The sequence below is a fragment of the Rhizobium sp. BR 314 genome (assembly GCF_047445805.1).
GTDB lineage: Bacteria > Pseudomonadota > Alphaproteobacteria > Rhizobiales > Rhizobiaceae > Rhizobium > Rhizobium lusitanum_B.
This window is the reverse complement of the sequence record NZ_JARWLA010000014.1, coordinates 113,674-168,876: the sequence shown is the minus strand read 5'-3', so window position 1 is coordinate 168,876 and position 55,203 is coordinate 113,674. Positions and strand designations below refer to the sequence as shown.

Sequence of the window (55,203 nt, the reverse complement as noted above, 5' to 3'; positions counted from 1 at the left end):
GTGCGACGATCGGGTCGCCATCGGCCGGGTCTCTCACCATCAACCAGACGAGCGGCAGCGCYGTCGTCAAYTGGCAGAGTTTCGATGTCGGCAAGGGCAACCGCGTCACCTTCGTCCAGCCCGATGCCAATTCAGCCATCCTCAACCGGGTGACCGGCCAGACRASKTCGACCATWKCMGGYCAGATCAATGCCAATGGCCAGGTCTATCTGATCAAYCCGAACGGCATTGCCATTACCAATTCAGGCACGGTGAARRCMGGCGCCTTCGTCGCCTCGACGCTCGGCATCTCCGATGACGACTTCATGACCGGCAAGCGGAGYTTTACCGGCAATGGCGCATCTGGCTCGGTGACGAATGCCGGTACGATCACGATTAACCGCGGCGGCTATATGGCGCTGATCGGCGGCACGGTCGCCAATTCTGGTGTCATCACCGTGCCGATGGGCAAGGTGGCCTTGGGATCCGGCGAGCAGGCAACGCTCGATCTGTCCGGMGACGGCTTCCTGCAGGTGGCGGTGCCGACCAAGGCTAAAGGCAGTGGGGCGCTGGTCGACAATAGCGGCAGGATCTCGGCCAGAGGCGGGACGGTGCAGCTGTCGGCGGCGGCGGCGAGGGACATGGCGCGGCAGGCGGTCAACATGTCGGGGACGATCGAGGCGAAGGGTGTCTCGGGCAGAAGCGGCGATATCGTGCTGTCGGGCGGCGATGGCGAGGTGGCGATCTCAGGCAAGGTCGATGCCAGCAGCCGGCGCGGCTCAGGCGGCAAGGTTGAGGTGACGGGCCGCAAGATCACGCTGGCGAATGCGAAGATCAATGCCTCTGGCAAGACCGGCGGCGGCACCGTCAATATCGGCGGCAATCGCCAGGGCAAGGGGCCGCTGCAGCATGCCGAGACGCTGACGGTCGATGCCAATACGGTCATCAATGCCGATGCGGTCACGACGGGCAATGGCGGCAATGTCGTTCTGTGGTCCGACGATCTGACGCGTTTTGCCGGGACGATCACGGCCAAGGGCGGCGCGATCTCCGGCAATGGCGGCGAGGCGGAAGTCTCGGGCAAGGCAAAACTGTCCTACACCGGTCTCACCGATCTGACGGCGGCGCATGGTTCCGTCGGCAATCTGCTGCTTGATCCCTATAATGTGACGATTTCGACGGCGACGGACAGCAATTCCTCCGGCTTCACGGCGACAGGCAATGACAGCGTCATCAATGTCAACACGCTGACCAATGCGCTCGCAACCGCCAATGTCACCGTGACGACGGGCGGCTTCGGCAGTGCCGGATCGCAGGCCGGCGACATCACCATTGCAGCACCGCTGAGCTGGAACGCCAATCTCCTTCGGCTCGACGCTGCTCACTCAATCAACGTCGACGCGACCGTCACGGTCGGCGGCACCGGCGCTCTGATGCTGAACACCAATGTCGGCGGCGGCTCGGGCGGCACGCTTGACTTCGGACTGACCGCGACGGGCTTTGCCGGCCGCATCGACTTCACGGGCACGCCAGGCTCGCAAGCGCTTCTCCTCAATGGCGCGCAGCAAACGCTCGTTTATTCGGCCTCGGATCTGCTGACCATCAACACGGCGAACTCTGGCCGTTTCGCACTTGCCGGCAATCTTGATCTTGCGGCAACGCCCTTTACCGACGCGCCGATTTCCACGTTCACAGGCAGTTTCGAGGGGCTCGGACATACGATCTCCAACCTGACCATCAACAGCACGACAAATAATGCGCCCGTCGGCCTGTTCGGCACGGTTACGGGCGGCACGATCCGGGACGTCGGCCTTGTCGGCGGCCTTGTCAGCGGCGTCGGTACAATGCCCAGCTTTCCGAATCCCGGAGCGATGGATGGTGCGTTGGTCGGTCTTCTAACAACGGCCAGCAACGGCACGCAGGCCTTGGTCATCAACGCATTTGCCTCCACGAACGTGAGCGGTGGAACGAGCGCCTCGGTCGGCGGGCTTGTCGGCGCGACATTGAGCCACGGCGCGCCGGTGTTGATCGCCAATTCCTATGCAACAGGTGCCGTGACGGTCGGACAATACGGCATGGCCGGCGGCCTGGTCGGACAGAACCACGCCTATGCGAGCTCGGCCACGATCAGCGGCTCCTACGCGACGGGTGCAGTGACTACAGGCTCCGGCGGATTCGGCGGCGGCCTCGTCGGCTACAATTATGGCGATAGAGATACCGCAGCGATCACAGGCTCTTATGCGACGGGAGCCATCACCGGTGATGCGAATTCCACTCTTGGCGGCTTGGTGGGCGAGAATTTTGCCTACATCGGTGTCACTGCTTCGATTTCCAATTCCTACGCGACCGGAACCGTCGGCTCGACAGCGGGAGCGGCTGCGACCGGTGGGCTCGTCGGGATAAACTTTGCATCGAACGGTGCCTCCGCGCCTATTTCCAACGTGTTCGCGACCGGCGCGGCCTTCGGCGGCAGCATGGCGGGAGGCCTCACCGGACAGAACTATGCGTCGACGTCCGCGACAGCCTCTATCATCAATGCCTATGCAACTGGCGCGGTTTCCAGCACGCGATACGGTCAGGCCGGCGGTCTCGTCGGAATGATGATGACAGATGGTGGGACTTCCAGCGTCAGCAATGCCTATACGACCGGCCGCGTTACGGCGCCGACGCAATCCACCGCGGGCGGGCTAATTGGCCAGACCATGCCGCGGAGTGGTGGCACGGTCTCCGTTACCAACGCCTATTGGGACATGTCGACGAGCGGCATCGCCAGCAACGGCATCGGCAATGATGGGGCGGGCCAGCAAGGGAATGTGAGCGGGCTTGCTACATCGGGTCTTCAGACGACGGGCGTCAATCTCGGCTCCGCCTTCGCCGGCGGCACGAATGGTCTTTATCCCTATCTCACCAGCTTCTTCCCGAACGGAATTCAGGCGATTTCTGGCACCGCCTATGTCGATAACCAGGTGACACCAGCAGCCTCAGGCCTCAACGGCGCGGTCACAGTGACCGGTCTTGCCAACGGCAGTCGCTTCGGGTCGGCCTCGACAGGCGCCAACGGCTACTATTACCTCTTCGGCGCTGCGGGATCCTTCGCGCCCGGTGCTTCGCTCGTCACCTATACGAGTGCCAATCCCGGAACCGGCGTGACCAACTCGGCAGCATTCGCCACTGCGTCTAACCAGCATGTTCAAACCGGGTTCAATCTTCTCGGCAACACGATGTCGGGCTCGACGGTGTCGACGCTTTACTCAACCGCTGGTGTCACGAAAGCCGCCGCCATTGCTGCGAGCGGCAATGATGCAAGCGCCACCGCTGCCATCAACGGTACGTCCAACATTCTGATCAACGCGCTCGGCGCGAGCTTCACGATCGATCAGGCAGTGACGGTAGGCGGACTGACCGTAACGACCGCGAGCGGATCGCCGTTGACGGTCGCCAGCTCGCTGACACTGACGGGAGGCAGCAACCTCCGTCTACTCTCTGGCGGTGCGCTGACGATCAACGCTCCGATCACTGTGAAGGGCGCGGGTTCTGTCGCGCTTGCCTATGACGGCTCGTCGGCGAGCAATCTCTCATTTGGACTGACCGGTTCCGGCTTCGTCGGGAGCCTCACCTATCTGAATGCAGATGGTACACTTGCGACGTCGAACCAGGGCGGCTCGCTCGGTGTCAATGGCGCCGCCTATTCGCTTCTCTACTCGATGGCGGATGTGGCCAATATCACGTCGGTCGGTCTCGGGGGGCAATATGCACTCGCCAGAAGTCTCGACGCGGCGGGCACCACTTACAGCGATGCGCTGATTGGCCCAAACTATCTCAACTATTTCACCGGCGCCTTTGAGGGCCTTGGCCATACGATCAGCAATCTGACGATCTCCAAGAGCGGCGACGGCGCTGGGCTCTTCGGTTATAGCAGCGGCCTCATCCAGGACGTCGGGTTGGTCAACGTCTCGGTCGCCAACACGAATCCCTATGGCCGTTATGTCGGCGGCCTTGTTGGATACCAGTCCGGCAACATAATCAATAACGCCTATGTCACCGGCTCGGTGAATGGCGGCAGCAACACCGGCGGTCTCGTCGGCTATCTGATTGGTGGTACGATTAACAGCGCCTACTCCGCCGCCGCGGTCATCGGCGATGCGAAAGTGGGCGGCCTTGCCGGATATGTCAGCGGTGCCGTCAGCAATTCTTACGCGACGGGTGCCGTTATAGGCTCCGGCAACAGCACCGGCGGCCTCGTTGGCGTTACCGACTCGTCTTCTCATGGTGTCTCGATCAACAACGTCTATGCGACGGGCGCCGTGATTGGTGGCAATAACGTCGGCGGACTCATCGGATTCTTATTTGGTACGATCGGCAACGCCTATTCGACGGGCGCGGTTAGCGGCGGCAATGCCGGCGGGCTTGTCGGATATGCATATGGCGGCTCGATCGCCAATAGCTACTGGGACACGCAAACAAGTGGGACGACCACGGCAATCGCAAACGATTCCGCCGGGCTGTCGGGCAATGTAACCGGCCTCACAACTGCGCAATTGCAGGACGGTTCCTCGGCCAGCGGCCTCGGCTCGGCATTCACCGTCTCCCCCGGCCTCTACGCTTATCTTACCCCGTTCTATGCAAATGGCGTCCAGGCCATCTCCGGCATCGCCTATCAGAACAGCGGCACGACCGCGCTTGCCTCCGGGGCGAATGGTGCGGCCCTCGTCAATGTGCGCGTCGGAAACGGCACCGTCCAGACAGTCACGACGGGAGCGAACGGCTACTACTATGTGATCGTCGCCAATGGCACGATCGATACGACCAACGGTACCAATGTGTTGGCCTATACGGCTGCCAATGCGGCAACGGGTGCGGCTGATGGGGCAACGTTCAGAACAGTACTAGGCACCGTCAACAATGTCGACGTTTCGGGCGGCTGGCGGCGTGACATGACCGCCCTTGGAACGCTGTCGGCATTGGACGCAGCCTATGCCAACGCGGCTGCCGGCACGACGGCATCCGGTCTCACATTCGCCAATCGCTCGATCTTTGCGGTGAACGGCTTCGCCGTCGATGCGGCACTTTCGGTCAGCGGTACAGTCAATCTATCGAGCCCTGGAAACGTCACGCAAACCGCCGCCATCTCCGCTAATACGTTGATGCTGCAGGGGGCAGGCAACACGTTCACGCTCACGAACAGCGGCAACCAGTTCAGCCAATTCGTCGCATCCGGTGGAGCCATGGATATCTACGACGCCAGCGCTTTGACGGTCGCGGCGAACGTCACTGATGCCTGCAACTGCGTCGTGACGGGCGTGACCGGCGATCAGGTCAAGATCGCGACGGCGGGCGACCTGACGATTGCATCAGGTGCCGCGATCTCCGGTAGTTCCCCAGTGCTTACGGCTGGCGGCGCCTTCATCAACAACGCCGGATCGGGCGCGGTCTCAGCTACGTCAGGCCGCTGGCTGATCTATTCCGCCAACCCAACTGGCGACACGTTCGGCGGGCTCGACAGCGGTAACACGGCCGTTTGGAATACGGCGGCTGGTGGCACGGTGTCAGCGACAGGCAATCGCTACGTCTTTGCCTATCACCCGACCTTGACAGTCGCGGCCGTCGATACAACCAAAACGTATGGCGACGTCGCGACGTTGCCGAATGCCGCGATCACCGGTCTTGATGCAGGCGTCGCCGGAGCCTATCTTGGCGACACACTTTCAGATGTCGTCTCGGGATCGGCCAGCATTGCCTCGGTCGGCGCGGCAGCGTCAGCCAACGTTGGAATCTACGATATCGTTGCCACGCAGGGCTCGCTCTCGTCGAGCAGCTATGGCTTAACCTTCGTCAATGGCGCCCTCAGCGTTAACCAACGCGGGCTGACCGTCACGGCGGATGCGCAAACCCGCATCTACTATAACGCCAATCCGACCCTCACCTACACCATCGGTGGGCTCGGCCTCGCCAATGGCGACACGCTCTCAGGCAACCTCGTGACGGGGGCGGCAGTGGGATCCAGCGTCGGCATCTATGCAATCTCGCAGGGCTCGCTTACGGCTTCTAGCAACTACGCACTCACCTTCACCGGCGCGAACCTGACGATCAACCCGCGTGCGCTGACCGTGACGGCGGATGCTCTGTCAAAGACCTATGGAGACCTCAACCCAACGCTGACCTATACGGCAAGCGGCCTCGTCAACGGCGATACGCTGTCCGGGTCACTTTCAACAGCCGCCGGACAATATTCCAACATTGGCGGCTACGCGATCACCCAGGGCATGCTTGACAATTCCAATTATTCGATCAGCTACATCGGCGCCAACCTGACGGTCGATAAGCGCGCGATTACCGTCGCGGCCGATGATCTCACCCGTAGCTATGGCGACATCAATCCGGCCCTGACTTATGCGGTGGGTGGCTTGGGGCTCGTCAATGGCGATACGCTGTCTGGCGCATTGGCAACGTCTGCGGCAACGACCTCGAATGTCGGTTCCTACGGAATCACCATCGGTTCGCTCGCAGCTTCGGGCAATTATGATCTGTCCTTCACTGGTGGCAATCTGACGATCGGCCGACGGGCGATTTCAGTCTCGGCAAATTCCGGCCAAAGCTTTATCTACGGTAACACGCCAACGCTCGCCTATACCGTGGGCGGAGCAGGCCTCGTCAATGGTGACACCCTTGCCGGTGCCCTCTCCGGGATTACCAGCACGACCGGTGTCGGTATCCATGCGATTACCCAGGGAACGTTGACCAATGGCATTAACGGCAATTACGACATCAGCTATAGCGGCGCTGATGCGAGTGTGACGCCACGGGCGATTACGGTTACGGCCAATGCTGCAAGCCGTGCCTATGGCGATGCCAACCCGACACTCACCTACATCGTTGGGGGGAGTGGACTTGCCAATGGCGATGGGCTGTCCGGGGCGCTTTCGACCAACGCGACCACGACATCCGGGATCGGCACCTATGGCATCACGCTGGGGACGCTCGACAATACCAACTATGCGATCAGCTATACGGGCGCAGATCTCACGATCAATAAACGTGCGATCACGGTGACCGCCAGCAACCAGAATCGCAGCTATGGTGACACGTCGCCGCTTGCCTATTCGGTTGGTGGCGGCGGGCTCGTCAACGGCGATAGTCTGACGGGTGCACTGTTTGGCGTGACTGGCACGACAGGGGTGGGCACCTATGCCATCACGCAGGGCACCCTTGCCGCGTCCGGCAATTACGCGCTCACGTTCTCCGGCACCAACCTTACGGTCGGCAAGCGGACCATCATTGTTACCGCCAACAATGCCAGCCGTACCTATGGCGATCCCAATCCGCCCTTCAGCTATAGTGTCGGCGGCGCAGGCTTGGCCAACGGCGACCTTTTGACGGGCTCGCTCACCTCGGCCGCCGATCGGAGCTCAAACCCCGGCAGCTATGTCATCAGCCAGGGAACACTTGCCGCCTCGGCAAACTACGACCTGAGTTTCATCGCTGGCTTGTTGAAAGTCACGACGACGCCATCTATCCCGAGCATGGATCTTGCAAGTACGACGGTGCCGCGATCCTTCGTGCCGGACACCGAACCGCTGCCGCCGGTTCTCGGCGGAGACGGGGGCGCCTTCTCTGTCTCGGACGATGGCTCGCACGACTTTTTCACCGATCCGCGCTTCGGCGGCACGGTCGTCTGCCTTGAAGATGGGGCCGGTTGCATGGTCCAGCCGGCCAGGCCCTAGCCATGGGGCGAAGGCGTGTCCCGTTGGCTCCCGTCGAAACTAACGGCCGTTGCGGCCAAGTGCCGGAAACAGAGGATGGTGTGCCCAGTACCCCATCCGATCTTGAATTGAAAAAGGAATTTGCAACGTGACGATCATCGATAATCTTCAGCGTCAGGCATGGGCCGTTGTTGGATCGGCCGCCCTTGCCGGCCTCCTGCTTGCACCAGCATCCGCCTCGGCGGCACCTTTGCCGGGTGGCGCTGGTTCGCTTGTCGAAACCTATCAAGACTGGATCGTCACCTGCCAGGCACAGAACAATACGACGCAATGCGTGATGCGGCAGGTGCAAAGCAACAAGGAGACCGGCCAGAACCTCCTGACGGTTGAATTCGCCAATGCTGCCGATGGCAAGCTGCAGGCTGCGCTGCTGATGCCTTTTGGCCTTGCGCTTGCCCAGGGGGTTTCCGTCCGAATAGACGATGCGCAAGCAACGAGCCCGGCGGCCTTCTCGACCTGCATCCCGCAGGGGTGCCTTGCATCCGTCGCTTTTGATTCCGGCCAGGCAGCGAAGCTCAAGTCCGGAACCAGTCTCAACGTAAGCGCAACCGCCTTGGCGCCACCCCAGCCGATCGCGCTCAAGGTTTCCTTAAAGGGCTTTTCCGCAGCACTTGCCCGTGTCGGCGAGCTGACCAAGTGAGAGGCCGCAAGTGCGGCCGACATCAGATAGACAGGCGTTCGAACACTTGCGCCATCATGGAGCGGACATCTGCAGGCGCAGGGAATTTCCCTTCCCTGCGTTAAATTCTTTTCGGGTGCTGTCGATTTTCCATCTCGTCATTCGTCTCAGCCGCGCTAGGAAATGAACGCGTCGCAGGAGACAGACATGAAATTTGCCTTGTTGATCTATGGAAATGAAAGGGAATGGGCGGAAGCGAGCGATAGCGACCGGGAAGCGGAATATGCCGCTCACTATCGCCTGACTGATGGTTTGAAGTCCAACAGTGCCTTGCTGATCGCTGAAGAGCTTCAGCCCACGATTGCTGCGACGACTGTGCGCATGGCCAAGGGAGGGCCCATCATCACCGACGGCCCCTTTGCCGAAACGACGGAGCACCTGGGCGGCATATATATTATTGAGGTACGCGACCTGGATGAGGCGATTGCATATGCCCGGGAATTGCCGGGGACTACCGAGATCCGGCCAATCGTCGACCGCGCCAGATCGTAAGCAGTTCGATTATTGATTTCTTGATACTACAAGAGGTGAGCGCAGCGATAACCACTGGGCTCACCCGCACCGATATTTGATACCTCCAAGCGGCCATAAGGTGCTCAATGCGCAAGTGCCCATGGCCTCTTCCCATCAATCAGATTCATGCGACGCCGATCCTTCCAGCCGAAACCGAATGCGGAAGGAGGAACAACTAGTGCGGAAGGCGCACAGAATTTAGTCCTATTTGGCAACTGGAAAACTGGCGCACGGTAGTAGATTTTAGATCTCACAAATGTCGAGGGGCGATGCGGCTAAGAGCGCCGGTGCGCTCGTCGGTGAAAATTGGCCGGTCAGGCGGTTCGACTCCGCGGCCGCAACCTCACCCCGCGACATCAGTCAGGCTCGCCGCAGCGAAAGGCCGGCTTTGAAACGACTGTTTGCGCCTGGACCACCCCAACCCCGTCAACCACACCGGCCGATCGGCTCCTCCATCGAAGCCTATTGTCTCACGGGGGCGGTTCTCCATCCGTCACGATCCCATATAGTTCTCACTTCGCAACTGCGACGTTGCTGTGCCCTTAACGCGGCATTCATCGGAGCCATACGCAAATCCATCCGAGCAATACTCCCTTCGGTTGACCCGCGGCTACGCTTTGCCGAATTGAAGTGGGAGATGGCCGCGCCTAGAAACCTCATATGAGGACGCTCGGCATCACATTCTCTCAGAACTTCGTCATGATCGCCTGCCTGCTGGCCTCGATGGCGCTTGCCTTGAATGCGCTGCATGTCCATTCAGGAAGGCATGTTCACGGGCTGTATCAGTCAAGCCTCTCCGCCGGGCCGTCAACCGCCCTGCATGAATGCGCCATGTCCGTCCGTGGCGCTCAAGGCGCAAAGCTGCGCCAGCTGATGTGCCTTCGCAAACCCTGTAGCGCCGCCTACTTCATCTCAGACGTGATCTGTCCAGCCGCCTTTCCCCAAATAGGTGGGGTCGTGCTGGCACACTATGCCTGGAATTGGCCAGGACTGAGCGCTCACGCTCCTTGGAGCTTTCATTATCCACCATAGAGCGCCGGTCCATACCGGCTCGCATTTTTTCCGCTCGGTGGGACCCATCGCCCGTTGTGCCAGGTGTCGAGTTCGCGCTTAGACAGATAAACATGCTCGTCGAGTGACGGGCCGACCACGAGGGTACCGGTTGGCAAGCTCGAATGGAGCCCGTTGATGATAGCGCAGTTCAGCCGTTTGGTTCATGGGACCGTCCCGCCCTAAAATTGGGTTCCTGTCGCCTGTCCTGTCAACTCAACGACCGGATGCGCATTTGAAGGAGTTTTCGATGTCGACCACCATGACTGATTTCAACTTCGTCTATCAGACACCCCTTCGCCTTTGTCGTGTGATCTGGGAGACTATTCCGGGTTCCGTGCGGCGGACGCCGATCATGTTCCGCGTGGGGCGCTACATCTACCGGACATTCATCAGAAATACCGTGCGATTTCAGTCCCATTACACGCATTTCATGCGCAATCCGCCGCTGCTTTCGGTGATCGGGGCGCTGGCTTCGCACTTTCCCGCAAACGGCGAGATGAAGATCGCATCGATCGGCTGCAGCACAGGCGCCGAGCTCTATTCCTTCCTCTACGCGATCAAGACGGCGAGACGTGATCTACACGTCACAGCAAAGGGTGCCGATATATCGGAGGCCGTCGTCGAGGTGGCAAGACGCGGCATCTATCATCCGGACGTTCCCGCTGCCGAAGGCGGTTTATACGCTGCCGGCAGGGCGGAGGTCGCAAGCGCAGATGTGCTGTCGCTTGTCGAGATCCTGGAACCACTTCCGGATGGCTCACTTAGGGTCAAGGACTGGCTGAGAGACGATGTAACCTGGTTGACGGCGGACGCCACTGACGAGAGATTGTCGAGCCGCCTCGGGCAGCAGGATCTTGTGCTGGCCAATAATTTCATGGGGCCGATGGAAGACGAACTTGCCGAACGATGCCTGGCCAATGTGATGAGGCTGGTTGCTCCGGGTGGATATCTGGTGGTCGACGGGGTCGACCTCGACCTCAAGACCAAGGTGCTGAAAGCCTCATGGTTCCGGCCCGTGCTGACGAACCAGGAGGAAATATGGGCCTCGGAGAGTGCAAGAGGTGGATGGCCATGGGTTCGCTGGGCCCGGGAGCCGCTCGACCGTAGCGAGGCTGACTGGGCCTATCGATACTCGGTGATCTATCAACATGGAGAGCGTTGAGCCCTCAGCCTGAACCTGGCCGCAGGCGCTGCCCGCCAAGGAGGCAGCGTCGGCGATCCGACAATTCGGTACATTGACGATGTCTTTATCGATCAAGGACAGCAATCCGCAGAAATCAGATCAATCGCGGCCGCGGGGCGCTGTGATAGGGCGGTTTCTGCCGACCATCCTATCTGGCGGACTATGGATCGTTACCGCCAAAATTGTGTCGCAATTGTCCCAGGTCGCGACCTTCTTCGTCGCGGCACGCATGTTGAGCCCCGCAGAGTTCGGGCTTTTCGCCTTCGCTTCGGCCATCGCCATATTGCTGCTGGTGGTGGCGGAAGGGGGATGGGCGGAGTTCATAATGAAAGCACGAGACGGTGATGACTGCTTCGATCAAGTCGCCACCATCTCGCTTTTCAGTGGCGGTTTGTTCACGGTTGTCGGCTTGCTGGTCGCTGCCATATTCTACGCCCTAACGGGCAATGGAACACAGGCTGCGCTTCTTGCCCTGTTCGGTTGCTGGATGCTGCCGGCAGCGCTGACGGCAGCTTTTGATGGGAAGCTCGTCGCTTCGGGCTTTTTGCGTCAGCGTGCGATCGTCAGAATAGCCGGGGAATTATCGGGCCTGATGACCGCGATAATGCTGCTCAGCCTGCATGGGCAGGCATCAGCGCTGGCGGCTGCCAAAGTCGTCGGTCAACTCGTTCTTTTGGTCGGATCGGCGCATGTGGCGATGCGGCTGCCCCGTCTGCATCTGACGAGGCCTGTATTCGGCGAAGTCATGGCGTTTTCGCGTCAGATTGTCGGCAATCGCCTGGTGGTTTTTCTCGGCTCCTATTCGGGTACCCTTGTTGTCGGAAGCTTTCTCGGAATTGCGGATGCCGGCTTCTACCGAGCGGCGGAGCGTGTCGTTGCCGTCGTGTCCGAACTGTTGGCGGAGCCGGTACGGTCGTTAAGCTGGGTTGTTTTCCGGCGCGCGCATCTTCAGGGCGCGGAGGCAGCCGGCTCTGCCGGAGTTCGTTTCGTTCTTGCTCTTCTTGCCATTGCCGCGCCCATGTATCTCGGGCTGGCACAGATATCCGAGCCGGTCGTGCGGCTGATGCTTGGCGAGGCCTGGATGCCCGCGGCCTCCATCATTCCCTTTCTTTGCTTGCGGCAGCTGTTGCTTTCGCCGGGCTACATCAATGAGGCGTCGCTGTCGGTCGTTGGACGGATCGGCTACCGGCTTCCTGTAACCCTCTTGAATGTTGCCGTGTCTCTTGCTGTGGTTATCGTGGTGGCGCGCCTTGGGCTGCGAGAACTGGCAATCGCGCAATGCTATACCGCGGTTCTGGCGCTTGCGACTTGTATCGGATTACAGGCGAGGATAGCGGGGGTGGATTGGCTGGCGATTTCTAAGGGTTTCGTCCTCATCATCCTCCCGTCGAGCCTTATCATGGTCGTGACTGTCGTGCTCGTCCGACAGGAATTTTCCGGCAGCCTCGCCTGGAAAACGCTTGGCGCCCTTCAAATTGTCGCGGGAGCGCTCGCCTATACCGCCATCTTGGCATTGTTGTTCGCATTGAACAGACGTCGGCGCTGGATCCTGCTGACATAGAGGGCGTCATCGAAACGATCAGGCTGTGTCTTACGCCTGGATAATTCGGCCGAGCTTCGCCGGCGGTTAGTGATCGTCGTCCGGAGAAAGGTAAGGCAACACTTTCGTCAACTATATTGCCTGCGATGCGTTTTCATATAAACAATAGAGATCTGATTTTTCTTCTGTTTGTCGCTTCACCCATAGGAGCGGTGACGAAATATTTTAGCTGAGATTCTTATTTGCGATGGTCGTTCCTTACTCAAGCTTCGATACCAGAATTTTGCCCCCAAAAATCGCGCGCGAGCTATGGCGCGATCTGATCAGCGTCTTGTTCGATGCCCAGCCGACTGGCGCCTCGAATGACGACTTTTTCGTTGGACTGGATGCTTGGCTCGTTGACGGCGTTGGTTTTGCGTCGATGCAAGCCTCTCCACATCGCTTCAATCGGTCGCGCAACAAGATCGCTCGTGACGGGATGGACGGTTATCTGCTGCAGTTCTACACGGATGGTGAAAGCCAGGACTGGAACGGGCGCTATTCGGCTCGCAAAGGTGATCTCTATGTCCTGGACATGGCGCGGCCGATATCAACGGCCACCAACCCGCATTCTCATATCGATATCGTTGTTCCGCGGAGGTTGCTGGCACCGCTTCTCAAGCAGCCGGATGACAGTCATGAGCTGGTGCTGGATGCCAATCTCCCGCTCGTCAACCTGTTGAGGAGCACGGCCTCCTGCTACCTACAGAATCTCTCTCGATTTTCCGTAGGGGAGGCCCAGGCCTCGCTTGCGCCCCTGCTGGGTCTTGCAGCGGCGGCGATCAACGGCAGCATTACCGAAGACAATAGCAGCGCGGTCGACACCGCGCTTCTCGCCCGCATCCGGCAATATATCGACCTGCGGATATTCGACCCCTCCCTTTCCCTGGAGGGGGCTCTCGGAGCATTCGGTGTTTCCAGGCGCACGCTCTATCGGTTGTTCGAGCCATTTGGCGGCTTTCAATCCTATGTCCGCAAGCGCCGTTTGGATCTTGCGCGTCGGGCCTTGCAGACTGGGCACATGCAGTCGCTGTCAATCTCGGAAATTGCGGAGATGCACGGTTTCTCGAGCCCCGAACTTTTCGCACGCAGCTTTCGAAAGCAGTTTGGTCTCACTCCGAGAGAAATGCGATTCCACGCTGACGGTGGGATTCGCGATATGGAGAACACCGGCCAGCATGAGCTGTGGTCCCGTTGGGTCATCGACATAGGTCGGTGATGCCGACCCCTCCGTGCCGCTGCCTTTGCGGAAATAGTGGCACGTACAGACCGGTTTTCGGCACAGGCGGTCAGATACTCATTCCCTCATCCATTCGGCTTTGCGGAGAATGTCGGAGAATTGCTAGCAACAGCCGGTAGATCTGGTCGGTGGCACCTTGTGGCTCGGCGCGGCGGCGCTTTGCGGCCAACCGCCAAGATTGGTGAGTGGTGCGGGTGTGCCACAGTGGGATTGGGGCGGAGCCGACCGGTCTGAGGCGGTTCTGAATGCAGGGGTACGTCTAAATTGCTGTCGGCATTGAAATTTCTTCGCGAAGGAGCGGCTTGTTGCGCCAGGTTCGTTCTTCTTGTTGTCCTCTTGCTGCTGACCATGGTCGCGACCGCAAGTGCCGGCTGCGATGTCACGACCGGATCCAATTCGAGTGCGACGGTGACTTTCCCTGACTGGGGATCAACAAATCGCGCGATCGGCCTTTGCGTAACTCAAGACGCTGTTCGTTGGGGCCTCTATAACGGTCAGAATGTGGACACATTAGCCTCCGCGCCAATGACCGGCCAGGACGTTGCAACCCCATTCGTTGTTTCGACAGCAAATGCTACCTATACGATTACTCCGTTGGTTAGCGAAGATGGGATAAACTACCCGGAATATGATATAAGACTGGGCTCGGTAAAATCGCCAGGTCAGGACACGATTACGCTGTGGTATGCGAGCGCCTGCTCCGTCGCTATGGGTGGGTGTGGAGGGTCTTCGCGAACCGACCGGACCTTCACGCTTCAGATAAATTTGCTTGGTCCGACGATTACAGGAATCTCGCCTTCGGCGGGCCCGACCGCGGGTGGTACGTCGGTCACACTGACTGGGACGAACCTCGCCGGTGCGACGGCGGTGAAGTTCGGCGCGACGGCGGCGACAGGCTTCACGAGCAATTCAGACACGCAGATCACGGCAACCGCGCCTCCTGGGACCGGAACTGTAGATGTGCAGGTGACGGCTGGGGGCGGTACCAGTGCGACGTCGAGTGCGGATCTCTTTACATATGTCGCGCCTCCAACGGTGACCTCGATCAGTGCGGCGTCCGGTCCGGCGGCAGGCGGAACGACAGTCATACTGACCGGGACGAACCTCGCCGGCGCGACGGCAGTAAAATTCGGTGCAACGGCAGCGACAGGCTTTACGGTGAATTCGGCAACACAGATCACCGCAACCGCGCCAGCAGGGACCGGAACGGTTGACATCAGCGTAACGACGGCAGGTGGTACCAGCGCGACGTCTGTCGCCGATCAGTTCACCTATATCTCCTCGCCGATAGTGACGTCGATCAGTCCTGCGGCTGGCCCAACTGCAGGCGGCACGATGGTCGTGTTGACCGGGACGAGCTTCAGCGGAGCATCGGCTGTAATGTTTGGGGCGACGCCGGCAACCGCCTTCACGGTGAATTCGGCAACACAGATCACCGCGACCGCGCCTGCCGGATCGGGAATAGTCGATATCCGGGTTACCACGGCGGGCGGCACGAGTATCACATCCGCAGCAGACCAGTTCGCCTATATTACCGCCCCGGCGGTGACGTCGATCAGTCCCGTGGCAGGTCCATTGGCAGGGGGTACGTCGATCGTATTGACCGGGACGAGCTTCAGTGGAGCATCGGCTGTGACGTTCGGAACGACGTCGGCAACCGCCTTCACGGTGAACTCGTCGACGCAGATCACCGCAACCGTGCCTGCCGGATCGGGAACGGTCGACATCCAGGTTACCACAGCGGGCGGTAAGAGTGCTCCGTCTGCAGCAGACCAATTTACCTATCTGGCCGCGCCGACTGTCACGTCGATCAGCCCAGCGGCCGGCCCAACGGCCGGTGGTACGGCGATTGTGCTGGCCGGCTCGAATTTCACCGGCGCGACCGCTATAATGTTTGGAGCGACTGCGGCAACCAGTTTCACGGTGAACTCGGCTACGCAAATCACCGCGACTGCGCCAGCGGGCACCGGGACGGTGGATGTTCGCGTGACGACCGCGGGTGGCACGAGCACGACGTCTGCTGCGGATCAGTTCACCTACATTGCTGCTCCGACGGTGTCGGCGATCTCGCCGGCTGCGGGTGTGGAGGCGGGCGGGACGAGCGTTACACTGACCGGAACCGGCTTCAGCAATGCCACGGCCGTGACCTTCGGCGCGACGTCTGCGGCCAGTTTCACGGTCAATTCGGCAACACAGATCACGGCGACGACACCGGCGGGCACGGGGAGGGTCAACGTTCGCGTGACCACCGGTGGCGGCACGGGGACATTGACGGGTGGCTATACCTTCCTCAATCCGCCGGTCGCAGGGAATCTTTCTGTAACCGTCGATCCAAACTCGACGAGCAATCCCATCCCGCTTGCGCTGTCCGGAGGGGCGGCCGCTTCGGTCGCGATCTCCACAGCGGCAACCCATGGGACCACGACGGTCTCCGGGGCGACGATCACCTATACGCCAACCGCAGGCTATGCCGGCACCGACAGCTTTGCCTATACCGCGACCAACGCCACCGGCACCTCGGCGCCGGCAACCGTCAGCGTCCGGATCTCGGCGCCAACAATCACGATTGCGCCTGCGTCACTGCCGCATGCGGCGATCGCTACGTCCTATACCACCACGGTCAACGCCTCCGGCGGCACCAACCCCTACAGCTATTCGATCACGGCAGGCTCGTTGCCGCCGGGCCTGACCCTGTCGTCGTCCACTGGCGAGATATCAGGCACGCCGACCGGTGGCGGGACGTATAACTTCACGCTCACGGCCACCGATGCCACCACAGGCACCGGAGCGCCGTTTACCGGATCCACCGCCTATGCGCTGACGGTCGATGCGCCGACGATGGCGATAACACCGGCTTCAACTCCAAACCCAACCGCGGGAACCGCCTTCAGCGAGACCTTCACCGCATCCGGTGGTACTACTCCCTACACCTATTCCCTGTCGGCAGGTGCGTTTCCCCCCGGCCTGACGCTTGCAGCCAACGGTAAGCTCTCCGGCACGCCAACTTTCCCTGGTACGTTCAGCTTCATCGTGAGGGCGACAGATAGCTCTAGCGGCACAGGCGCGCCGTATCATGTTGACACAACTGTCCATACTGTCACCGTCAACGGCCCGACGCTTGTTCTGAACCCATCGTCAGGCGCACTTCCTGGCGGTACCATTGCAGTCGCCTACAACGAGACTGTAACGGCATCGGCTGGTATCGCGCCCTATAGCTATGCTGTCACAACAGGTGCGCTTCCAGCCGGCCTCGGCCTTGACGCGTCCACCGGTGCGATATCCGGCACACCGACGGCCGGCGGGACCTTTAACTTCACCATCACCGCAAGAGATAATACCCCCGGGCAGGGTGCACCCTTCACGGTGTCTAACTCGTACAACATAACGATTGCCGGCCCGACGATTGCGCTTACGCCGGCGACGCCGACGCTTCCGGCGGCAACCGTTGCCACGGCCTATAGCGAGACGATCACCGCCTCGGGTGGCACGGCACCTTACACCTATACGGTATCGGGTACGCTTCCGACCGGCCTGGCGCTCAACGGAACGACCGGTGCTGTCTCGGGCACGCCGACCGCTTCGGGTTCGTTCACCTTCACCATCAAGGCGACCGATAGTTCGACCGGTACCGGCGCACCCTTTACCGCCTCACATACCTATACGCTCTCGACCAATATCCCGGCGCCGATTGCCGGTGCTGTCGCAGCAACGGTTGCGGCCAATTCCTCGGCCAATCCGATCACCCTGACGCTGTCGGGCGGTATGGCCGCATCGGTTGCAATTGCCGGTCCGGCAGGCCATGGCATCGCCAGTGCCTCAGGCACCGCCGTCACCTATACGCCAACCCCGGGCTATTCGGGTGCGGACAGCTTCACCTATACGGCCACCAACAGCACAGGCACCTCGGCCCCGGCGACGGTGAGCATCACCGTCGCCGCCCCGACGCTGGTCTTCTCGCCGGCTGCCGGCGCCTTGCCGGCCGGCCAGATGAATACAGCCTATAGTCAGACGGTCACGGCCTCGAGTGGCACTGCTCCCTATGACTATGCCGTAACCGGCACGTTGCCGGCCGGGCTGACGCTCAACCATGCGACGGGAGCAATCACCGGCACGCCGACTGCGGCCGGCAGCTACAGCTTCTCGATCAGCGCCACCGATGCCAATCATGCGGTGACGGCGGCGGCCTATACGCTTGCCATCTCGCCACCGCCGACCAGCTTCGTGTTCACGCCGCCGGGCGGAGCGCTGACGCAGGCCATGGCAGGCGAGGCCTATAGCCAGCAGGTCTCGGCAACCGGCGGTACGGCGACCAAGATCTACAGCCTTGCCTCCGGCAGCCTGCCGAACGGCATGGTGCTCAATATCTCGACAGGCCAGCTCAACGGGCCGCTCGCAGCCGGAACGGAAGGCGATTACAGCTTCGCCATCCAGGTGCGAGACGGCAATGGCGCCACCGGATCGGCCGCCTATACGCTGAAGGTGGTCACCCGTGCCGTCACCGTGCCCGACCAGGTGGTCGATGTGCCGGCCGGCTCGACGCCACCCGATATCTACCTCAACCGCGGTGCGACCGGTGGTCCGTTCACCGCGGCGGGTCTGACCTTCGTCGAGCCTGCCAATGCCGGCACGGCGACGATCATCCAGGGTCAGCTGGCCCAGGCGGGACCCGTCACGACACCGGTCGGCTGGTATCTGCAATATACGCCGAACCCGGCCTATTCCGGCCAGGTCCGCGTCGGCTACAGGCTGACCAGCGCGCTTGGCACCTCCAATACCGGCACGGTCACCTATCATATCCGTTATGATGCCGGGAAGGTTGCCGAGGATATCGACGGTCTCGTGCGCGGCTTCGTGCAGTCGCGCCAGAACATGATCGCCAACACGATCGAGGTTCCCGGCCTGCTGCAGCGCCGGCAGATGGAGAAGGCGACGGATCCGGTGACGGCACGCATGACGCCGTCGCAGGAGGGGATGACGCTCAGCTTTGCCACCAGCCTGTCGCAGATGCGGGCGGCAGGCGGCGATGCGGATGCGGCGTCTGCGCCGTTCAACGTCTGGATCGGCGGCGCCTTCCTTGCCCATGACGACAGGAACCGCAAGGACAGCACCAGCAAGTGGGGCAGCTTCGCCATGATCAACATGGGCGTGGACTATCTGCTCTCGGACAAGGCGCTGGTCGGTGTGTCGTTCCACTATGACCGGATGACGGATCCGACGGATCAGGATGCGGAACTGTCGGGCAATGGCTGGCTTGCCGGCCCCTATGCGTCGCTTGAGCTTGGCAAGGGCGTGTTCTGGAACGGCAGCCTGCGCTATGGCGGCTCGAACAACACGATCAATACGCAGTTCTGGGACGGCAGCTTCAAGACGACGCGCTGGATGGCGGATACGTCGATCGAGGGGCAGTGGAACCTCGACGAGGACACGACGCTGTCGCCGAAGCTCAGAATGATCTACTTCTCGGAAACGGTGAGCAACTACACGGTGAAGAACGGCGCCGGCGATGCGATCACCATTGACGGCTTCGACGAGGAGCAGTTCCGTGTCAGCCTGGGCGCCGAGATCGCCCGGTCGTTCCAGCTGGAGGGTGGTGCGAAGGTGACGCCGAAGCTTGGGGTGACCGGCGGCTTCTCCGGGCTCGACGGCTCCGGCGCCTTTGCGGCCGTCACCGTCGGCATGAGCCTGCAGACGCAGAACTTCTGGATGCTCGATGCCTCCTTCCTCCTCAACATCGAGGGCGATGGACAGAAATCCGTCGGCGCCAAACTCGCCGCCGGAAAGAAGTTCTGACGTCAAAATGCTGCGACCGGTGTCGATCACCGGTCGGAGGGAATGTGTGATGGTCGGGCGCGGGGTGACCGTGGCCCGATCATCCGCGATACTGCCGCGCCCAGGGTGCATTTGACTCAATAATGCTCGCGACGGCCGAAGCTTTTGCGGCCAGATCCGTGTCGGTGTCATCTGCGAGCGCCAAAGCCTCCATTTTTTCATGGAGGTTTCGTGATGTGTAAAATTGAAAAGCGATCGCGTTGTCTGGATGCTCCCAGAATACTGTCAGCCGAATCCCCTCGTGCCCCGGAGCCGGCCAACTGCACCAGTCAATCCACAGGCATTGCGCCAGCTTTGCGTCGGGGAGGGCCACTATCTGATCGAATAGATCTCGGAGATCCCAGCCTGCAAGTCTGAACATGCAGACGACATCGTCCAGAAACTCCTTGTGTAGGTCGATTTTCCAGCTCAGGTACAAATGTTGAAAGCGGTCGAGGACGCTCCATTCTTCCATCGACCAGTTTTCACGATTGCCGGTCGCAAAACGGTTCAAGCTGAGCTCTATTCCGACATTGCTGACATTCTCGCCGAGGGCCATAAGTTCAAGGATGCGAGGAAGGAGATATGCCTATGTCTCCTTGGCAATTCCCTTGGGATCGTAGGCTGCCGAATACCAATCGCGAAGGTAATGGAGTGGAAGCTCCCTGATTGGCGGGTTGAAAAAATCGACTTCTATTTCGGCATCCATGCAGCAGCGCTGACAAACCTCAATGCTTTTCGGCTTGTCATAGGCGAATACCCGATATGCCTCTTCGATAATCTCGGTGAACGGGTGGTCGAGCTGACTGGTGGTGGGCCGGGGTTCTGGGTCGTTGCGGTTCATATGCCTTGGTAACATGAAGGCAATCGCAAGGGAATTTGAAGCGTGCCGTACAAAGCCCCATAGCGGCTTGTGAGCAACGGCATGCTCTCCTCTGCCGGATAGGGCGCTTTTCCACAACCCGTGCATTGCCTAGCTTGGGACGTGGGTCGTCAAATGCTAGAGGGGGTCCAGTCCACTGTGGATCGCTGACTCGCCTGCTTTTTGCTGAGCCGAGGGAACATTCCGGGATGGCCCTGTTGCAAGGCGAAATGACGAAGAGACTGGTTGCGCAGCACATTGGGTTTGGGTCGATCATTGCGGTCTGGCTGCTGTTGCCGGAGCGCACATGGTCGATCAAGAAAGGGAGCAACGCAATGCCGATTTTTGCACAAGCAGCACTCTTGCTGGTTCTCTTGTTGGCCTTACCAGCTGCAGCGACGGCGCAAAATACTGCGACGTTCGAGGCTCCGAATGGTTCCTATAAGTTCGAGTATCCGCAAGATTTCGCGCTGGACCAGCTGTTTGCCGATGGAGGCGGTGATGTCACCGGAGTGACGGCGTCTTCGCCGGCAAATGGAGATGTCATCATTACTTTTCTTGGACCTCGCGACCCCGGCGAGACCAAGGAGGTCAGCGAGAAGACGCATCAGCCAATCGTGGACGAGTTCACCAACGCGATTGCTCGGCTGCCGTCAATCAAGCTGCAGTCGTCATCGATGACCACGATGCTCGGGCAGCCGGCCATCGATATGATCTTTTTGAACAAGAGGTTCGTCTATCAAGGCAAGGGTAATCCTGCCGTCAATCGCTATGTTTTCACCATCCTCAATGGCAAGGCATATAATTTCGAGTGCATCTATCGCGAAGACAAGACAGAGCAGTTTGCCCCTGCCTGTGACCTTGCCGTCTCGACAGTGCGGTTACAGGATGCAGCAGCGGCTGCAAGCTCTACCGTTTCGGTCGACGACGGTGATGATGGCGATTGACGAACGCGCCGGCCAAAACCCTTCGGAGCGGGGTTGCAAGGATGTTGACGCCATCGTCGAGACCCTGAAATAGGCCTCATATCGATCCGGCCGTTCGTCAGCGTCCGCGATTTCGAGCCAAGGTTACAGCCTGGCTCGCCCATCCGATTTCCGTCGGGCGATTGGAGAAGCTGTGGAACCGTATCGAGGCGTCTCCGCGCGGCATGTCGTGCGGTCGCAATTCGAGTTTAGGAGATCGCGGGCAACGGTTCCTCCATCCGAAGAACAACCGCTCCCCCGGTCATTCCTGCGCCGGCGGCGGCGAAGAGCAATTGATCATTTGCGGCAAAGGGACGCTCGCGATTGGCCAATGACATCGAGAGCGGAATGGTCGCCGCCGACGAATTGCCGTACTCGCCGATCGTGCATACCGACCTTTCGAGCGGAATTGCCAGTTCGTCGCAAACCGCATCGATAATCCTGACATTGGCCTGATGGGGTATGAAGCGATCGACGCGGTCAGATGAGATTCCGGCATGCCTCAACGCCTGGGCAGCGGATCGGGTCATGATGCCGATGGCTGTCTTGAAGACCGCGCGTCCGTCCTGCATCGTCATATGTGACGCATCCTGTTCCAAGCCGGGATGGAAGGGGCAAACACTGCCACCGGCCGGAATGGAAATCAGCCCATAGGCTGAACCGTCCGACACGAGATCAACGCCGACAATACCCGATTGCCGATCCCGTGATGGAACGAGAACAACGGCACCGGCAGCATCAGCAAAGACCACGGAGCTTGCCCGCTCCTGCGGATTGATACGCCGGCTGAGTATATTGGCGGCGACGACGAGAACAGGCCTGCCTTGGGCTTTTACGAAGCCGTCTGCAAGCGCCAGCGCATACAGAAAGCCAGAACAGGCGCCAGCGAGGTCGATTGCTCCGGAAGCCTGAAGGCCGAGCTTATGAGCGAGTAGCGGCGCAGAGGGCGGCAGGAGGTGATCGGGTGTGGACGTCGCCAACAGAGTCAATGCAACAGTTGCGCGGTCGATAGAGGCATGATCGAGCGCCATGGATCCGGCATGGGCTGCCATTTCCGTCAGGCTCTCACCGGGGGCTGCCCAATGGCGCGTGCGTATGCCAGTTCGGTGCTCGATCCAGCCTTCCTCAAGCCCCAGACGCGCTTCAATTTCTGCATTGTCGACGCGGCGTTTCGGAACGTAGTGACCAAGCCCGGCTATTCTGCTCGACAAAGCACTCACGACATGAGCTCGATAAAATCGGCGGCCTCATCGATGGCCTCATAGGCGCGTCGCAGATCCTGTTCCGTCACACAATATGGTGGCATGAGATAAATGACATTGCCTAAAGGACGTATGAGGAGATCCTTGTCGCGAAAAAAGGTCCGCAGCTTTGGGCCGACCTCGGAAAGATAGCCCTTCGCTGCGATGGCGAGATCGAGCGCAGCGATCGTGCCGTGCTGCCGGACATTATCGAAGCGTGGGTCGGTCCGGAATTTTGCCAGCCACTCACGATGCATGCCTTCCACCTGTCTTATTCTGGATATGACAGGTTCTTCTCGCCACACTTTGAGATTTGCCACCGCGGCCGCACAGGCGATCGGATTGGCGGTGTAGGAGCTGGAATGAAAGAACATCCGGCTACGATTGTCGGACAAATGTGCGTCGAATATTTCCGACGTACAGAGCGTCACGGCAAGCGGTAACGCGCCGCCCGTTATTCCCTTTGAAAGGCAAAGGATATCAGGCGAAATGCCAGCCTGTTCGCAAGCAAGCAAAGTGCCGGTGCGTCCCCAACCTGTCATGACCTCGTCTGCAATCAGCAAGGTTTGATGCTTTGTCGTTATCCGCCGAAACTCCTTCAGGAGATGAGATGGGTACATTTTCATCCCGCCCGCCCCAAGCACGAGGGGTTCGACAATGAAGGCTGCGACATCCCCGCAACGGCAGTGTGCCTCAAGTTCGTCAAGTGTCCGCTGCTCCAGGCCGGGTGCCGGGAAAGAAATGTGCGCGACGTCGAACAGCAAAGGCTCGTAGGCTGCATTGAACACTCCACGCGCGCCAATCGACATCGTTCCGATCGTATCGCCGTGGTAGCTATGTTCCATCACGACAATGCGGGAACGCGGGGAGCCCCGATTGTGGTGCATCCCGAGCGCCATTTTGAGGGCCACCTCAACCGAAGTCGATCCGCTGTCGGAAAAGAACACATGCGCCAGTTCCGCGGGCGCAAGATCCAGCAGACCGCGTGCCAATTCCTCGGCAGCATGATGGCTGTATTCGGCAAAAATGACCTGATCCAGTTGTTCGACCGCATCGTGTATCGCCTTCGTGATGCGGGGATGGCGGTGGCCATGGGTGATGACCCACCATGATGAAATGGCATCGAGGATCGAACGACCATCCTCGTCGAGTAGATAGGCTCCTTGCGTTTGAACGATTTTCTTGAAGGCTGGTTCAAGCTGATGCTGGGTGAAAGGGTGCCAAATCTGCGATCGTGCGCCATGATTAATGGTCATGCGAGGGCCTCTAGAAAGTCTGAAATGTCGAACTGTGCGGTGAATGCGCGCCGCAAGGTCTCCGGGGTCAACGGGTCAAGATGCCGCAGGCAGCCGAGATTGGTGGCGCCACTCATGTGCTCGATGATGCTTTCTGTCTCGGGTTCGCGATCGCCAATGAATGCGACGCCGAGAATGGGGATTTTTCGTTGGCGCAGCGCTTCGATTGAAAGCAAGGTGTGGTTGATCGTACCAAGCTTGGTTCGTGCACATAAAATGGTCGGATAGCGCCAGCGTGCAAATACGTCGGCAAAGGTTTGATTTCGTGTCAAAGGGACAAGCAGCCCGCCGGCCCCCTCAATGATGAGCGGCAACCGGCTTGCCGGAGGCATCAGCAGATCGGGCACGATGGAAACCTCATCGAGCTGGGCCGCTAGGTGCGGCGAGGCAGGCACGCGCAACCGCCATGCCTCGGCCAGAATACGATGTTGCGGAACCTCGCCGAGTATCGCAACCGTTTCGCTGTCGGTTTGGCCGTCCAGCCCGGATTGGATCGGTTTCCAATAGGCCGCGCCGAGCGCACCCGTCAGCCCGGCAGAAAAGACCGTCTTGCCGATATCCGTATCTGTTCCGGTCACGACGATGCAGTTTTTCATGATGTTTCCCTCGCCATCATTGCCGCGAGCCGTTGAACCATGTCGGCAATGGTTGCCTTGTCGACATTGAGCGTGATGGTGATGCGCAGTCGCGCCGTTCCTGCAGGAACGGTGGGTGGTCGAATAGCGCGTATGTCGAAGCCTTGCCGACGCATACCTTCCGCAAGGCGCATGGTGCGCCCATTCTCCCCGATGATGACGGGGAGGATTTGCGTCCCGCTGCCGTGCCCACCAAGATGCTCAGAAAATTGCCTATTGGCGAAAGCGACGAGGTCACTCAGTGCCTGCTGGCGTTCTGGCTCGTCCGCAAGGATGACCAGTGCTTCGCGGACGCTTGCCGCCTGCAAGGGAGATGGCGCCGTCGCGTAGATGAAGGGTCGCGCTCGATTGATAAGGAATTCGCAGATGGTGCGGTTTGCGCCGATCAATGCGCCGGCGACCCCGAGCGCCTTGCCGCAGGTGTGAAGGACAATGACATTGTCCCGCCTTTCAAGGTCGGCAGCGCAGCCGCGCCCGCCGTTCCCATGAACGCCGGTTCCATGCGCCTCATCGACATAAAGAAAGCCTTCGTTGCGATCCGCAATTTCGATCAGATCGGAAAGCGACGCGCGATCACCATCCATCGAATAGATACTCTCGACGACAATCCAAGGTGTGCCAACGCCTCCCTTCTTGCGCCAGTGCGCAATAGCGCCTTCGACGGCGTTCGCATCATTATGCGCCACCGATACGGCTTCGGCCCGCCCGGCCCTGATCCCATCATGGGCGCTTGCATGGATCAGGGCGTCGTGCACAACAAGATCACCGCGTTGCGGCAGCGTCGAAAGAGCCGCAAGGTTGGCGGCGTAACCACTGCCGAAATAGAGCATTCGCTCGCAGCCGAAGAAGGCGGCGGCCTCCTCTTCAAGCGCTGTGTGCTCGGCATGATTGCCCCGCAACAGGCGCGATCCACCGGCACCCACCGGCACGCCGCGATCAAGGGCGTTGATCACGGCGGCGCGCATGCGCGGCGACGAGGCAAGGCCAAGATAGTCGTTTGACGTGAAGTCTGATCCCGCGTCACGGATGAGGTCGCGTTGACGTCCCTTTTGAGCGAGGTGCTCGAGCTTGACGTCATAGCGGCGTAGCAGATCGAGGCTCATTGATGCGCCTCGAGTGTCATCGGCGTCAGCCGAAGGCGGCTCAGAAGGCTCCTGTCGCGATCATCGCCGGGATTGGCGGTTGTCAGGAGGGTGTCGCCGATGAATATCGAATTGGCGCCGGCGAAGAAACACAGCGCCTGCATTTCGTCGCTCATATCAGCGCGTCCGGCTGTCAGGCGGACATGAGATTGCGGCATCATTAGCCTGGCAAGGGCTACGATCCGGACGAATCCAATGGAATCTACGGCCTTGGCCTCGGCCAATCTTGAGCCGGGTATGGGGATCAGCATGTTGATCGGCACGCTCTCCGGCGGGGTCGGCAGATTAGCCAGCGTCACAAGCATGTCGATCCGGTCATCCTCCTCTTCACCAAGACCAAGGATGCCGCCGCTGCAAACCTTCATGCCGGCTTCGCGGACGTGAGCCAGCGTCTCCAGCCGGTCATCGAAGGTTCTCGTCGTCGTGACTTCCGGATAGAAGCGCTCGGACGTATCGATATTGTGGTTGTAGTAATCAAGCCCCGCCTTCGCGAAGGTGCAAGCCTGGTCCGCAGACAGCATTCCGAGCGTCATGCATGTCTCAAGGCCGAGCGCCTTGACCTCTTTTATCATGGAGACGATCGCTGCCTCATCGCGCGGCTTCGGGCTGCGCCACGCCGCTCCCATGCAATAGCGGGTCGCGCCCTGCTCTTTTGCTTTTTGGGCTTCCGCGACAACATCGATCGTTCCCATGAGCTTCGACGCCTTCACATTGGAGGTGTGATGGGCGGACTGGCTGCAATAGCCGCAATCCTCGGGACAGCCTCCCGTCTTGATGTTGAGCAATTTGCTCAGCTGAACGCGATTGGGATCGAAGTTTTCGCGATGGATGGTGTGCGCCCTGAATAGGAGATCATTGAACGGCAAGTCATAAAGCTCGCGTGCTGCATCGAGCGTCCAACGCCCTGGTTCGCCTTGCGGTGCGGGAGCTGCTTCGTTTCTCGTCATGGCCATTCTCCTGAGGCGACAAACGGCAAACTGTCGCGACTTAAATAATAGATAATCTATAATACTATTGCCATTTCCGACGATATAACCTCAAATGGGCGGGATCAAATGCAAATATTATAGATAATCTATGGAGATGGCATGGCGGAGACGGTTGCGGAACGTATTGCACGCGTCGTTGGAGAAAAAATCGTGACGGGGGAGTTAGGGCCGGGAACGGCGCTGCGGCAGGACAAGATTGCCGAGGAATTCGAGGCAAGCCACGTGCCGGCACGCGAAGCGCTGCAGCTCTTGCGTGCCCGTGGCCTTGCGATCAGCGAGCCGCGCCGAGGCATGCGGGTCGCGCCGTTGGATACCCAATCGGTTCAGGAGATTGTTGAAATTCGCGCAGCCCTGGAAACGCTTGCGCTGCGGCTGGCAGCTCCTCGCATGAATGCCGCGAGCTATGTGAAGATCGAAGACGCGCTGACCGCGGGGGATCAGGCGAAGAGCATAGCGGAGTGGGAGCAGGCGAACCGGGCCTTTCACAAGGCACTTGCTGCCCCTTGCAAGAGGCCGAGACTGCTAACGATGCTCGACGATCTCCAACTGGCCAACTCGCGGATCATCTTCTGTGCAACCCGAACGGCAGGATGGCAGCCGGGATCGAGCCAAGCACATCGGAAAATATTGAATGCGATGAGGCAGCGGGACGTCAACAGAGCGGTCGCCTTGCTGGACGCTCATATTCGAGGGCTGGAACAGACAGCCACCGACGAGCGTATTCCATCAACAGAACTTGCTGTTCGACATTCCGGAACATAGCAGCTTTCCGTGGTCGCTTCCGGCAAAGGCAAGATCGATCCGGGCCGAACTCGTCGCCGCAACAAGCACCAACGGACAGCGATGTGTTCAAGAAGCGCGTCTTCAGCAAAGGCGCTATTGAGATCGCGGTTCGCCTATACCATGATCGTCACGATCCGGACGCCAGCGCCGGCCTTCCGTTGATTCTCGGAGCACGCGATGCCTGAAGAGATTGAAGTCGATACCGACAAATTGCGAGAAGCGATCGATGAGGAGATCGAGAAGAAGTCTGCCTCGCTCCTGCGATTGATCGCCTTGACGACGGCGTTCTTTGCCGCCCTTGCGGCGCTCGGTTCGCTTTTGGCGGGCGGAACCATCAACGAAGCGCTGGCCCTCAAAACCGAGGCCACGCAGAAGCAGGCTCAAGCATCCGACCAATGGGCCTACTACCAGGCAAAGGGCATCAAGGTCACGATCCTCCAGGTGCAGAAGGAGCTGCTGACCGCGGGCGGCAAACCCGTTCCTGCTGATTCAGACAAGGCACTGCAGCGCTATGCGGACGAGCAGAAGGCCGCGGCAACCGAGGCGCAGAACCTCGAAAAGCTAAGAGATCAGAAGGATGACGAAGCCAATGAGCTTATTCATCATCACCATTACTATGCCTATGCCGTCGCCATGCTTCAGATCTCGATCGCGCTTGGAGCGGTGGCGGCCCTGACGCGCAAGCCCTTTGTCTGGTGGGGCTCGTCTGCCCTGGGTCTTCTTGGCGCCGCGCTTTGTTTGTGGACATGGGCAGCGGGATGAGCGCGGGTCGGTCACCGAGATGCTCACGGGTCCATGCTAAGGCGTGCACGCGGCCGCGGTGGGCAGCCGGCTGTCAATTGGAGCTGGTCTCGACAGGCGGGGTCAGCCATTTAACGGCACCAGGCGAAAGCGGGCGGGGCTTTCGCGTTGCTGCATCTACCTGGACGATGACGGTTTCGGCCGTTGCCATGCAACGGCCGTCCTGAAACACCGCCTGCGCCAGAGTGAGCGAACTCCGGCCGACGGAAGCCACACGAGTGCCAATGATCACCTCGCCTGGCCAGAGGATTTCGGCTCGAAAATCAAGCATTAGCCGGGCGAGGACAAACGCGCAGTCGGGCTCGGCCAGTCGAGGGGTGGCATTATAGAGAACTTCCACGCGCCCGGTCTCAAGGAAGGTCGCAAAGACGGCGTTGTTGACGTGACCTTGTCGGTCCGTATCTCCGTAGCGGATCTTATCCACGGCGCGCCATGGGAAATGTTCTATTCTGATGTCGCTGGTCATGGTCTTACCCCGTCAACGGCGGCATGCCGAGCCGAGCGGGCAAGCCCTCCGAAGGCGTCGAGAAGGCGATCCCGCCAGTGGAAAATCGGATCGTCCGCTTCCAGCAGCTCGACCGGGCTCGTACAGCGCGCCCACATGAACATGCCGAACACGCAATAATCGGCATAGGCCGATGTCGCGCCGGATAGATAGGGGGCCTTTCTCAGAGCATCGCGCAACGGCGACAAAGCGCTCTGCAAAGCAGAGAGATGGGCGGGACGATCCGCAACGACGGCTTCGAGGTTCTGGCCGAAGCGCTTCTCGCGCGATGCACGGAAATAGGCCTGATCGACAGGGGCCAAACAATCATGAATGTCGAGCAGAATGATACGGGCAATCAGCGGCAACAGCGTCCTGTCGGCCCAGGCATTGATAAAGGCGGCAAGTGGTATCGCCGCTTCTCCTCCAAACAGGGGAGGGGCGTCTGGATATTGCGCATCCAGATATTGGCTGATCCGCCAAGAATCGCTGACGATTTCTGTGCCGTCGACCAGCACCGGCACATAGCCCTGACCGGAGAAGGCGATGGCTTCCCTTTCGGTGAAGCGCCAAGGACGGGTTTCCGCTGTAAGCCCCTTATGCGCAAGCGCCATGCGGACCTTCCAGCAGTGTGGGCTGAAAAGCAGTTCCGGATCCGCTCCGGCGAGTTCGTAGAGTACCATGCCCAAGCTCATCTCATTGGCCCTTAAAGTTCTTCGCAGCCTGACCGAAGAGACAGAACCTGCCGCCTTCGGTGTGGTGTATGCTGTTGAAATTCAAAGTGAAATAGCAGCTGACCTGAAGGTTTGCGCAAGCAGGCGCGATCTTATGGCCGTTCGCACCCGTCCCATTGCGAAGGTCGATCATCTCTGCTCCTTGGCAGCATATTAAAGCTGCTTGGCAAAACGATCATCGGCTTTGCTTGAGCTGTCAAGAATGAAGCGAGATCAATGCTGCAAAAACGAAGCTCAATAGGGGTGTGAGCTCAATCTTCAGGCAACGGCGGGCAAAGTTGCAAGAGAGCGCAGTCCTTTAAATGCGGCCGGCCATCGAGTGCCAGGCGTCGACCCGGCAATTCCTTGCCGGCTCTTGATGCGTGAGCATGTCCGTCTTACGTGGGGTTGCGGATATGCTCCATTCTCAAGCTTTCACGCAAAGTCGGACAGGAGCCGCTGTGCTTCTTTAGGACTTGCGCTCGGCGCTATTTCGCGCCTTGCGCCGCATCGGTTGGTGACATGCGCGACACCAGCCTATCTCGACGTGAATGGTATCCCACAACTCATGGAGGATCTCACCTGCCATAGCTGCCTGGCTTTCACGCACGGTGGCCGTTGCCCGAATGAGACCGCGAGGCATAGTGGTGGAAGCATCGCGATGCAGGGAATATGGCTGTCTACAGAAAACTCCCGGTTTAGCCGGGGCGAGCGATGTTGTGAGACGAGCCGGACTGTGAAACGTCCGCCACCGCGCAGCAGATCGTTGTGCGATAGCAGCGCCGCATCCATGCACGTTTCGTCGTTTGCGAGGTCACCTCTTTGGCAAGGCTGCACGCCCTCCGACGTGCGTTACTTCGGTTGCCGCTCGAACAGTACTCGGCTGCCCTGTACCCTTTATGAGCTTGGCAGGATCAGCCCAGGCGCAGGGATTGCACAGCGGCCTCGAGAATTTCAACGGCGTCGCTTCGCCGCTTGTTTTGCAGGCGCTGCTTTCCGATCGCTTTCAGTGCCTCTCCGCCGAATGATTCCATGATCTCGGGCAAATGCCGTATGCCGCCGCGGGCTCCCCAGCTGCCATCCCTGATCTCCGTCGGGAATACCCAGACGCGCGGGGCGATCTCGTCGCTCGATGTGCCTTCGGCGCGGGCGACTGCCGCGGTTACCTCCTTGACCAGACTGGCTCTGGCCTCGCCGGTATATTGCCCTTCGGGGACAGTCGGCACTATGCGATAGATCGGGGCAGGTGCGGGTTTGCCGGCCCGATAGACGACGGCCGGCCTGTGCACGAATATCCAGCTTACATCTCGCACTCGCTCATTGCTTGGATCGAGCCCCTCATGCGCTATCAGTATGTCGGTGAGCTCGCGCATCAACGATGCTTCGCTATCAGCGCTAAGCGCATCTTCCGGGATGAACACATCGATCATTGGCATTGCAGTCGTCTCCTTGGATCGTTTCGATGGCCCATATTGCTCTTTCATTGTCGTGGCAGAAGTGGCAGTATCGCCAATCTTAGCGGCAAATCGGACAGGCTCGATGATCATTCGGATTTGGGTTTATGACGGCATCCTGGCCTCGGGTGTCTCGGCGCCTGTCGACGTCTTCATGGCCGCCAATCACTTCGCTGCCAAGCAACAGGCCCGTTCAGCCGCACGGGACGTCCAGCTTACATGGCGGGTGGAATCGCTGGACGGTTTGCCGATACGCGCCGCTTCCGGTCAACTGATTGAGGTTGATGGCAGGATCGATGCCCGAAAGCCGGCAGATGCTGTCATCGTGACAGCTCCTTTCGTCGGTGAACTGGACAGTTTCATCATGCACCGCGATCGGTTGGCCGCACTTTCCAGTGCCCTGCGGCACCTGCATGAGAAAGGTAGCTATATCGCCTCCTATTGCACCGGTGCCTATCTGCTTGCCGAAGCCGGCCTGCTCGACGGTCGGGTGGCGACCACGCATTGGTCGCGCGCGGACGATTTCGCGCGGCGCTATCCCCGTGTCATGCTTCGCGCCCAGGAGTTCCTGACCGAGCAGGATCGCATCATCTGCGGCGGAGCGGTTACCTCGTTCCTGGTGCTTGCGATGCGCCTCGTCGAATTGTTCTTAGGGTCACAGCTTGCGACAATCACCGCAAAGGCAATGCTGATCGATACGAACCGAATCTCGCAAATGTCCTATGCCAACCTTGTGCTGGAGCATGACCATGGCGACCGCCTCGTCGCGCAGGCGCAACAGCAAATGGAGGCCGCGCTTGCCAAGGAATTTCGCCTGTCGGAACTTGCCGCCCGCCTCGCCGTCAGCGAGCGCACGCTCCACAGGCGCTTTCTGCAGGCCGTTGGGCAGCCGCCACTCAGCTATCTGCAGACCTTGCGCATCGAGGTCGCCAAACGTCTGCTCGAGACTAGTGACATCAATTTCGAAACCGTAAGCCAGAATGTCGGCTATACGGATTTCGGGACCTTCCGCGATCTGTTTAAGCGTAAGACGGGCCTGTCGCCCAGGGATTATCGACGCCAATTCACCAAGGTGCCGGTACGGCCCGGCGCCCATCAGGACGCGGGCAGGCTGGGCTGACATTTGGCAAGACGCTCGATGGCCGGCCCGCGGCGCCGCTCATCAGAGCGTTAGCAGAATGGAAATGCCTGAAACGCCTCAGTCGCTTCGGCCTGGTCGGAAAGGCGGGCAAGTGCGGGGTAGGCGTCTGGGCCGATAATCTCCGGCAGCATCTCGCGCGAAAAGCGATAGGCAACGGCGCTGGTGATGTCGGCCTGGAGAGGGCGGTCGCCGAACAGCCATCGATCTGACCGCCCAAGCTCGTCTTCCAGCAGGCGATAGGCGGCCACCAGCTGGCCACGGATCCGATCGAGCCAGGGTTGATGCCATTTCTCCGATGGGCGGAGGTTGCGCTCGTAGACGATCTGAACCGTCTTCTCGCAGGCAGCGAGCGCGAGGCCAACAATCCGCTGAGCCCGAGCGTGGGTCTTGAGATCAACCGGTGACAGTTTGAGCTCCGAGGCGGCCAACCGTTCAACATGTGCGAGAATGAGGCCTGAATCCATCAACACCACATTGTCGTGCGTAACCAATGATGGAGCTTTCACAACGGCATTGATGGCGGAAAACGCATCGAAGGTCGAGAATACCGACAGCGGGACATGTTCGAAGGGAATATCCTGCAGATGCAAGGAAATGGCGACCCGTCGTACATAAGGCGAGTCCAACATTCCGATCAGTTTCATTGCTCGTTCTCCATGTCTCATTGCGATCTCGCAGACGTTCGCGCGTATCGCAAATCCGCCTCATGAGAGCGAGGCTAACGGCGCAGGGTGGCGGTTGCCAGTGACCGATATTGCCACTATCGTAAGGATCATGCCAAAAGATCGAAATCCGCTCGTTGTCATCCTTGCCTATGATCGATTGTGTACTTTCGAGTTCGGCTGTGCCTTCGAAGTCTTCGGACTGTCCCGCCCGGAGCTGGGACCGGATTGGTATCGGTGCATGACGGCAGCGATCGAGCCTGCTCCCATCCGATGTGCAGGGGGATTACAGCTTCAACCAGATGGCGGGCTGGAATTGCTCGATGCCGCCGATACGATCGTCCTGCCTGGCTGGCGGTCGCCGGACGATCCAGCTCCCGAAGCATTGCTGGAGGCGCTTCGTCGGGTGCATGCCGCAGGTATCCGCATTGTATCCATCTGCGGCGGGGCCTTCGTTTTGGCACAGGCCGGTCTGCTGTCCGGAAGACGGGCGACCACGCATTGGCACCATCTCGGCAAACTCGCGGCTCGCTATCCGCAAATTGCGATAGAGCGACAGGCGCTTTATGTCGACGAAGGCACGATCCTGACCTCGGCAGGCAGCGCCGCGGGCCTCGATCTGTGCATCCATATCGTGCGCAGGGATTTTGGAGCGAGAGCGGCAAACAGTGTTGCGCGGCGACTTGTCGTTCCCTCGCATCGCGATGGCGGGCAATCCCAATTTCTGGAGCGTCCGGTGCCGCCGCCATCAGGCACACGTCTTTCGGCACTGCTCGATTTGGTCAGGGGGCGGATTGACGAGCAGTGGACCGTCGAGCGCATGGCAAGACAAGCGCGAGTGAGCATACGCAGCATTCATCGCCACATTAGCGAGGCGACCGGGATGGCGCCGGGCCAATGGCTGCAACGGGAGCGCATCGCATATGCGCGCGAACTTCTCGAAGAGACAACACTTTCCGTGGAGACCGTCGCTGCCCGCTCCGGCTTTGGCACAACAACCAATTTTCGCCAGCACTTCCGCGCGGTGGTCGGGCTGCCGCCGACAAGCTACCGTAGCCGGTTTAATATTGGAGAAACCGCAGGGCAATTCGAGCGTCAAAGCCAAGGAGGGGCAACGGTGGGTCTCCCTTCCTTGGCTCGACGGAAATGAAACTGTGTAATTATGCAGGCGCCCAAGCCGCGCCAAGCATCGGACACCCACCTTCCTGACCGCTTCAGTTTGCAGATAGCTTCTCGGCCAAGACGGCAAACAACACATGCTGGTTGCGCAGATGGCCTTCATCCACGCTCAGCTCCTGATGCTCATCGGCAATGTGCAGGGTGCGACTTTGGGCGCCCGTATCGGATTGGTTGACGAACCGGATCGTGCTGATGGTGGCGATCGCAATGCGGCCCTCGCGCAGGATCAAGACGTCCTGGTCCAAAGACGCACCCGGACCGAACTCGACCTTTTCGCCCCTCTCAAGCGCATCGTGTACCTTCCGCCAGAGATGCGGCAAAGTTCGCTCCTCCAATAGACGTTCCCAGATTTCGGCGGCTTGCCAAATATCCCAGCGCAGCAAGAGCTGCTTGCCATCTGACATAAGAATTTCAGTCGCAGCCTTGCCAACATAGGATCCAACATTGCTCATCTCGGCATAGGGATAGATCTTCCGGCCGTAGACCACGGCCTGCTCGTCAAAGGTCAGCTGCTTTGGGCTGAACGCATAATAGGCAAGCGTCGACCATTGGCCGACCATCATCAATAACATCAGGCCGCCGAGAATGACGACGCTGGTTGGGAGTGCGGCAAAGCCATATCGTCCGCAAAAGGCGGCGATTGCGCTGGCCGCAACTGCGCCCGTCAAGCTTATGAACAGAGAGCGAAGGGGCAATCGTCGCTTCGCATGGAATGCTGAAAACTGCTCATCAACCATGGGGTAGCGAATGGCTGGCCGCCGCCGCATAAAGACTGCATAGCCGCAAATATTCATCGCGCTTCATGCGCAAGTGTGTGGCGACGACAGTATGGCTTTTCGCGGGATCGCCACCTCGCAGAGAGATGATGCTGTTCGTCTTGATCACGCGATATGTGTCGATCCAGTCATTCTCGATCACGGTCGGCCATGCCATCAACTTGTCGAATCTCCGCGTGCGCAGGTGTAACCCGGCCTTCGACAGTATGATGATCGGTTGCCTCACATAGCGAAATTGCAGAAGTAGAACCGCGGCAGCGGCCAGAAAAAGGATCGCAAAACCGATCGCCCAGTTTGTTTTGCCCATAGAAATCAGCAGCGTGCTCAATGCACCGCCGGCAATGATGTAAAGCACTAGCCGGAACAGGATTTTCGGCACGGACACGAAGATTTCATGGGGCTGCTCCAGTTGGCGCAGCATGTTTTCGTTCAGATATATCGAGGTGTCCGAGGTTCGGGTCGCGGATGAGGTTGTCATAGGAATCAAAATCCATTCTTCATATTGAAGACGTCGAGATTAAAAGCCGATGCTGCGGCGGAATCACCAGATGCCGTCGCATGTCACCGATATAGTCGGATACATGTCCATGTCGATCCTGGTCGCGATCTTGACTGTGATCGTCGGTCCAACGTGCACAGGCAAACGCCTCCAACAGGCTGAGCTGGTGCGCAAGGCTGTCGCGAAGAAAACAGGGGCGGTGTCGCAAGGCCTGAGAGCGCACGCGTAAGCTATCGATGCGATTGGAACCTTCCTGGTGCCTGGACGAGACTTTCGGGGTGCGTGACTGCGGTCGCCTGGGCTGAAACAGCGCCGCCGACGGCGATCAATACGGGATTTTCGTAGCCGATTTTCCCTATGCCTTCGGCAAGATTTTCGAGGCTACCGTGCCATTGCTGCTGCGTGCTGCGACTGACGTCGGCCATGATGACCGTGCGAGTGGAAGGTTCAAGGCCTTCGGCGATCAGCCTGCTGGCGATGAGTGGCGCCGTCCTGCCACCCATGTAAAACACGGTTGTCGTATGGGGGTCGGCAACGCAGGCCCAGTCGATATCAGCCGGTAGTCCGCCGTGGCGGGAGTGGCCGGTGATGAAGCGTACGGATTGGGCGTAGTCGCGGTGGGTGAGGGACATGCCGAGGCAGGAGGCCATGGCGCTTGCTGCCGTAATGCCGGGAACAATGTCGACGGAGATGCCTTCGCGGCGAAGATGGTCGATTTCCTCGCCGGCACGACCGAAGACCATCGGGTCGCCCGACTTGAGGCGAACGACGCGCTTGCCGGCCTTGGCGAGGGCCAGCATCGTGGCGTTGATATCCTCCTGCTTGCAGCTTTCGCGTCCTCCACGCTTTCCCACCAGCATCCGTTTGGCCTCGCGGCGCGCGAGTTCCAGCACCTCGCTCGAAACAAGGTCATCGAACAGGATCACATCGGCAGCCTGCAAGGCGCGGACGGCTTTGAGCGTCAACAGTTCGGCATCGCCCGGGCCGGCACCCACGAGCGTCACCCGGCCRGCACTCCTGCCATCGCGGAGAGCAGGGCCGGCGGCCGCGAACAGGTCCAGCACCATATCGGCCTCGGGCTCCTCGCCGCCAAAGGCGCGATCGACGAAACCTTCCCAGAAACGCCGTCGTTGAACCGGCGACAGGGCCTCCGTCACATGGGAGCGGATGGTCTGGGCAAATCGGGCCCAAGACTTGAGTGACCGCGGGAGCAGCGTTTCGATGCGCCGGCGGATAGCCTGGCCGAGGATGGGAGCGGCGCCGTCCGTCGAGATGCCTATGACCACGGGCGAGCGGTTGACGATCGAGCCGAACTTGAATTGACAGAATTGCGGGATGTCGATGACGTTGACAGGAACTCCGGCTGCGATGGCGCGATCGTGGAAATGGCGTGCCTCCTCCTTGGTTTGGCAATCGCCGACCGCCAGGGCAAAGCCGTTGAAACACACCGACTGCCAGCAGGTATCGTGATGAATGAACTGGCCGTCTCGCTCCGTGAAAACCTCTGAAAGCTCGGCGGCACGACAGAAGACATGCACTTCCGCCCCGGCTGCAGCCAAAAGTTCGGCTTTCCATGCCGCACCGTCGCTACCCCCGGCAACCAGAACGGCCTTTCCGGCGATGTCAAAAAACACCGGCAGCGAGGCGAGGGGGGCGATGCGCTCCTGTCTGTCATTCGGCTGCTTGGCGAAGGCAATCATCGATAATCCCTCTGATTTCCATACGGCAGGAGCCGCAATTGGTTCCCGCCTTGAGGTGTTGGCCGATAGCCTCGACCGAATGGCAACCGTCCGCGACGGCGCTCGCGATCTGGTTGATGCCAACGGAGAAGCAGGAACAGACGGTGGCACCCGGATCGATTTGATCCGCACCCGGCCGGCCGGCGAGCACCGCAAAGCGCGCCGCCGCCGTCTCAAGCCGCGCGTCGAGTTGCCCGACAGCCCAGTCTCGCGAGACGGCGACGGGCTCCGGCGCGAGATAGAAGGCGAGCAACAGCTTTTCCCCTTGGAAAAAGCCGTGGCGTTGCTGGTGCGTCGAGTTGTCGACATAGGCGAGATGCTCGCCGCGATCGGACAGGCCGAAGGTCTCGCGGCACCAGGTTTCCACATGATCAGGCGCCTTGTCGAAGCCGAACTCCACGCGCCAGCCGGCCTGCGCTTTCGCGATCGCCCAATAAGGCGCCTCAAGTCTCAACGGGCGGGAGGCGGTGACCGCAAAGCCGTAATATGCCATTTCGGCGGGCCGCACCTGGGCGCCGGTGTTCTTGAGGGCGGGCTGGCCGGAGATGGGGTCGGTGCGTGGCGCCAGCAGAGTCGCCACGCGCGCATTGGCCGAATAGGCATCGTTCCAATGCATCGGTACGAAGATGCTGCCACGCGGCTGGCGTTCGGTGAGCAACGCGCGCAGCACGACCGAACCGTAGCAATTTTCCACCCTTACCAGGTTTGCCTTGTCGATGCCGAGTTTCATGGCGTCCACTGGGTTGATTTCGACGAAAGGTTCGGCGAGATGGGCTGAGAGCCGTGCCGCCTTGCCCGTGCGCGTCATCGTATGCCACTGGTCGCGGATGCGGCCGCTATTGAGCGTGAAAGGTGTATCCCTTGTCGTGCGATCGTCGCGCGCGGATGTGACGGCAACGAACCTTGCCCTGCGATCCGGCGTGTAGAATTTGCCGCCGGCGAAGAAGCGCGTGACGCCCTCGTCGTCGCCTTTGCGGTGCGGCCATTGGAACGGCAACATTGCCTCGAAGGCATCAGACGTGATAGCGGCCTTTGCGCCAATGTCGAAGTCGCGCGTGCCACCATTTTCGAAGCCGGAAAGGGCTGCGTGCTCGGCGAAGATGTCTGCCGGTCCGTCGTAGTCAAAACCGTTGAAGCCCATACGCTTGGCAACCTCGGCCATATGCCACCAGTCGGGCCTTGCTTGGCCGGGCAGGCCTAAAAAATGGCGCTGGCGGGAAATGCGTCGCTCGGAATTGGTGACGGTTCCGTCCTTTTCGCCCCAGCCGGCGGCAGGCAACAATATATGCGCGAGCGCAGCGGTGTCGGTATTCCTTTGGATGTCGGAGACGACGACCAAAGGGCAATTGCGGATGGCGTCGCGCACACGATCGGCATCCGGCATTGAAACGACCGGATTGGTGGCCATGATCCATAGCGCCTTGATGCGCCCATCCGCCACGGCCTCGAACATCTCGACGGCCTTGAGGCCAGGCTTTGCGGCGATGGTTGGCGAGTTCCAGAAGCGCTGCACCCGGTCACGCGCGGCCTCGTCCTCAATGTCCATATGCGCTGCAAGCATGTTGGCAAGGCCGCCGACTTCTCTTCCTCCCATCGCATTCGGCTGGCCAGTCAGGGAAAACGGACCCATGCCTGGCCCGCCGATGCGTCCTGTCGCGAGATGGCAGTTGATGATGGCATTGACCTTGTCACTGCCAACAGAGGATTGGTTGACGCCCTGGCTATAGCAGGTCACCACCCTTTCGGTCGTTTCAAACAGGCGGTAGAAAGCGCCGAGTTCGGCGACAGACAGCCCCGTTTCCTCCGCGACATCTGGCATGCTTCTGGTTAGGGCCGCGTCCAGCGCATCACGGAAGCCGATTGTGTGCGCCGATACATAGTCGCGGTCGAAGGCTGGCGATCCGGCGAGATGGGCAAGCAGTCCATTGAAGAGGGCGACATCGCCATCGCTTTTGATCGTCAGGTGCATGTCCGCGACATCCGAGGTGACCGAGCGCCTGGGATCGATGGTGACGATTTTCATGTCAGGCCTGACTTGTCTGGCCGCCTGGATCCGCTGGTTGAGCACCGGATGGCACCATGCAAGGTTCGAGCCGACGAGCACGATCAGCTCGGCAAGTTCGAGATCCTCATAGACACCTGGCACCGTGTCTGTGCCGAAGGCGCGGCGATGGCCGGCGACGGAGGAGGCCATGCATAGCCGCGAATTGGTGTCGATATTGGCCGATCCGATGAAGCCCTTCATCAGCTTATTAGCGACGTAGTAGTCCTCGGTCAGGCATTGTCCGGAGACATAGAACGCAACCGAGTCCGGCCCGTGTTCGGCAATCGTCTCGCTGAAGCGCCGCGCCGTGAGATCGAGAGCCTCGTCCCAGCTCGTCGTTCGGCCGTCGATTTCCGGGTAGAGCAACCGGCCGTCGAGGTCGATGGTTTCGGCAAGCGCGGAGCCTTTCGAGCAGAGGCGTCCGAAGTTGGCGGGATGGTCGGGGTCGCCTTTGACAGAGACCTCGCCGTCTTCATCCAACCTTGCAATGACGCCACAGCCGACGCCGCAGTAGGGACATGTGGTCTTGGTCTCAATGGACATGGGCTATTCTCCCACGCTCTCTCATCCTCACTCCGCCGCCATCATCAGGCTGTCGAGCGCGATGAACAGAGCGCCATCCTCAATGCGGATAGGAAGGGTCCGCACCTCGCCCCGGTCTGCTCCGAGCGCCTTGCCGGTCTTAAGCGAGATCACCCAATTGTGCAGCGGGCAGGTCACGGCCGTACCGTGGACGATGCCTTGGCTCAAAGGGCCACCTTTGTGTGGGCAATGATCCTCAATAGCGAAGACCTCGTTTTCGGCCGTGCGGAACACGGCAATCTTGCCCTGCGGGGTTTTCACGCATCGCGCTCCGCGCAGAGGAATGTCTGCGATATCGCCGATCGGATGCCAGCTGTCGTTTGGCCAGTTCATGTCCATCTCCTCACTCCGCGGCGTGCGGGTAACCGATCGTCGCCATCGGCTTAAACTCGTGCTTATCCTTGCCGGAGACTCGCTCCGACCAGGGATCGACCTGTGCAAACCTCTGGCTGAAGACGAAGCGTTCGTAGTAGGCCTTGCGTCTCTCGCCGTCCTGCACGATTTGGCGACGGATCTCCTCGAGGCCGATGCGCTTCGCCCATTTGTAGATGCGCTCAAGATAGCGGGCCTGCTCGCGATACATCTGGGTCAGCGCCACGATATGCTCCAGCGCCTCGTGTTCGGTCTTGACCACGCCCAAGACTTCCGTGCCCTTGATGTCGAGGCCGGCGGCACCGGCGAAATGGATTTCGAAGCCGCTGTCGACGCAGATGACACCGATGTCCTTGCAGGTCGCCTCGGCGCAATTTCGCGGACAGCCGGAGACGGCAAGCTTGAGCTTTGCCGGCGTCCACGAACCCCACATGAATTTCTCGATGCGGATGCCGAGGCCGGTGGAATCCTGCGTGCCGAAGCGGCACCAGTCGGAGCCGACGCAGGTCTTCACCGTGCGCAGGCCCTTGGCATAGGCCTGGCCGGAAATAAAGCCGGCCTTGCCGAGATCGGCCCAGACGGCGGGTAGGTCCTCCTTGTGTATGCCGAGCAGATCGATGCGCTGGCCGCCGGTGACCTTCACCATCGGGATTTCGAACTTGTCGACGACATCGGCGATCGCTCGCAGTTCGCCGGAGCTGGTCACGCCGCCCCACATACGCGGTACCACGGAATAGGTGCCATCCTTCTGGATGTTGGCGTGCACCCGCTCGTTGATGAAGCGTGACTGGTAGTCGTCGGCATATTCATCCGGCCAGTCGCAGACGAGATAGTAATTCAGTGCCGGACGGCACTTCGCGCAGCCACAGGAGGTTTTCCATTCAAGTTCCTGCATCACGGCTGGGATGGTCTTCAGCTTCTTGGCCTTGATCAAGCGGCGCACGTCGTCATGGCCAAGCTCCGTGCAAGTGCACATCGGCTGCACGGCTTTGGGATTATAGGCATCGCCCAGCGTGATCGACATGAGTTGTTCGACAAGCCCGGTGCAGGAGCCGCAGGAGGCCGAGGCCTTCGTGTGGGCACGCACGTCATCGAGCGAGGTCAATCCCTTACCGGTGATTGCCGCCGTGATCTTGCCCTTGCAGATGCCGTTGCAGCCGCAGATCTCCGCATCATCCGGCAAGGCTGCAACGGCCGCCATAGGGTCCAGCGGCGACCCTCCTTGATAGGCCTGGCCGAAGATCAAGGTGTCGCGCATCAGCGAGATGTCGGTCGCCTTCTTCTTCAGGTCATTGAACCAGGCGCCGTCGGCCGTTTCACCATAGAGAACCGTGCCGATAATGCGGTTGTCCTTGAGCACCAGTCGCTTGTAAACGCCGCCGGCCGCATCGCGCAGGACGATTTCTTCGCGATCGTCGCCATCGGCGAAATCACCGAGCGAGAAGAGGTTGATGCCGGTGACTTTGAGCTTTGTTGGCGTGTCCGAATGCACGAAGGCGGCTGAGCGGTCACCCGCCAGATGCGATGCCGCGACCCGCGCCATCTCGTAGAGCGGGGCCACCAGGCCATAGACCTGTCCACCGACTTCGGCGCATTCGCCAAGCGCCATGATCGAGCCATCCGAGGTCTGCATGCCATCATCGACGACGATGCCGCGGTTGACGGCGATGCCGGCTTCCTTCGCAAGGGCGATATTGGGACGGATGCCGACGGCCATCACCACCAGCGTCGCGGGGATGATGCGGCCATCGTCAAGCTCGATGCCTTCGACCTTGCCATCCCCGATAATCGCCTTGGTGTTGGCTTTGGTAATGACTTTGATGCCGCGATCCTCGACGGCGCGCTCAAGGAGATAGCCGGCGGCCGGATCGAGCTGACGCTCCATCAAAGTCGGCTGCACGTGCAGAACGGTCACATCCATGCCACGCTGATTGAGGCCGGCGGCGGCCTCCAGACCCAGCAGGCCGCCGCCGATGACGACGGCATTCTCGCGCGATTGGGCGGCAAGCAGCATGGCCTGCACGTCGTCGAGGTCGCGATAGGTGATGACGCCGCGCAAGTCCTTGCCCGGAACCGGAATGATGAAGGGTATCGAGCCCGTCGCAATGACCAGTCTGTCGTAGCTTTCGGTCACGCCATGATCAGACGTTACCGTCTTGGCAGCCCGGTCGATGGCGACGATCCTGTGACCCTTATAGAGGGTGATGTCGTGCTTGATGTACCATCCGTCGCCATGGATGATGATCTGTTCGTAGTCTTTCTCGCCCGACAGCACCGGCGAGAGCATGATGCGGTCGTAATTGACGCGCGGTTCGGCGTTGAAGATCGTGATCTGGTGGAGACCGGGTGCCTTTTCGAGAAGGTGCTCGAGCATGCGTCCAGGCGCCATGCCGTTGCCGATGATGACGAGTTTCTGGGTCATGGTATCACTCCGCAGCTTCGACGAAGCGGTGGCGTTCGTAGAGGAACTTCAGCACAGCCTCGCGGCATTTGAGATAGGTTTTGTCCGATGCAAGCTCGATGCGATTGCGCGGTCGCGCAATCGGCACATGGAGGATATCGCCGATATGGGCGGCCGGACCGTTGGTCATCATGACGATACGGTCGGAGAGCAACACCGCCTCGTCGACATCATGGGTGATCATCACCATGGTGCTGCCGAGGCGGGTGTGGATTTCCATCACCGCGTCCTGCAGGTGGGCGCGGGTGAGCGCATCGAGCGCGCCGAAGGGTTCGTCGAGCAGCAGGATCTTCGGCTGCATGGCAAGTGCGCGTGCGATGCCGACGCGCTGTTTCATGCCGCCGGAGATTTCCGCGGGACGCCTGTCCTTGGCATGCGCCATCTGAACGAGGTCGAGGTTGCGCATCACCCAGTCATGGCGCTCGGCCTTGGACTTCGTGCCGCGAAACACTTTCGAGACGGCAAGATTGACGTTTTCGTAGACGCTGAGCCACGGCAGCAAACTGTGGTTCTGGAAGACCACGGCGCGCTCGGGGCCGGGTTCGTTGACCTCTCGGTTTTCAAGGAGCACCGCGCCGGCGGAGACCGGGGTGAGACCGGCAATGAGATTGAGCAGGGTCGATTTACCACAGCCCGAATGGCCGATGATCGACACGAACTCTCCCTTGTCGATCAGGAGTTCGATGCCCTTCAGCACCACGGCGCGCTGGCCGCCGCGATCGAAATACTTGTCGATATGATCGAGCTTCAGATAGGCGTTCATCCTGTTCTCCTCAATTGCTCGTCATGCCGCGGGTCACGACGGCTCCAAGGCCGGCGACCAAACGGTCGAGGACAAAGCCGGTGACGCCGATATAGGCCAGCGCCACGATGATGTCGGGCAGGCGCGAGGAGTTCCACGCGTCCCAGATGAAGAAGCCGATGCCGACGCCGCCGGTCAGCATCTCAGCGGCAACGATGGCAAGCCAGGAAAGCCCTGCACCGATGCGAAGACCCGTGAAGATATAGGGGGCGGCGGCCGGCACCATGATGCGGAAGAAGAATTCGATCTGGTTGAGACGCAGGACCTTGGCGACGTTGCGATAATCCTGCGGAATATTGCGAACGCCGGTCGCGGTGTTGATGATGACGGGCCAGATGGAGGTAATGAAGATCACGAAGATCGCCGAAGGATTGGAATTCTGGAAGGCGGCGAGCGAGAGCGGCAGCCACGCAAGCGGCGGCACGGTACGCAGCACCTGGAAGATCGGATCGAGGCCACGCATCGCCAAGACCGATTGCCCGATCAGTGCGCCGGTCAACACGCCAACGACAGCAGCAAGGCCGAAGCCATAGGCGACGCGCTGCAGCGAGACGAGCACGCGCCAGGCAAGCCCGATATCCTGCGGACCGTTGTTGAAAAACGGATTGATGATGAGATCATAGCTCTCCTGCCAGACCTGTGATGGCGGCGGCAGGCTTGCGCCCGGCTGCTCGCAGAGCAGTTGCCAGATGCCGAGCAGAAGCACCAGAACCACAAGAGGCGGCAGGGTGTTACGCAGGATGACAAGCCCGATTTGACGAATGTCGATGCTGGGGGCAGGGCGAGCCGAGAGGGTAACGACTTGGCCCTTGAGCGCTTCAGGCGCCGTCGGGCCGGGTGTGTGTTTGCGTGCGAGAGCTGACATTATGATGCCACCTTGATCGAGAGGCTTTCGAGATAGGCAGAGGGGTTCTCCGGATCGAAGACTTTGCCGTCGAAGAAGATTTCCTTGCCGCGAGAGGTTGATGTGGGAATATCCGAAGCGGCAACGCCGAGATCCTTGGCGGCATCGCGCCAGATATCCTGCCGGTTTACCTGTCCGACCAGCGCCTTGATGTCGGTATTGGGCGCAAACTTGCCCCAGCGGATATTTTCGGTGATGAACCAGGCATCGTGGCTGCGGAACGGATAGGACACGCCACCCTTCCAGAACTTCATGTAGAGATCTGTGCCCTTGGCAAGGCGGCCGTTGCCGTAGTTGATGTCGCCTTTCAAGCGGCCAAGCACGTCCTTCGGCGGCACGTTGAACCATTGTCGTTTGCCGAGAATGGTCGCCATCTCCTCCTTGTTGTCCATGCTATCGCACCATTGCTGGGCTTCCATCACAGCCATCAGCAGGGCTTTGGCTGCCTTCGGGTTCTTCTCGATCCAGTCGGCGCGCATGCCGAGAGCTTTCTCCGGGTGGCCCTTCCAGATCTCGCCTGTCGTACAGGCGGTAAAGCCGATGCCCTGGTTGACGAGCTGTTCGTTCCACGGTTCCCCGACACAGAAGACGTCCATGTTGCCGACCTTCATGTTCGCCACCATCTGCGGCGGCGGCACGACGATGGTCGAGACATCCTTGTCGGGATCGATGCCGCCGGCGGCCAGCCAATAGCGCATCCACAGATCATGCGTGCCACCGGGGAAGGTCATGGCCGCCTTGATTTCCTTGCCCGCGGCTCTTTTCGCGTCAAAGGCGGCCTTCAGTTTGGAGGCATCAAGCTGGACGCCAGTTGCCGCATATTCCTTGGCAACCGAAATGCCCTGGCTGTCGTAGTTGAGGCGTGCAAGGATCGCCATCGGCACAGGCTGGTTGTTCTGCGTTACCTTGCCCGTGTGCATCAGGTAGGGGAGCGGCGAGAGAATATGGGCGCCGTCGATGCCGTTTGCCGCCCCACCAAGCACGAGATTGTCGCGCGTCGCACCCCAGGATGCCTGCTTGGCGACATCGACATCGGGCAGGCCGTGTTTTTCGAAGAGGCCTTTTTCCTTGGCAATAACCAGCGGTGCCGCATCGGTGAGGGCGATATAGCCGAGCTTGGCGCCTGTCACTTCAGCTCCGCCCGTGGCCGCAAAGGCGCCGGAAGGGAAGGCGGCTTTGACCGCACCGATCAGAGCCGCGGCGGCAGACGTCTTCAAAAGGTTTCGGCGTGTAACACCATTGGTCAGGATCTCTTTCACGTGCTGTTTCCCCTTATTGGCTCACGACGGAAGAATTTCGGACATAAAAAAACGCCGCTCGATCGATGCGGCCGGGGATGGAATGGGAGTCCCGGGGCATGAACCGTGCGACGTCGATGTCTTTGCGAGCGCGTTATCAGCGCATTGCGTGCCTGGATCGCCGTTGATCGAGGCAGCCTTAACCAAGCAATCCGCGTGCCAGTTTTTGAGGTGGCGCGTAGCTCTATGAAAATACTGAGTTATTTCGAACTTGGTCAGATTCGCCGCTTTTGTGTGCAGATGCTGCAACTGCTAACATTTTAGGCGACTGCGCGCTCTGCGATCGAAGGCCTTGCGCCAATTCTGTGCAGTGCAGCGTACGCGGCGGGTCTTAAATGTCGTCCGTCGAGAGCTGTGCTGCGCTTGCTGCCTTCACGGCAAATCCTTCGACATAATCGGCCATTTCGGCGGGATCGAAGACATGTCCGTCCATGAAGCGATCGCCCTCCTTATCGCCCTCAATGCGGATATCGGCCTCGTCCGGCCCCGCTCCGGCGCCGAGTGCGAGCCTGTAAAGATCCGGACGATAGGCCGAGGCGGCGATTTTCATGTTCTGTTTGGATAGGGCAATCTGGCCCCAGCGGATCATCTGGCTGAATATCCATAGAGCCTGGCTTGGGCGCGGATAATTGGCAAAGTCGCCATGAAAGGAAAAATATCGATCGATCACGCGCCGATTGCCCCTGGCATCGAGGTTGAATTCACCTGATAGCACGCGGCGGATGATGGCGGCGGGCGCCGCGATGTAGCGGGGATCGGCAAGCGCCTCGGCGAGCGCGTCGTGATTTTCCGACCGGTCGCACCAGCGGGCGGCGGCATCAAGCGCAACGATCAGGCGTGAAACCGTTTCGGGATGGCTCTCGGCCCAATCCGGGCGCATTCCAATCACCTTCTCCGGAGCGGAGGGCCATATGTCCTGCTTGGCGGCGACAATGCGCCCAACGCCGCGCTCGGACGCAACCATGTTCCAGGGAGCGCCGACGCAGAAACCGTCGATGGCGCCGGCTGCAAGTGCGTCGGATGTCAGCGGCGGTGGGACGACGACGAGCTTCACGTCCCGGTCAGGGTCGATACCGCCGGCGGCCAGCCAATATCGGAACTCGTAATTATGAGACGAGAACGGATAGGTCATTCCGAACGTCGGAGGTGCCTCGCCACGGTCCTTCCCATGCGAAAGCACGACCGCCAACGCCCTGGCGTTTTCGAGTGCGCTCGCCTGTTCAGCAATCCCAGCTTGATCGCGCATACGATCGAACAGCCTGACGGAAAGAGTGATCGCGCTGCCACCCAGGCCGAGTGAGAAGGGGGTGATCGTCGACGAAGGATTGGAGCCAAGGCCAAGCATCGAAGCCACCGGCATCGGCGACAGCATGTGTGCGATGTCGAATTGGCGGAAGGCCAATCGGTCGCGGACATTGGCCCATGAGACATCCTTGACTAGTTCGAGTGCCAGTCCCTCCCTGGCTGCAAAGCCGAATTCGGCCGCAGCGATCAGGACGGAAGCATCGACGAGCGGAATAAAGCCGGCGCGCAGGACCTTCTGCTCCCTGCCGCTGACGCGTTCGGGGGCAATAAGCTTGCTACTGGAGCGTTCGATTATCGTCATCTTCTCTTACCTCGGCTTTCTCCCGGTATCGCGATCACATCAGCAGCCCAGCCGCCGTCACCACACTCTGAGCGATTTCGGAGATCTTCTTCTTCTCGTTCATGGCTGTCTGACGCAGGAGTGCAAAGGCATCTTCCTCCGACAGGCCGCGCATCTTCATCAGAATGCCCTTTGCGCGCTCGACGATCTTGCGCTCCTCCAGAGCGGATTTTGCTTCGGCAAGCTCTCTTTGAAGGCGGGAGAAGGCGTTGAAGCGGCTGACCGCCATGTCGAGGATGGATTTGACCCGCTCCTTCTTCAATCCGTCGACGACATAGGCCGAAACACCCGCCTCCATGGCGGCCTCGATCTGGGCCGTATCGGATCTGTCGACAAACATCGCGATCGGCCTGCCAACGGTGCGCGTCAACTGAAAAAGGTGCTCCATCATGTCGCGATTTGGGTTTTCGATATCGATGACGATGACGTCCGGCTTGAGCGCCTCGATGACGCGGGCAACACCGTTGACTTCATGAATGACCATGACCTTGCCGTGCCCGGCTTCACGTAGCCCTTCCTCGATGATCGAGGCGCGGATCACGTTTTCGTCGATGATCAGAATTGTCAACTCGGAGAGGACCATCGCCACCTTCAATCGATGACGCCATGCAGATAGATCGCGAAACCGCCCGCCGATATCAGCAGGGACCAGAGCGGCGACAGGGTTCGTCCGAGCGCGAGCGCGATCGTCATGCCGCAAGCGATCAAGGTCGCACCTGCAAGCACACCGCAATTGGCGAATGAAAGGCCGATCGCGCACAGGAATATGCTGGTCGAAGCCGTTACCAGTGCGAGGCGGCTATGCGACATCTGCGGCCCCGAGGTGAAGATGGAGGAGCAATCCGCCCAACTGAAGCCGATGGCAATGCACAAGAATGGCAGGAGCAGTCCCACTTGATGTTCCCTTTCGAACTCTTCGAACCAAAGCGCGTCACTGCCGCAAAGCCGCTCGAGTTGTTCCAAGCAAGTCGCGTGCCATGAAGTAATGCTTTGTAAATACTGAGGATTTCTATGCCGCAGGCGATAGAGTTCGAAATGAGTGCCTGTTTGATAGGCACTCAATGCGCATACTGCAGCAATTCGTGATGAGCACGTTTAACCGCCGCCGATGCTCGTCAGCCTCCAAGGCGGCGGAGGATAGTGTTCGGGCTTTCGAGCCTTGCCGACTAAATATCCAAGCGCCTTCAGCCCCACATTGTCACGGCGTGATCAACGATCTCCCTCGTGCGGGTCAGCCGGGCATCCGCCTCTCCCAAGGGCGATTTGGTAACAAGGCCCGCTTCCATGGCTGAGGCCCCAACTGCCAGGAACTCGTCATCATCCATCACCTGAGCGGTCTCGAACTCGATCCAGCGCCGCTTGCCGCTGATGATGAGCGGCGCGCCCTCCCTTATCCGCGGGCGGTCCGGCCATCGGCGTTGCTCTGCAAGATGCAGTGCCGTACAACGGTTGAAATCGACGCCGATCAGAAGAACCTTGGCCTCCAGCCTGTAGAGCGCACCCAGAGGTGAGTGCTCTCCGAGGGGATCATCGAGAGCATGCTCTCTCGTGATCTCCTCCGCCAGAGGCCCGAGAGCCGCGAAGGATGTCGAGGGGTGGTTGCTCCTTGCCGCGCCGGGCCAGATCCGAAATAACTCGGCAACGGCTCCCATGTTCCTCGTCGGCGTGGTTCTGGCATCGAAGGGAGGCATGTTGGCCTTAATCGGCTCGATCCATTCCTTGGGTACAGGAGGCATTGCCCAGTTCGCGGGATTGGTTATCTGCGCCGAATGCGCCGGCATTACGAGAGTGCCCGCCGATCCCACCGCCTCGATCAAGGCCTGGATGACGGCGACAGCTCCACCGCAGACCCACCCCAGGGAGGCGAGCGATGTGTGCACTATGAGGATGTCGCCGTGGCGGACACCGATCTTGCCGAGATCGGCGGTCAGGCTGTCGACGGTGACCGGGGATTTGGTTCGGGCGATCTTGTCTGCTTCGCTCATGGCATTCTCTCTGCTGCTTATATTTCTGACGCTGTCGGGCGTCCGAAGACCGGGTGTCACAGCGATGATAGCGTCGCAAAGGGGGAAATACAGCCAGCCCCATTTGCTCGATGCCGGCTGAACCGCAAGATCAGCGGCAGGGCGGAGGGATGTCGCATCGGGCACAGCCGATTGACCTTCAATACAATTGACGATGAGATAGGCTATGGTCCGACCAAACGGTCATGTCAGCAGGAGACTGCCGGTTGAATGCCGTCTTTAAGGAGCAGGCGCGTCGGAAATCGAAGTGGAAAGCAAGCGCTGTGACCTCGAGGCGCTTGCGACCAATATCATTCTCTGCCTGCATGTCGGGTGTGATACATGAAGGGTCCAACGGATAGACCATGGCAATAGTAGATACGAAACCAATCCCGCAACCCGTCGTCGCGCGCCTAACGCGTGCGGCGATTTTTATCGTTCTCACCATCAATCCAGGTCGCGAAAGCGAAGCCGCCGTCCGGTCGATGTGCGCTGATCTCGGCGGGCTGCTGCGGGCGGTTGGATTTCGTGATCTCGAAGGTCGTCTCTCCTGCGTCATGGGCTTCGGATCCGATATGTGGGACCGCCTGTTTGATGGACCGAGGCCGAAAGACCTGCATCCTTTCAAGGAAATTCGCGGTGTGCATCATGCTGTTTCTACCCCGGGCGACGTGCTCTTTCACATTCGCGCGGCACGTATGGACCTTTGTTTCGAGCTGGCAATGGAAATCATGTCGCGGCTTGGCGATGCGGTGGCGACCGCAGATCAGATCCAGGGTTTTAGCTATTTCGACGACCGCGATCTGATCGGCTTCGTCGACGGGACGGAAAATCCAGTCGACCAGGAAGCGATCGACGCAGCGATCATCGATGGCGAAGACCCGGCCTTTGCCGGCGGCAGCTATGTGATCGTCCAGAAATACCTGCACGATCTGAAGAAATGGAATGCGATTCCCGTCGAAGTGCAGGAAGGCATCGTCGGACGCAAGAAATTCTCGAATATCGAACTCGATGACAGCGTCAAGCCGAGCTATGCCCATAATGCCCTGACGACTATCGTCGAAGATGGCAAGGAGCTTGATATCGTCAGAGACAATATGCCGTTCGGCGACGTCGGGAAGGGCGAGTTTGGAACCTATTTCATTGGCTATGCGAGATCTCCGGTGCGCATCGAGCAGATGCTTGTCAACATGTTTGTCGGCCGTCCGCCCGGGAATTATGATCGCTTGCTTGATGTCAGTCGGGCGGTCACAGGCAGCCTGTTCTTCATTCCATCCGCGATGTTCCTGGAGAGTGTCGAGTCAGACGCTGCCCCATCAGCGGCCGAACCCGTTGCTGCCGATAGGTCAGATGATGCAAAGCCTGCCGCCCGCAATGAAAGCATGGACGCTTCCCTCGGGATCGGCTCATTAAGGAAAGAGGTTTGACATGAACAATCTTCACCGGGAGCTTGCTCCCATCTCCGAAAAGGCTTGGGAGCAGATCGAGGCGGAAGCAAAGAGAACACTCAAGCGCCATTTGGCTGCGCGTCGTGTCGTCGATGTCGATGGGCCGAAAGGACTCGATTTTTCGGCCACCGGCACAGGGCACGTCAAGAAAGTCGCGAGCCCGGGCGATGGCGTTCAGGCTTCCCTGCGAGAGGTCAGACGGGTCGTCGAACTGCGTGTTCCGTTCGAACTTTCGCGATCGGCCATCGATGATGTTGACCGAGGTGCGGAGGATTCCGACTGGTCTCCGATCAAGGAGGCGGCACGCAGGCTCGCCTTCAGTGAGGACCGCGCCGTATTCGAAGGTTTTGCGCCCGCAGATATCCAGGGGATCGGTGAGAGCAGCAGCAATCCCGCCCTGACCCTTTCCGCAAGTGTCAAAAACTATCCGGACGTCGTCGCGAAGGCCGTTGGCCTTTTGCGCCTTGCCGGCGTCGAAGGGCCTTACGCCCTGGTTCTTGGCGAGGAAGCCTACACAGCCGCAAGCGGCGGCAGCGACGAGGGGTATCCGGTGCTCCATCATATCGAAAAAATCGTCGATGGCGGGATCTTCTGGGCGCCGGCGATCAAGGGTGGCTACGTCCTGACGACCAGAAGTGGTGATTTCGAACTCGATCTCGGCCAGGACATTTCCATAGGCTATCTCAACCATTCCGCGACAGCAGTCGAGCTCTACTTTCAGGAAAGCTTCACCTTTCGGGTGCTGACGGCCGAGGCAGCGGTCACCCTTTTGCCCGCTCCGGGAGAAGCGGAAAAGGGCTCGTAGGCCAAAACGACGGGGGAAGGAGTGCTCGCGCGCAGCAGCTCCCATTCCCAGCAATGGCAGTTTTGGCGGGCTTGAGATTGTCCGCCATCACTTTCGGCATGCGCGTAGACTTGCGGTCGCCTGCGCCGGAATGCTCAGCGCAGTGACAGAATGCGCTTCGGGTCGATCTTGCCGCGGAGCAGGTCTGAAAGAGCAAGGAGATTGCCTTTCAATCGTCCGCGCCGATCGACGAGGCCCTGCGGCCGCAGGCTGCCAACGATGTTCGCGCAGGTGTTTCCAATCGCAAAACGCAGCGCTCTTCGCCACCCCATTGTACCCTTGCGCGCGACATAGACTGAATTCGCGATCTGCGAGTAGCCAAACCGCAGACCGGACGTGCGACCGCGTTTTACGCCCCGATGGACGCCGCGCAGCGCGTCGGCAAACACGATGCGGCCCTTGCCGGCAAGCTGGCCTGAGAAATCGATATCCTCATGCCAGCCATAGAGTGGCAGGTTCTCATCGAAGCGTGCGCCGATCCGCATTATCGTCGCAAAGCGAAACGCCATGTTACAGCCATAGAGGTTTTCGGCCGGCGCAACACGCGCCTCCCCCCTCTCAGGTGCAGTGTCGCTTGCCAGAATTGAAAACGTCTCCGGCAGATCTATGCCCGAGCCGCGGATGCCGTCGGCAAGAACATGGCCGGTCGCGGCGATGATGTCCGGATTCTGCAGGAAGAGATGCTCAGTCTCGGCAAGAAAGCGATCGGCCGGAAGAAAGTCGTCGTCGAAGAAGACGATCAGATCCGCTTCGCCGGCGGCGTCGAAGATGGCATTTCGTTGGGCGCTCGAACCCTGTGGGCCGACGACATGCTCCACAGGAGCAGCGAGCTCTGCCGCGTGGTCCCAATCGACGTCGCTGTCGTTAACAGGGCAGATCAGAATACGATCGGGGCGCCGCTCCTGCTTGTCGATCTGTGCTAGCGTATCCCGAAGGACCTCACGGCGCCCCGTGGTGGCAATCCCCACGACAATGACAACAGGTTTGGTTTGAGATGTGTCGATCATGATATCTACACTGCGATCCAGCGAACGAGGGTTAGCAGGGGAAGAGCGGTAAGGGCTGCCACGGCAACGAGCGCGAGACCCGTGGAGATCAGCAGGCTACCTGGCTGCCATGCGGAGATCAGCCAGGCAAGCAGCAATGCGGCCGCTGGCGGCAGCACCGGCTGCCACGGCATGGTGAACGATCGCCAGCGCTGCATGAACACCCCGATAAGAGTAGCCGCTGCTGCCCCGGTGGCCGCTCCGGCGGTCACCGCCATAGGGGTGCCGGCGCCAAGCCATGCAGCTGCAAGTGCGCCGCCGCAGGTCAGAACGCATTCGATAATCGCCAGCCCCAGGATGATGGGCAGCAGACGCTTGAGTTGCGCTGGCGTCGGAAGCACGGTTTGGACGACCGCGCGCAGCATCGCCATCAGCATCACGAAGGGCGCTGCGTGCAGAAATGCCTCCCGAAGGCCAGCCGGTACGACGAGCTGGGTCGCAAGGCTAAGTGTCGCGACGATTGCAGCTGCGCCAATCAGTGAAAGCCCCACCAGCAGCGCGTAATATCTGCCAAGCTCAGCCTGGATCGTCTGCGCGCCGCCCTTCCGGTCAAATTGCGCCACCAGATCGGGGAAGCGGATCGCTTGAAGCGACGAGGTCAGCATCACGAAAGGGCGCTGAAGCAGGTCAAGCGCCAGCATCGGGCCGGCGGCAGCCGAACCCAGCGACCCAAGCAGAATGGACTTGATGCCGAGCGGCACCAGGAGCGTTGCGACCCCGGCTCCGGCTGATATGCCGCCATAAGCGAGGTTACGCTTTACGATGTCGCCATCCCAGCATGCGGAGAGAGGCATCACTTGGCGCGATTGAAATAAGGCGAGTGTGCAGTAGATCACATTGCCGGCCATAACGCCGGCAACAACGTGAGCGAGATCGGCACGGAGCGCGGCACCGGTAATCGTGGCTAGCGCGAGCGTCGTCGCGCGCGCACCCTGAAGCCAGGAGAAGAGACGGAACTCCTGTCGAAATCGCAGCATCGTCAGATGCAGTTCGCCTGCGCCCTGCAGGATCGCCGCCAATGCCCCGACCAGCCCCAGCCAGATAGAGATGCCGAAAAGCGGCCCGAGAAAGGCAACGAGCAAGCAGATGCCGCCACTGCCGGCAAGTTCGGTGCCGATAACTCCGCGCTCAACCTGCTCGCTGGCCTGGTCGGGGCCAGGGTAGAAGCGGCTGGAGGCGGCGCTAATCCACTGGAAGCAGACGATGTCGGCGAACTGGACAATGGAGATGAATAGCGAATAGCCCGCATAATCTTTGGCGGGAAGCAGGTTGGCGATGACAATGAGCAGCCCGAAGGCGACGAGCGACTGATAGAGATAGGCGCCCAGGGCAGCGATCTTGGCCATCAGGCCGCGATCCTCTTCAAATGGAACCTATCAATCATGTCGCTGTTCCCTACCCAACTCAACGTCTGAACGCATCTGCCTCGCGCCTCAACCAGATGAGATAGAGCAAAAAGATTAATAGAGGCCACCAATCGACGCGTCGCCGCCTCGTTCAGCACCAACGGCATCGCAGGCCTCTCAAACTCATGATACGATGGTCAGAATGGGACGATCGTGGACGAGACGGGAAGTCCCGATACCGGTGCCGATCATGGGCCGCAGGGTTGGCGGGAGGCCTCACTGGGAGGCCACGGTCCCGCGAGAAAGGATCGCCTTTCAGCGGCGTAGGGCGGAAAAAAAGAGCCCAGCCGGAAATCGGCTGGGCTGCCTAATGGGATCAATTAGGGATTTGCGCGGTTCATGCCGACGGTAAGCGCACCGGAGCTCGTCTGCGTCGCATTACCGTAATCGGTGTTCGGTGAACCACCATTCGTGTCTCGCTGGAAGAGAGTACCGTTGAAGCTGTACGAGACGATGGCGCCCGAGATCGGATAGTTGGGATCAGACACATTGGTAATGTTGCGATAACCCCGCACAATGTTCGAGTTGACAAGAATAGACGAAGCAGAGCCATTGGCTGAGTAGGCTATTCCCATGGGGCAATTGTTGATCAGGTTGCCACTCGCCATGATATCCTTGGCCGCATCATTGACCCCCAAGCCAATTGCCGCGCCCGCCGTCGAAGTAATGACATTGTTGGTTACGATCGTGTTGGTCTCCACCGTAATGCCGCGACCGGTGGTGAAGGGCTTCGAGCCATCGGGGTAGGGAATGGCGTTGTTGGTGATGTTGTTGACGATATTGTTCGACACCAAGCAGCGATCCGCAAGGCCATCGCCGTAGAGACCGGAGTTGGCGACCGTAATGCCTAGTCCCGCGGTATCGATGTTGTTCCCGCTGACGATGCAGCCGCTCAGATTCTCGCCGGCGCCCGGTGCTTCGATGAAGATCGCTGCCTCCTGCAGGTTCCAGCAGTAATTGTTGACGACGTGACTGTTGGTGGCGGCATTCAGGCGAATGGCGGAGAATTTCGTATTGAAGATGTTGTTTGCGCTGACCTTAACATTGCCGGCCCTGTAGACTAGGATTCCGTTTCCGTATTGGCCGGTGCCGCCCGCTGCGTTGTTGACCCAGTTGATCGTATTGCCTGATACCAGCGAACCGTTGCCGCCAAGCGAACTGGTCCAGACGCAAATGCCGTTGTTGTTCAGCGTG

The 55,203-nt window shown here is 59.9% G+C and carries 43 protein-coding genes (1 of these 43 only partly in view); 16 read left to right on the top strand and 27 right to left on the bottom strand.

Annotated features, from left to right (window positions below; translation table 11 throughout):
* The first annotated feature begins 8 nt into the window (after positions 1-8).
* The 8 genes from QD461_RS19035 to QD461_RS19000 all read left to right on the top strand — a co-directional run bounded on the left by QD461_RS19035 (position 9) and on the right by QD461_RS19000 (position 19,776).
* A complete protein-coding gene (locus tag QD461_RS19035) occupies positions 9-7,700 on the top strand; it encodes an MBG domain-containing protein (RefSeq protein WP_414089162.1) in 7,692 nt (2,563 codons plus the stop codon).
* Positions 7,701-7,896: 196 nt separating this feature from the next.
* A complete protein-coding gene (locus QD461_RS19030) occupies positions 7,897-8,379 on the top strand; it encodes an invasion associated locus B family protein (protein WP_414089161.1) in 483 nt (160 codons plus the stop codon).
* A 186-nt stretch (positions 8,380-8,565) separates the two neighbouring features.
* The gene (locus QD461_RS19025) at positions 8,566-8,910 is read left to right on the top strand and encodes a YciI family protein (RefSeq protein WP_414089157.1); all 345 of its coding nucleotides are present in this window, start codon (positions 8,566-8,568) and stop codon (positions 8,908-8,910) included.
* Positions 8,911-9,591: 681 nt separating this feature from the next.
* The gene (locus tag QD461_RS19020) at positions 9,592-9,963 is read left to right on the top strand and encodes a hypothetical protein (RefSeq protein ID WP_414089156.1); all 372 of its coding nucleotides are present in this window, start codon (positions 9,592-9,594) and stop codon (positions 9,961-9,963) included.
* 268 nt (positions 9,964-10,231) lie between these two features.
* Positions 10,232-11,146: a CheR family methyltransferase gene (locus tag QD461_RS19015; protein WP_414089155.1), complete on the top strand. Its 915-nt coding sequence runs from the start codon at positions 10,232-10,234 to the stop codon at positions 11,144-11,146.
* Between the two features lie 79 nt (positions 11,147-11,225).
* Positions 11,226-12,728 (top strand): oligosaccharide flippase family protein, encoded by a 1,503-nt coding sequence (locus QD461_RS19010; protein ID WP_414089154.1) that lies wholly within the window; start codon positions 11,226-11,228, stop codon positions 12,726-12,728.
* Positions 12,729-12,990: 262 nt separating this feature from the next.
* Entirely contained in the window at positions 12,991-13,965 is a 975-nt protein-coding gene (locus QD461_RS19005) for an AraC family transcriptional regulator (RefSeq protein WP_414089153.1), read from the top strand.
* A 786-nt stretch (positions 13,966-14,751) separates the two neighbouring features.
* Positions 14,752-19,776, top strand: coding sequence for an IPT/TIG domain-containing protein (locus QD461_RS19000; RefSeq protein WP_414089152.1), 5,025 nt, complete (start codon positions 14,752-14,754; stop codon positions 19,774-19,776).
* Between the two features lie 79 nt (positions 19,777-19,855).
* On the opposite strand, the gene QD461_RS18995 is transcribed toward QD461_RS19000, so the two are convergent.
* A complete protein-coding gene (locus QD461_RS18995) occupies positions 19,856-20,308 on the bottom strand; it encodes a hypothetical protein (protein WP_414089151.1) in 453 nt (150 codons plus the stop codon).
* A 75-nt stretch (positions 20,309-20,383) separates the two neighbouring features.
* Positions 20,384-20,638 carry a hypothetical protein gene (locus QD461_RS18990; RefSeq protein ID WP_414089150.1) on the bottom strand — a complete coding sequence of 85 codons (255 nt, stop codon included), beginning with the start codon at positions 20,636-20,638 and terminating at the stop codon, positions 20,384-20,386.
* Positions 20,639-20,886: 248 nt separating this feature from the next.
* Between QD461_RS18990 and QD461_RS18985 the strand changes: the two genes are divergently transcribed.
* Complete coding sequence (locus QD461_RS18985; RefSeq protein ID WP_414089149.1) at positions 20,887-21,603, top strand: hypothetical protein; 717 nt, start codon at positions 20,887-20,889, stop codon at positions 21,601-21,603.
* A 227-nt stretch (positions 21,604-21,830) separates the two neighbouring features.
* On the opposite strand, the gene QD461_RS18980 is transcribed toward QD461_RS18985, so the two are convergent.
* From QD461_RS18980 to bioB, 5 genes are read right to left on the bottom strand one after another with little or no spacing between them, the layout of a single operon-like run.
* Complete coding sequence (locus tag QD461_RS18980; RefSeq protein WP_414089148.1) at positions 21,831-22,841, bottom strand: beta-ketoacyl-ACP synthase III; 1,011 nt, start codon at positions 22,839-22,841, stop codon at positions 21,831-21,833.
* Entirely contained in the window at positions 22,838-24,118 is a 1,281-nt protein-coding gene (locus tag QD461_RS18975; RefSeq protein ID WP_414089147.1) for an adenosylmethionine--8-amino-7-oxononanoate transaminase, read from the bottom strand. The genes QD461_RS18980 and QD461_RS18975 overlap by 4 nt, the downstream gene beginning before the upstream one ends.
* Entirely contained in the window at positions 24,115-24,753 is a 639-nt protein-coding gene (gene bioD, locus QD461_RS18970; RefSeq protein ID WP_414089146.1) for a dethiobiotin synthase, read from the bottom strand. Before bioD ends, QD461_RS18975 begins: the two co-directional genes overlap by 4 nt.
* Complete coding sequence (locus QD461_RS18965; RefSeq protein ID WP_414089145.1) at positions 24,750-25,895, bottom strand: 8-amino-7-oxononanoate synthase; 1,146 nt, start codon at positions 25,893-25,895, stop codon at positions 24,750-24,752. Before QD461_RS18965 ends, bioD begins: the two co-directional genes overlap by 4 nt.
* Entirely contained in the window at positions 25,892-26,881 is a 990-nt protein-coding gene (gene bioB / locus QD461_RS18960; RefSeq protein ID WP_414089144.1) for a biotin synthase BioB, read from the bottom strand. Before bioB ends, QD461_RS18965 begins: the two co-directional genes overlap by 4 nt.
* Positions 26,882-27,022: 141 nt before the next feature.
* Here bioB and QD461_RS18955 point away from each other — a divergent pair, with 141 nt between their 5' ends.
* A complete protein-coding gene (locus QD461_RS18955) occupies positions 27,023-27,685 on the top strand; it encodes a GntR family transcriptional regulator (protein ID WP_414089143.1) in 663 nt (220 codons plus the stop codon).
* A 198-nt stretch (positions 27,686-27,883) separates the two neighbouring features.
* On the top strand, positions 27,884-28,468 hold the full coding sequence (locus tag QD461_RS18950) for a DUF4337 family protein (protein WP_184705657.1): 585 nt from the start codon (positions 27,884-27,886) through the stop codon (positions 28,466-28,468).
* Positions 28,469-28,541: 73 nt separating this feature from the next.
* On the opposite strand, the gene QD461_RS18945 is transcribed toward QD461_RS18950, so the two are convergent.
* Together QD461_RS18945 and QD461_RS18940 are read right to left on the bottom strand one after the other, a co-directional pair.
* Positions 28,542-28,973 carry an acyl-CoA thioesterase gene (locus tag QD461_RS18945; protein WP_414089142.1) on the bottom strand — a complete coding sequence of 144 codons (432 nt, stop codon included), beginning with the start codon at positions 28,971-28,973 and terminating at the stop codon, positions 28,542-28,544.
* The gene (locus QD461_RS18940; protein WP_414089141.1) at positions 28,970-29,674 is read right to left on the bottom strand and encodes a glutathione S-transferase family protein; all 705 of its coding nucleotides are present in this window, start codon (positions 29,672-29,674) and stop codon (positions 28,970-28,972) included. The genes QD461_RS18945 and QD461_RS18940 overlap by 4 nt, the downstream gene beginning before the upstream one ends.
* On the opposite strand from QD461_RS18940, the gene QD461_RS18935 reads away from it, so the two are divergent.
* Complete coding sequence (locus QD461_RS18935) at positions 29,673-29,882, top strand: hypothetical protein (RefSeq protein ID WP_414089140.1); 210 nt, start codon at positions 29,673-29,675, stop codon at positions 29,880-29,882. The two genes, QD461_RS18940 and QD461_RS18935, sit on opposite strands and share 2 nt — an antisense overlap.
* Before the next feature lie 736 nt (positions 29,883-30,618).
* Here the strand turns inward: QD461_RS18935 and QD461_RS18930 are convergent.
* Positions 30,619-31,140 carry a tautomerase family protein gene (locus QD461_RS18930; RefSeq protein WP_414089139.1) on the bottom strand — a complete coding sequence of 174 codons (522 nt, stop codon included), beginning with the start codon at positions 31,138-31,140 and terminating at the stop codon, positions 30,619-30,621.
* Positions 31,141-31,243: 103 nt separating this feature from the next.
* On the opposite strand from QD461_RS18930, the gene QD461_RS18925 reads away from it, so the two are divergent.
* Entirely contained in the window at positions 31,244-32,278 is a 1,035-nt protein-coding gene (locus QD461_RS18925) for a GlxA family transcriptional regulator (RefSeq protein ID WP_414089138.1), read from the top strand.
* 50 nt (positions 32,279-32,328) lie between these two features.
* Here QD461_RS18925 and QD461_RS18920 read toward each other — a convergent pair whose 3' ends face one another.
* Positions 32,329-32,943 (bottom strand): glutathione S-transferase, encoded by a 615-nt coding sequence (locus tag QD461_RS18920; protein ID WP_414089137.1) that lies wholly within the window; start codon positions 32,941-32,943, stop codon positions 32,329-32,331.
* A 130-nt stretch (positions 32,944-33,073) separates the two neighbouring features.
* Here QD461_RS18920 and ftrA point away from each other — a divergent pair, with 130 nt between their 5' ends.
* A complete protein-coding gene (ftrA, locus tag QD461_RS18915; protein WP_414089160.1) occupies positions 33,074-34,111 on the top strand; it encodes a transcriptional regulator FtrA in 1,038 nt (345 codons plus the stop codon).
* Positions 34,112-34,175: 64 nt separating this feature from the next.
* On the opposite strand, the gene QD461_RS18910 is transcribed toward ftrA, so the two are convergent.
* From QD461_RS18910 to QD461_RS18850, 13 genes are all read right to left on the bottom strand, one after another.
* A complete protein-coding gene (locus QD461_RS18910; protein WP_414089136.1) occupies positions 34,176-34,835 on the bottom strand; it encodes a hypothetical protein in 660 nt (219 codons plus the stop codon).
* A 34-nt stretch (positions 34,836-34,869) separates the two neighbouring features.
* Positions 34,870-35,394, bottom strand: coding sequence for a hypothetical protein (locus QD461_RS18905; RefSeq protein WP_414089135.1), 525 nt, complete (start codon positions 35,392-35,394; stop codon positions 34,870-34,872).
* Positions 35,395-35,645: 251 nt separating this feature from the next.
* Positions 35,646-37,115 (bottom strand): siroheme synthase CysG, encoded by a 1,470-nt coding sequence (gene cysG / locus QD461_RS18900; RefSeq protein ID WP_414089134.1) that lies wholly within the window; start codon positions 37,113-37,115, stop codon positions 35,646-35,648.
* On the bottom strand, positions 37,087-39,741 hold the full coding sequence (locus QD461_RS18895) for a molybdopterin-dependent oxidoreductase (RefSeq protein WP_414089133.1): 2,655 nt from the start codon (positions 39,739-39,741) through the stop codon (positions 37,087-37,089). The genes cysG and QD461_RS18895 overlap by 29 nt, the downstream gene beginning before the upstream one ends.
* Positions 39,742-39,768: 27 nt before the next feature.
* Positions 39,769-40,119, bottom strand: coding sequence for a nitrite reductase small subunit NirD (nirD, locus tag QD461_RS18890; protein WP_414089132.1), 351 nt, complete (start codon positions 40,117-40,119; stop codon positions 39,769-39,771).
* A gap of 4 nt (positions 40,120-40,123) precedes the next feature.
* Positions 40,124-42,574 (bottom strand): nitrite reductase large subunit NirB, encoded by a 2,451-nt coding sequence (gene nirB, locus QD461_RS18885; RefSeq protein WP_414089131.1) that lies wholly within the window; start codon positions 42,572-42,574, stop codon positions 40,124-40,126.
* A 4-nt stretch (positions 42,575-42,578) separates the two neighbouring features.
* Positions 42,579-43,376, bottom strand: a complete 798-nt coding sequence (locus QD461_RS18880; protein WP_414089130.1) for an ABC transporter ATP-binding protein — start codon at positions 43,374-43,376, stop codon at positions 42,579-42,581.
* A gap of 10 nt (positions 43,377-43,386) precedes the next feature.
* Entirely contained in the window at positions 43,387-44,280 is an 894-nt protein-coding gene (gene ntrB, locus QD461_RS18875) for a nitrate ABC transporter permease (RefSeq protein WP_414089129.1), read from the bottom strand.
* A complete protein-coding gene (locus tag QD461_RS18870) occupies positions 44,280-45,578 on the bottom strand; it encodes a CmpA/NrtA family ABC transporter substrate-binding protein (RefSeq protein ID WP_414089128.1) in 1,299 nt (432 codons plus the stop codon). Before QD461_RS18870 ends, ntrB begins: the two co-directional genes overlap by 1 nt.
* Positions 45,579-45,948: 370 nt before the next feature.
* Entirely contained in the window at positions 45,949-47,223 is a 1,275-nt protein-coding gene (locus QD461_RS18865; RefSeq protein ID WP_414089127.1) for a CmpA/NrtA family ABC transporter substrate-binding protein, read from the bottom strand.
* 34 nt (positions 47,224-47,257) lie between these two features.
* The gene (locus QD461_RS18860; RefSeq protein ID WP_414089126.1) at positions 47,258-47,845 is read right to left on the bottom strand and encodes an ANTAR domain-containing response regulator; all 588 of its coding nucleotides are present in this window, start codon (positions 47,843-47,845) and stop codon (positions 47,258-47,260) included.
* Between the two features lie 8 nt (positions 47,846-47,853).
* Positions 47,854-48,225, bottom strand: coding sequence for a hypothetical protein (locus tag QD461_RS18855; protein WP_414089125.1), 372 nt, complete (start codon positions 48,223-48,225; stop codon positions 47,854-47,856).
* Positions 48,226-48,446: 221 nt separating this feature from the next.
* The gene (locus QD461_RS18850) at positions 48,447-49,247 is read right to left on the bottom strand and encodes an aminoglycoside N(3)-acetyltransferase (RefSeq protein ID WP_414089124.1); all 801 of its coding nucleotides are present in this window, start codon (positions 49,245-49,247) and stop codon (positions 48,447-48,449) included.
* A 383-nt stretch (positions 49,248-49,630) separates the two neighbouring features.
* Between QD461_RS18850 and QD461_RS18845 the strand changes: the two genes are divergently transcribed.
* Positions 49,631-50,692 carry a Dyp-type peroxidase gene (locus QD461_RS18845; protein ID WP_414089123.1) on the top strand — a complete coding sequence of 354 codons (1,062 nt, stop codon included), beginning with the start codon at positions 49,631-49,633 and terminating at the stop codon, positions 50,690-50,692.
* A 1-nt stretch (position 50,693) separates the two neighbouring features.
* Entirely contained in the window at positions 50,694-51,518 is an 825-nt protein-coding gene (locus QD461_RS18840) for a family 1 encapsulin nanocompartment shell protein (RefSeq protein ID WP_414089122.1), read from the top strand.
* Between the two features lie 134 nt (positions 51,519-51,652).
* Here QD461_RS18840 and QD461_RS18835 read toward each other — a convergent pair whose 3' ends face one another.
* The 3 genes from QD461_RS18835 to QD461_RS18825 all read right to left on the bottom strand — a co-directional run.
* Positions 51,653-52,564: a glycosyltransferase family 2 protein gene (locus QD461_RS18835; protein ID WP_414089121.1), complete on the bottom strand. Its 912-nt coding sequence runs from the start codon at positions 52,562-52,564 to the stop codon at positions 51,653-51,655.
* A gap of 5 nt (positions 52,565-52,569) precedes the next feature.
* Positions 52,570-53,949, bottom strand: a complete 1,380-nt coding sequence (locus QD461_RS18830) for a hypothetical protein (protein ID WP_414089120.1) — start codon at positions 53,947-53,949, stop codon at positions 52,570-52,572.
* A gap of 380 nt (positions 53,950-54,329) precedes the next feature.
* On the bottom strand, positions 54,330-55,203 hold the 3' portion of the coding sequence (locus QD461_RS18825) for a TIGR03808 family TAT-translocated repetitive protein (RefSeq protein ID WP_184705707.1). It continues 515 nt past the right edge of the window; only the last 874 of its 1,389 coding nucleotides appear in the window; its start codon lies off the right edge, out of view — the gene reads right to left on this strand; it ends in the stop codon at positions 54,330-54,332.

Excerpts from the sequence above, each read along its gene's own strand:
- QD461_RS19025 (WP_414089157.1), top strand. The coding sequence starts at position 8,566 with ATGAAATTTGCCTTGTTGATCTATGGAAATGAAAGGGAATGGGCGGAA.
- QD461_RS19020 (WP_414089156.1), top strand. The coding sequence starts at position 9,592 with ATGAGGACGCTCGGCATCACATTCTCTCAGAACTTCGTCATGATCGCC.
- QD461_RS19015 (WP_414089155.1), top strand. The coding sequence starts at position 10,232 with ATGTCGACCACCATGACTGATTTCAACTTCGTCTATCAGACACCCCTT.
- QD461_RS19010 (WP_414089154.1), top strand. The coding sequence starts at position 11,226 with ATGTCTTTATCGATCAAGGACAGCAATCCGCAGAAATCAGATCAATCG.
- QD461_RS18990 (WP_414089150.1), bottom strand. The coding sequence starts at position 20,638 with ATGAACCGCAACGACCCAGAACCCCGGCCCACCACCAGTCAGCTCGAC.
- QD461_RS18985 (WP_414089149.1), top strand. The coding sequence starts at position 20,887 with ATGACGAAGAGACTGGTTGCGCAGCACATTGGGTTTGGGTCGATCATT.
- QD461_RS18975 (WP_414089147.1), bottom strand. The coding sequence starts at position 24,118 with ATGACCATTAATCATGGCGCACGATCGCAGATTTGGCACCCTTTCACC.
- bioD (WP_414089146.1), bottom strand. The coding sequence starts at position 24,753 with ATGAAAAACTGCATCGTCGTGACCGGAACAGATACGGATATCGGCAAG.
- QD461_RS18965 (WP_414089145.1), bottom strand. The coding sequence starts at position 25,895 with ATGAGCCTCGATCTGCTACGCCGCTATGACGTCAAGCTCGAGCACCTC.
- bioB (WP_414089144.1), bottom strand. The coding sequence starts at position 26,881 with ATGACGAGAAACGAAGCAGCTCCCGCACCGCAAGGCGAACCAGGGCGT.
- QD461_RS18955 (WP_414089143.1), top strand. The coding sequence starts at position 27,023 with ATGGCGGAGACGGTTGCGGAACGTATTGCACGCGTCGTTGGAGAAAAA.
- QD461_RS18950 (WP_184705657.1), top strand. The coding sequence starts at position 27,884 with ATGCCTGAAGAGATTGAAGTCGATACCGACAAATTGCGAGAAGCGATC.
- QD461_RS18945 (WP_414089142.1), bottom strand. The coding sequence starts at position 28,973 with ATGACCAGCGACATCAGAATAGAACATTTCCCATGGCGCGCCGTGGAT.
- QD461_RS18935 (WP_414089140.1), top strand. The coding sequence starts at position 29,673 with ATGCCCAAGCTCATCTCATTGGCCCTTAAAGTTCTTCGCAGCCTGACC.
- QD461_RS18940 (WP_414089141.1), bottom strand. The coding sequence starts at position 29,674 with ATGGTACTCTACGAACTCGCCGGAGCGGATCCGGAACTGCTTTTCAGC.
- QD461_RS18930 (WP_414089139.1), bottom strand. The coding sequence starts at position 31,140 with ATGCCAATGATCGATGTGTTCATCCCGGAAGATGCGCTTAGCGCTGAT.
- QD461_RS18925 (WP_414089138.1), top strand. The coding sequence starts at position 31,244 with ATGATCATTCGGATTTGGGTTTATGACGGCATCCTGGCCTCGGGTGTC.
- QD461_RS18920 (WP_414089137.1), bottom strand. The coding sequence starts at position 32,943 with ATGAAACTGATCGGAATGTTGGACTCGCCTTATGTACGACGGGTCGCC.
- ftrA (WP_414089160.1), top strand. The coding sequence starts at position 33,074 with ATGCCAAAAGATCGAAATCCGCTCGTTGTCATCCTTGCCTATGATCGA.
- QD461_RS18905 (WP_414089135.1), bottom strand. The coding sequence starts at position 35,394 with ATGACAACCTCATCCGCGACCCGAACCTCGGACACCTCGATATATCTG.
- QD461_RS18895 (WP_414089133.1), bottom strand. The coding sequence starts at position 39,741 with ATGTCCATTGAGACCAAGACCACATGTCCCTACTGCGGCGTCGGCTGT.
- nirD (WP_414089132.1), bottom strand. The coding sequence starts at position 40,119 with ATGGACATGAACTGGCCAAACGACAGCTGGCATCCGATCGGCGATATC.
- nirB (WP_414089131.1), bottom strand. The coding sequence starts at position 42,574 with ATGACCCAGAAACTCGTCATCATCGGCAACGGCATGGCGCCTGGACGC.
- QD461_RS18880 (WP_414089130.1), bottom strand. The coding sequence starts at position 43,376 with ATGAACGCCTATCTGAAGCTCGATCATATCGACAAGTATTTCGATCGC.
- ntrB (WP_414089129.1), bottom strand. The coding sequence starts at position 44,280 with ATGTCAGCTCTCGCACGCAAACACACACCCGGCCCGACGGCGCCTGAA.
- QD461_RS18865 (WP_414089127.1), bottom strand. The coding sequence starts at position 47,223 with ATGACGATAATCGAACGCTCCAGTAGCAAGCTTATTGCCCCCGAACGC.
- QD461_RS18860 (WP_414089126.1), bottom strand. The coding sequence starts at position 47,845 with ATGGTCCTCTCCGAGTTGACAATTCTGATCATCGACGAAAACGTGATC.
- QD461_RS18850 (WP_414089124.1), bottom strand. The coding sequence starts at position 49,247 with ATGAGCGAAGCAGACAAGATCGCCCGAACCAAATCCCCGGTCACCGTC.
- QD461_RS18845 (WP_414089123.1), top strand. The coding sequence starts at position 49,631 with ATGGCAATAGTAGATACGAAACCAATCCCGCAACCCGTCGTCGCGCGC.
- QD461_RS18840 (WP_414089122.1), top strand. The coding sequence starts at position 50,694 with ATGAACAATCTTCACCGGGAGCTTGCTCCCATCTCCGAAAAGGCTTGG.
- QD461_RS18835 (WP_414089121.1), bottom strand. The coding sequence starts at position 52,564 with ATGATCGACACATCTCAAACCAAACCTGTTGTCATTGTCGTGGGGATT.
- QD461_RS18830 (WP_414089120.1), bottom strand. The coding sequence starts at position 53,949 with ATGGCCAAGATCGCTGCCCTGGGCGCCTATCTCTATCAGTCGCTCGTC.